Raw genomic sequence first — 57,161 nt, 5'->3', positions numbered from 1 at the left:
AGACCTTGGGGGCCGGTGGCGCTGACGATGTAGCCGTCGGCCCCGGCGCCGGGGCGCACATGGCGCTTGCAGCCATTGAGCAGCAGGGCGTCGACCTGGCGCTCCAGCCTGGTCGCCGCCTGGCCCGGCCGGTCTTTCGTGCCGGTGACGTCTTCCTGCCAGGCCACAGCGGGCAGGGTGCGACCCTCGGCGAGCTCGGTCAGCAGACGTGTTGAGAGCTCGTTGGCACCCGCATGGGCCAGCAGCCGACCGGCAAACACCAGCACCGGCACCACCGGTTCCGGCGCGACCTGCGTGGCGAGCGCGGCGACGACCTCGCCCATCTCAGTGAAGCCTTGCGCGTATCCGCCCAGTTGTTCGGGCACCAGCAGCCCGGTCCAACCCTGTTCGGCCAGGGCGCCCCAGAAGCGGCGGTCGTAGCCCGGCATCTGCTGGCGCAGGGCGCGGGCGCGGTTGAGTGGGGATTCTTTGGTGACGAAACTGAGCGCGCTTTCGCGCAGCATGGTCAGTTGTTCAGCGCGTTCGCTGTTGTGGGTGGTGGTCATGATGGGGTGGTTGCTGGTCGTGAATGTCAATAGGATTTGGGCAGCCCCAGCACCTTCTCGGCGATGAAGCACAGGATGAGTTGCGGGCTGATCGGCGCGATGCGCGGAATCATCATCTCGCGCAGGTAGCGTTCGACGTGGTATTCCTTGGCGTAGCCATAGCCACCCAGCGTGGCCATGGCGCGCTGGCAGGCGTTGAAACCAGCCTCGGCCGCCATGTACTTGGCGGCATTGGCATCGGCGCCGCAGGGCAGGCCGTTGTCGTATTTCCAGGCCGCGCGCATCGCCATCATTTCGGCGGCTTCCAGCTCCATCCATGATTGCGCCAGCGGATGCTGGATCGACTGGTTCTGCCCGATAGGCCTGTCGAAGACCACGCGCTCGCGGGCGTAGTTGACGGCCACCTGCAGCGCCGCCCGACCCAGGCCGATCGCCTCGCCCGCGATCAGCACCCGCTCCGGGTTCATGCCATGCAGGATGTACTCAAAGCCGCGGCCCTCTTCGCCGATGCGGTCCTCCACCGGCACCCGCAGGCAGTCGATGAAGAGTTCGTTCGAGTCGACCGCCTTGCGCCCCATCTTTTCGATTTCGCGCACCTCGACAAAACGGCGGTCGAGGTCGGTGTAGAACAGGCTCAGGCCGAAGGTCGGTTTCTTGCAGTCCTCGATCGGCGTGGTGCGCGCCAGAATGAGCATCTTCTCGGCCACCTGGGCGGTCGATATCCAGACCTTTTGGCCGGACAGCACATAGTGGTCGCCAACCCGCTCGGCACGGGTTTTCAGGCGGGTGGTGTTCAGGCCGGTGTTGGGTTCGGTGACGGCGAAGCAGGCTTTCTCCTTGCCCTGGATCAGCGGAGGCAGCATGCGGCGTTTTTGCTCCTCGTTGCCAAACACGGCCACGGGCTGCAAACCGAAAATATTCATGTGCACGGCCGATGCGCCAGACAGTCCGGCACCCGACTGCGAGATGGCCTGCATCATCACGGTCGCTTCACTGATGCCCAGGCCGCCGCCGCCATATTCCTGCGGCAGGCAAACACCGAGCCAGCCGCCGTCGGCCAGGGCGCGGTGCAGCTCGTGCGGAAAGCCGCCAACCTTGTCGCGTTCGAGCCAGTAGCTGTCGTCGAAGCGGGCGCAGATTTTGCCGATCGCTTCGCGGATGGTTTCGTGTTCTGGGTTGGGTGTGAAATTCATGGATGAGAACGCTGTTCAACGCCCGCTGAAACGTGGGGCGCGCTTTTCCAGAAAGGCCTGCACGCCTTCACTTGCATCGCTACTTCGGGCGCGAGCTTCAATCAGAGACCTCTCGAGCGCCATTTGCTCGTGCAGGTTGCGTCGCGCGGCGCCTTCGCACAGTTGCTTGATGCCAGCCATCGAGGCGGTGGGCGCACGGGCCAGTCGTTCGCACAGGGTTTGGGCGCGAGCGCCCAACTCGGCGTCAGGCACGACTTCGTCCACCAAGCCGAAGTCGAGGCATCGGCGAGCGTCGATGGGGTCACTGAGCATGAGAAGCTGGCGCGCGCGCAGCGAGCCGATGCGTCGGTTGATGAAGTGGGATGCGCCCATGTCAGGGGACAAGCCGATGGCTGCGTACCCTGTGCGCAGCTTCATTGATGCTGCCGCCAGAGCGAAGTCGCCGCAAAGTGCCCAGCCGATGCCGCCACCGCCGACCGAGCCGTTGATGGCTGTCACCACCGGCACCGGCAGTTCCGACAGTCGCAGTAGCGCCGGGTGCGCGATGCCCACGAGCTCGTCAATATAGACGTCGAGCGTTCCAGCGTGTTGGCGCATCTCGGCGATATCCCCGCCGGCGCAGAATATCGTTCCGCTGCCGGTCAGCAATACGACCCGCGGCTTTGCTGCGGCAATCTCGGCAACTGCGCGGGCCAGTGCAGCAGTGGACGCGAGAGAGATCGTGTGAGGGCCGTCGCTGCGGTCGAGCACGATCCGGCCAATGTCCCTGGCCACACTCCAACGTACGTTGTCAGCAGTTTGTTCTTCCATCAGTTGCTCCAGTTTTGAACCCGGCGCGAGAATGCGGTGTTGTCGCATTCGAAATGAAGTGGTTTCAGATGATCGCCAGACCGAGGCGTGTGCCCTGGTCAATGGCGCGCAAGGCGTCGAGTTCGGCGGCCAGCTCGGCGCCGCCGATGACATCGGGCGCGAGGCCGAGCGCACGCAGTTCGGCAACCAGTGCGTTCTCGCTGTCCTGGCCGGCACACAGGACGATGGTGTCCACGGCCAGCGTTTGCGGCATGCCGTTGATGCTCAGGTGCAGGCCGGCATCGTCGATGCGTTCATAGGTGCAGCCCGAGAGCGTGCGCAGGCCGCGCCGCGCCAACTCGGCCTTGAGCGCCCAGCCGGTGGTCATGCCCAGGCTGCGTCCGGGTTTTTCCGGCTTGCGCTGCAACAGGGTAACTTCGCGTGGCGAGCTGACCGGCTGCATCGGTTTCAGGCCGCCAGCGGCTGAGGGCGAGGTGTCAACACCCCATTCAGCGTGAAACTGCTCGACCGCCTGGGGCGCGTTGGTCGCCTTACCCGCATGCTCGTCATGCAGCAGGAAGGTGGACACGTCGAAGCCGATGCCCCCGGCACCGATGACCGCGACCCGGTGGCCCGCCTGCGCCCGGCCCGATAGCAGGTCGGCATAGCTCACCACCTTGGGGTGGGTGACGCCCGGGATTTGCGGCAGGCGCGGGCGCACGCCAGCGGCGATCACGATGCGGTCGTAGTGACCGGCAGCGAGAGAGGGGGCGTCCGCTCGGTTGTTGAGCTTGAGCGTCACACCGTGCCGCGCCACGCCCTGCTTGAAGTAGCGAAGCAGTTCATTGAACTCCTGCTTGCCTGGCACGGCCCGGGCCAGGTTCAACTGGCCGCCGATCTCGGATCCGGCCTCGAACAGGGTGACCGCATGACCGCGTTCGGCCGCGGTCAGCGCGCAGGCCAGCCCGGCCGCGCCGGCGCCGATCACCGCCACCTTGCGCGGCACGGCCCCTGGCGGCAAGAGCGAAAACTCCAGCTCGCGGCCGGCGCGTGGATTGACCAGGCAGGTGGCGGGGCGGTCGGCGAAGATGTAGTCCAGACAGGCCTGGTTGCAGGCGATGCAGGTGTTGATCTCGTCGGCGCGCCCCTGCGCCGCCTTGCGCACGAAGTCGGCATCTGCCAGGAAGGGGCGCGCCATCGACACCATGTCGGCGTCACCGCTGGCCAAGATTTCTTCGGCCACTTCCGGCGTGTTGATGCGGTTGGAAACGATGACCGGAATCGTCACCGCTTTCTTGATGCGGGCCGCCGCAAAGCGCCAGGCGGCACGCGGCACCACGTAGGCAATGGTCGGGATCCGTGCTTCGTGCCAGCCGATGCCGGTGTTGAGGATGTCGGCGCCTGCGGCCTGCACCGCCTGGGCGAGCTGGATGATGTCGTCAGACGGGGCGCCGCCCTCGACCAGATCGAGCGCCGACACCCGATACATGAGCAGAAACGGCGGCCCCAGGCGCTCGCGCGTGCGTCGCACGATCTCCACCGGCAGGCGGTGGCGACTTTCCATGCTGCCGCCAAATTCGTCGCTGCGGTTGTTCGTGCGCGTGACGGTGAACTGGTTGAGCAGGTAGCCCTCCGAGCCCATGATCTCGACGCCATCGAAGCCGGCGCGTTGCGCGAGTTCGGCGCAGCGGACATAGTCCTCCACCGTTTGCCAGACTTCGGCCGTGCTCAAGGCGCGCGGCGCGCGCGGGTTGATCGGGGAGGGGATGTCAGAGGCGCCCACGGGTCTGGCGATTTTTGCGTATCGCCCGGTGTGCAGGATTTGCAGAATGATCTTGCCGCCCTCGGCATGCACCGCCTGCGGGATCGGTCTGAGCGCATCGGCTTGTGCCGTCGTGACCAGCAGGGGACCGGTTTCATCCAGCAGGCCATCCTGGCAGGGGGCATAGCCGCCCGTGACGATCAGGCCAGCGCCACCGCGTGCGCGCTCGGCATAGAACAGGGACAGCCGGTCGATCGACCGGTCCAGCGACTCCAGGCGGGTGTGCATCGATCCCATCAGCGTCCGGTTGCCAAGGGTGTGCGCGCCGACCTTCAGCGCGGAGAGCAGCGTCGGAAAGAAAACGGTGGCTTCGGTGGACATGGAGAACGCCTTTTTAATAATCTAACTAACACCTGTTCGATGATATATCATACGGCGTCGACCAGCCATGCAATTGGCGAGCACCTCAAATTCTTCTTCCCGATTGACGGTGCGATGCAGGCGGCGACTTCGACTACAGACAACAGTCAATCAGGAGATTTCCCATGATGTTCGACGACGACCAGATGGCGCTGCGTGACGTGGCGCGCCGCTTTGCACGAGAGAAGCTCAGGCCCGATTACCAGAAGCGCGAATCGCAACCTGGCATCGACCGGGCCTTGTTCAAGGAAATGGGTTCGCTCGGTCTGATCGGTGTTGATCTGCCCGAGGAATATGGCGGCTTGGGCCTCAGTGGCGTCACGGCCGGCATGATCACCGAGGAAATTGCCTATGGTGACTTCAACGTCAGCTACATGCAGCTGCTCAGTTCGCTGATGGGCGCCATCATCCATGCCAATGCGTCCCCCGAGCTGGCGCGCACCTGGAACAGCCGGATCGTGGCGGGCGAGGCCATCGTCGCGCTGGGTCTGACCGAACCACGGGGCGGCTCGGATGCCGCCAATCTGCAACTCAAGGCGCGTCGCGTGGGCGACGAGTACGTGCTTTCCGGCGAGAAAACCTCCATCACTTTTGCCGACCAGGCCGATGCCATGGTGTTGTTCGCACGCACCGGCAAGCCCGAGGATGTCGCACGAGGCATCAGCGCCTTCCTGGTCGATCTGAATCAGCCCGGCGTGCAACGCACGCGCTTCAATGATGTTGGTAGCAAGATCATCGGCCGTGGTTCGGTGTTTTTCGACGATGTGCGGGTGCCGGTCGAGAACCGGCTGGGCGAGGAGGGCAAAGGCTTCACGCAGGTGATGCAGGGCTTTGACTTCAGCCGCATCCTGATCGCGCTGCAGTGCGTGGCCGCCGCGCAGGCCTCGATCGACGAAGCCTGGGAATACGTGAAGGAACGCCAGACCTTTGGCGCGCCGCTGGCGCAGTACCAGGGCGTGAGCTTTCCCCTTGTCGAGTTCGAGACCCTGATCGCCGCTTGCCGCCAGCTCTGCTACCACGGCCTGGCCCTGCGCGATGCCGGTCAGCCGCACACCGCGGAAGCGGCCATGGTCAAGTGGATGGGCCCCAAGACCGCTTTTGACGCGATTCACCAGTGCCTGCTGACCTTTGGGCACTATGGCTGGTCGATGGACCTGCCTCACCAGCAGCGCCTGCGCGACGTGATGGGCCTGGAAATCGGCGACGGAACGGCGCAAATCATGAAGCTGATCGTTGCCCGCGAGCGCGTGGGACGCGCCGCCGTGCAGTACGCCAAGGAGAGCAAGAAATGATTCAGACATCCCCAGTGGAGATCAGCCGTGCCGGCGCAGTTGGAATTATCGAGTTAGCCCGCCCCGAAAAATTCAATTGCCTGTCGATGTCCGTTCATGCGGCCATCGAGGCCGCCATCGACGGGTTCGAGAAATTCGACTCCGGTGTGCGCGCCATTCTGATCCGGGCGCAAGGCAAGCACTTCTGCACCGGCGCCGATCTGGATGAGGTGAAGTCGCTGCGTGGCGATCCAGCCAGGCTCAAGCACTTCATCAGCTATGGTCACAGCGTGCTCAAGCGCCTGGAACGCAGCGATTTGCCGGTGGTGGCGGCCTGCCAGGGTCTGACCCTGGCCGGTGGCAGCGAACTGATGCTGGCCTGCGACATCATCTTTGCGGCCAAGGACGCGCGCTTTGGCGACCAGCATGCCCAGTTCGGCCTGATTCCCGGCTGGGGCGGCAGCCAGCGCATGCCACGCATTGCGGGTCTGCGCCGTGGCCTGGACCTGTTCTTTTCGGCGCGCTGGATCGATGCCGCCACCGCCGAGCAGTGGGGGCTGGTGAACTATGTGGTCGAGCCTGAGCAGTTGGGTGAAGCGGCGCTGGCGTATTGCAGCAAGATCGCCACGCGCAGCCGCATCGGCATGGCCACCATGAAACGTTTGGCACGGCAAGGCATGGAGGGTTCGTCGGAGGTCGGTCTCCAGCTTGAGGAAGACCTGGCCAGCGCGGCTCTGCTCGATGACGACGTCAGCGAAGGTCTGGCGGCCTTCGAGGCACGCCGTACACCGGTGTTCAAGGCCTGAGCGGCTGAATGCTTTGTCTCGCGAATAGGCGCAATCACATATGACCATCCTTTCCTCCCGCATATCGACTTCCGACGACGAATTTCGGCTCAACCAAAAAGCCTACCAGGCCGTGATTGCGGACCTGCAAAGCCGTCGCCAACTGGCGCTGGCCGGTGGCCCCCCGAAAGCTCGGGAAAAACACCTGGCGCGCAACAAGATCCTGCCGCGCCATCGCGTCGAAGTGCTGCTCGATCCAGGTTCGCCTTTCCTAGAGGTCGGCATGCTTGCCGGCGAGGGCATGTACGACGGCGTGCCGCCGGGTGCCAGCATCATCACCGGCATCGGTCTGGTGCAGGGCCGTCCGTGCATGATCATTGCCAACGACGCCACCGTGAAGGGTGGCACCTACTACGGCATGACCTGCAAGAAGCATGTGCGGGCGCAGCAAATTGCTTGGGCACACCGCTTGCCCTGCATCACGCTGGTGGACAGCGGTGGCGCCTTCCTGCCGGAGATGGCCAACATTTTTCCCGACGTGGGGCAGTTCGGCAGCATTTTCAACAACCAGGTCCGCATGTCGGCCGAAGGCATCCAGCAGATTGCCGTGGTGATGGGGCCTTGCACGGCGGGTGGCGCCTACATCCCGGCGCTGTGCGACGAGGCGGTGATTGTCAAGGAGCAGGGCTATATGTACCTCGGCGGCCCCGAGCTGACCTTTGCCGCCACCGGCGAGACGGTGGATGCCGAGTCGCTGGGCGGTGCCAAGATGCATTGCAGCGTCAGCGGCGTCACCGATCACATTGCCGAAGATGACCGCCACGCGCTGGCCATCACGCGTGAAATCGTACGGGACTTGGGTGAGCAGCCCAAGCCACGCTGGACGCGTCAGCCGTCGGTGCCTCCGCGCTTCGATCCGCGCGAGATTTACGGCATCATCAGCCGCGACACCAAAATCCCGACCGACACGCGCGAGATTCTGGCGCGTTTCGTCGATGACAGCCGATTCCAGGAATTCAAGCCGATGTACGGCGACACCCTGCTGACCGGCTTTGCTCGCATCCATGGCCACGAGGTTGGCATCCTGGCCAACCAGGGCGTGCTGTTCCCGGAAAGCGCGATGAAGGCGGCGCACTTCATCGATCTGTGCTGCCAGCGAGACATCCCTCTGCTGTTCATGGCCGACGTGACCGGCTTCATGGTCGGGCGCGCCGCCGAGCAGGCTGGCATTGCCAAAGCCGGGGCCAAGATGATCACGGCGATGGCCTCGGCCAACGTGCCCAAGTACACCATCATCATGGGCGCCTCTTACGGTGCAGGTTACCTTGCGATGTGTGGCCGCCCGTTCAACCCGACCGCGATGTTTGCTTGGCCGACCGGCCGCGCGGCCATCATGGGTCCGGATCAGGCCGCCACGGTGATGGCACTGGTGCGCAAACAGATCAACAAGACCGAGGGAAAAGAGTGGACGCCCGAGGAAGAAGAGGCGTTCAAGGCGCCGGTACGCAAGATTTACGAAGACTTCCAGCCTGCTGCGAACTTCTCCTCGAATTTGTGGGTGGACGGCATCATCGATCCGGTGGAGACACGCGACGCCATGGGACTGCTGCTCGACCTCGCATCCCGTACTGCCGCCAAACCGACGCCGTTCGGTGTCTTCCGTTTTTAACCAGGACGCCAGCCATGCAACGCATCCACACCGTCTTGATGACCCACTTCGCCGCAGGAGTTGGGCATGCTTAAGAAAGTCCTCATTGCTAACCGCGGCGAGATCGCCTGCCGCATTGCCCGCACCTGCCGCAAGCTCGGCCTGGAAGTGGCCACCGTGCACTCCAGTGCCGACCGGTTTGCCCGCCATGTGCGTGAGATCGGTGAATCGGTCGAACTCGGGGGTGCAGCGCCCAGCGAGAGTTATCTGAACATCGATGCCATCATCGCGGCGGCCCGGCGTGTGGGCGCCGACGCCGTTCATCCGGGCTATGGTTTTGTCTCGGAAAATCCGGCCTTTGTGCGCGCACTGGATGCGGCTGGCTTGACCTTCATTGGACCCCGGGCCGACACCATCGAGCGCGTCGGCGGCAAAGCCAGTGCCAAGCGCGAGGCAGCCTGCCTCGGCGTGCCGGTCATTCCCGGCAGCGAAAGCGGCATGACCGACCCAGCCGAGGTGTTGAATCTGGTGCGCGGTATGAAGCTGCCCGTGCTGCTCAAGGCCGTGGCTGGTGGCGGTGGCCGTGGCATGGCGGTGGTCGAGACGCTGGAGGGGCTGGAGTCGCGCATCGAGAGTGCCATGCGTGAGGCCGAAAAAGCCTTCGGCAACGGCGAACTGATCGTCGAGCGCTACCTGCCGCAGGTGCGCCACCTGGAGGTGCAGGTAGCCGGTGATGGCCAGGGCCACGCCATCCACCTGTTCGAGCGCGAGTGCACCTTGCAGCGGCGCCATCAAAAAGTGATCGAAGAAGCGCCGTCCAGCGGTCTCAGCCCGCGCCTGCGAGAAGCCATCCTGGCCGACGCGGTCAAGCTGGCTTCTGGCGTGAACTACCGCGGCCTGGGCACGGTGGAGTTTGTCGTCACGGGCGAGGAACATTACTTCCTGGAAGTCAATCCGCGGCTGCAAGTCGAGCACCCGGTGACCGAAGAAGTCACAGGCCTCGATCTGGTCGAACTGCAACTGCGCATTGCCGACACCGGTACCTTGCCCCTGACGCAGGCCGACGTGCGCTGCATCGGTCACGCCTTTGAGGCCCGGCTGTGCGCGGAAGACGCCGATGCGGGCTTTTTACCGGCCACCGGGCGGCTGCAGGTGGTCGATTTTTCGCGCGCTGGCGTGCGCATCGAGTCCGGGGTGGACAGTGGCGACGAGATCTCGCCGCACTACGACTCGATGATCGCCAAGCTCATCGCGCACGGGCCTGACCGCGAGTCGGCGCGCCGGGCGCTGGTGGCCGGATTGCGCGAAAGCACGGTGATCGGCCTGGTCACCAACCTGGAATTCCTGCATGAACTGCTGGAATGGCCAGAGACCCGCGATGCCACCTTTCACACCCGCCTGATCGACGAGCGCCACGCGCAGCGCGGCGTGGTGGCGCCCGCCCCGCCGCCGCTTGAGCACCTGGCTGCGGCCGCGTTGCACTGGCTGGCGCAACGGCGTGCCGAGTCGCCCGCATTGGGCTGCTGGACCCTGGGGGACGGTTTCACAGGCTGGCGCCTGCGCAGTGGGCCGATTCAGGCCGCACCCCAGCCGGTCCTGGTGTTGAAGGCCGGCGCGGCCGAGTGGCCGGTGCGGTTTTCGAGGTGCGACGCTCAGGGCGCCTGCTCTCTGGTCATTGGCGAGCAGGAGGTGAACGCCTCGCTGCAGCCGCTCGCGGCCGGGCGCTCCCTGTTGCAGTGCGGCGGGCGGGCGCTGGAGCTGACGATCCGGGGCGATGCGCGGCAGGTCGAGCTCGCCAGCGCGCTGGGCAGCGGCGTGTTCATGGCGCAACCCTATCTGGGAGGGGACGCCGGTGACGCCGGCGCCAGCGGCCAGCTGGGCGCGCCGATGATGGGCAAGGTGGTGGCGGTCAAAGCGGCGGTCGGCGAGATGGTCGCTATCGGGCAGACCGTGATCGTGCTTGAATCGATGAAGATGGAGCTGCACGTTACGGCGCCGTTCGAAGGTAGCTTGAGCAGCCTGCGCTGCCGGGTCGGCGACATGGTCGAGCGCCACCAGGTGCTCGCCGAAGTCAGCCCCTCCTGATGGAAAGAGAAGTCAGCGATGAGCAACTTACCTACCTCCGTCGAGTTCCATGAGGAAGGCCCGCGCGAGGGCTTCCAGATGGAGCCAAAAACCTATCCGCTGGCGGATCGCGCCGCGCTGATTGATGCTTTGAGCGCCTCGGGCCTGAAGCAGATCCAGGTGGCGTCCTTCGTCAGTCCGCGCGCGGTGCCGCAGATGGTCGACGCATCCGAGTTGTTTGCCGCCATCACCAAGCGCCCTGGCACCCGCTACACGGCGCTCTGGCTCAACGACAACGGCTTCGAGCGTGCGCGCGCCTGCGAACAGGTGGACCTGGACGGCAAGCTGATGTTCTACACCACCGAGCCGTTTTCGCAGCGCAACAACAACTGCAGCGTGGCCGAGATGCGTGAACGCCAGCTCGGCTGGCTGGACCGCTACATCGCCCTGGGCATTCCGGTGGAAAAGGCCTACGTGATCACGGCCTTTGGCTGCAATCTCGGTGGTGCCGTGCCGCTGTCGGTCCTGACCGATCAGGTCCGCTGGCTGGTCGATGCCTGCGCCGACCGGCGTGTGCCGCTGCCGGTGGTCTACCTGGCCGACACCATGGGCTGGGCCCATCCCGAGGAGATCAAGCGCCGCGTCGGCGCGGTGCGCGCGATCGTACCGGAGGCGCAGATTGGCCTGCACCTGCACGACACGCGCGGCGTCGGCGGTGCCAACGTTTATGCCGCCCTGCAAATGGGCGTGCGGCTGTTCGACAGTTCGGTCGCCGGTCTGGGCGGCTGTCCGTTTGCGGGCCACACGCACGGTGGCGCGGCCGGCAATATCTGCACCGAAGACATGGTCTTCATGTGCGAGGAACTGGGCATCGAGACCGGGATCGACCTGGAGGCGCTGATCGAGGCGGCGCGGCTGGCCGAACGCATCATCGGCCGCTCCCTGTCAGGCCATGTGATGCACAGCGGCTCGCTCGCTGCAATGAAAAGATGACACAGATGACATCCCTAGAAAGCCGTATCGACACCCGCAGCGATTCCTACCACCAGGCGCTGGCGCACGGCCGCACCCAGGTCGAGACCTTGCGCACACGCCTGTCCGGGGTGGCCACTGGCGGGCGTGATGCGCACATCGGGCGCCACCACGCGCGCGGCAAGCTGCTGGTGCGCGAGCGCATCGACTTCATCGTCGATGACGGCAGCGCCTTCTTGGAACTCTCGCCGCTGGCGGCCTGGGATCAGTATGGCAACGAGGTGCCGGGTGCGGGCATCGTCACCGGCGTCGGCATGGTGGCCGGGCGGCCGTGCATGTTCATCGCCAACGACGCCACCGTCAAGGGCGGCTCGTTCTTCCATGAAACCGTCAAGAAACACGTGCGGGCGCAGGAAATCGCCGAGCGCCTGCGACTGCCCTGCCTGTACCTGGTGGACTGCGGCGGTGCCTTTCTGCCGGAGCAGGACCGCGTGTTTCCCGACAAGGACTACTTCGGCAACAGCTTCCACCGCCAGTGCCGCATGTCGCAGGCCGGCCTGCCGCAGCTCTCGGCCGTGTTCGGCGGCTGCACCGCGGGCGGCGCCTACATTCCCGCGCTGTCGGACGAAGTGGTGATGGTGCGCGGTAACGCACGCATTCATCTGGGTGGCCCGTCCATCGTCAAGATCGCGATCAACGAAGTGGTCGACGGCGAAACCCTGGGCGGCGCGGAGATGCACAGCCGTGTCTCCGGTGTCAGCGACCACCTGGCCGAGGACGAGCATCAGGCGCTGGCCATGCTCCGTCAGATCGTCGCCAGCCTGCCGCCCGAGCCGCCCATGGTGCCGCCGCTGCCGCCCAGCGCACCACGTTACGACCCGATTGAGCTCGATGGCGTCGTACCGGTCGACCCCAAACAGCCCTACGACGCGCGCGAAATCATTGCGCGGCTGCTCGACGGCAGCGCTTTCCACGAGTTCAAACCGTTGTGGGGAGATACGCTGGTGACCGGCTTTGGCGCGATCCACGGCCAGCCGGTCGCCATCCTCGCCAACAACGGCGCGCTGCTGGCCGAGTCGGCCCTGAAGGGCGCGCATTTCATCGAACTGGCCAACCAGCGCGGAGTACCGCTGCTGTTTTTGCAGAACATCCCCGGCTTCATGGTTGGCACCGAGGCCGAGCGTGGCGGTATTGCCAAGCACAGCGCCAAGATGGTGTATGCCATGGCCTGCGCGCGCGTGCCCAAGCTCACGTTGGTGGTTGGCGGCTCTTATGGCGCCGGCAACTACGGCATGTGCGGCCGCGGCTTTGAGCCCGAATTCCTGTTCGCCTGGCCCAGTGCCAGAGTTGCCACGATGAGCGCCGACATTGCCAGCAACGTGATGGTCGAGCTGGCGCGCTCTAACTTGCGCGGCCCGGCTGATGAGGCGCGGCTGCTGGATATCGAACGCAGGGTACGCGAGCAGTACGCGCGCCAGAGCGATCCCTATTACGCCACCTCCCGGCTGTGGGACGACGGTCTGATCGAACCCTCGGCCTCGCGCGATGTGCTGGGCCTGGCGCTGGCGCTGGCGGCGCGCCGTGCGTTGCCGAGTACGGCAACCCCTGTTTACCGCATGTAAGAGAACCTCTATGAACACCCCCACCTACGAGACCCTGCAACTGGTCGTCGACGCGCGCGGCGTGGCCCGCCTCACGCTCAACCGCCCCGACACTCATAACGCGCTCAACGCCACCCTGATCAGCGAGCTGCGCCGTGCCGTCGATTGGCTGGCCGCAGCGCCGGGCGTGCGCGCGGTGGTGCTCACCGGCACCGGCAAGACCTTTTGCGCGGGTGGTGACCTGGGCTGGATGCAGGACAACATGAAAAAGAGCCGGACCGAGCGCGTGGGCGAAAGCGGCGATCTGGCGCTCATGCTGCGCGCCCTGAACGAGCTGCCTATGCCCGTCATTGGCCGCATCAATGGCCCCGCGTATGGCGGCGGAGTCGGCATGATCTCGGTCTGCGACATCACGATCGCGGTCGATACCGGCATCTACTCGCTGACTGAGGTGCGCCTGGGCCTGCTGCCGGCCAATATCGCGCCCTACGTCGTGGCGCGCATGGGTGAAGCCAACGCCCGGCGCACCTTCCTGACGGCGCGCCGCATGAGCGCGGCAGAGGCGCAGCGCCTGGGCCTGCTCTCAGAAGTGGTGGCGGCCGATCAGCTCGACGCGGCCATTGAACGCGAACTCGCCGACCTGCTGCAGTGCGCGCCCGGCGCGGTGGCGGCCACCAAGAAGCTTGTGGCCTATGTGCAGGCGCACGATCTGCCCACCAACATGATCTACACCGCTGACAAGCTGGCCGACGCCTGGGAAACCGAAGAAGGGTGCGACGGCATCGCTGCCTTTTTTGGCAAGCGGCTGCCGATGTGGCGGCAGGTCTGAGTGTTGGCATGAAGGCGTGCGACTGATGTTTAACACCCTCCTGATTGCCAATCGCGGGGAGATCGCCTGCCGCATCGCCCGCACCGCGCGCCGCATGGGCCTGCGCACGGTGGCGGTCTATTCCGAAGCCGACCGCGAGGCGCTGCACGTGGCCCTGTGCGATACGGCCGTGCGCATCGGAGCGCCGGAGGCCGCGCGCAGCTACCTTGATGCCGCTGCCATCGTGGCCGCGGCGCGTGCCGCCGGTGCGCAGGCCATCCATCCGGGCTACGGCTTTTTGTCGGAAAGCCTGGCCCTGATTGACGCCTGCGAAGCCGTCGGGCTCATTTTTGTGGGTCCCTCGCGCGAAGCGATCCGGCGCATGGGCTCGAAGATCGAATCCAAGCGCATCGCGCTCGGAGCCGGCGTGCCGGTGGTGCCGGGCTACCACGCCGACGACCAGGACTCTGCGGTCTTGCAGGCGGCGGCCGGGGGCATCGGCTACCCGGTGCTGATCAAGGCCTCGGCCGGCGGCGGCGGCAAGGGCATGCGGGTGGTGCGCAGCGCGGCTGACTTCTCGGCCGCGCTGGATACCGTGCGACGCGAAGCAAAGGCTTCGTTCGGCGACGACCGCGTGCTGCTGGAACGCTACCTCGACGAGCCACGCCACCTCGAAGTGCAGTTGCTGGGCGACAAGCACGGGCATCTGGTCCATCTGTTCGAGCGTGAATGTTCGATCCAGCGCAACCACCAGAAAGTGATTGAGGAAGCGCCCGCGCCGCACCTGCCTCCCGCAGTGCGCGAGGCCCTGTTTTCGCACGCACTGACGATCGGGCACGCCATGGGCTACGACAGCACCGGCACCATCGAGTTCATCCACGACAGCCGCAGCGGCGACACCTTCTTTCTGGAAATGAACACCCGGCTGCAGGTCGAGCACCCAGTGACCGAGTTGACGGTCGGTATTGATTTGGTCGAATGGCAGCTGCGGGTGGCCACTGGTGAGCCGCTCGGCTTCGCCCAGCCGGACCTGTCGCAGCGCGGCTGCGCGATCGAGGCGCGAGTCTGCGCGGAGAATCCGGCGGCGGGTTTTGCGCCCGAGATCGGCGCCCTGATCGACTACCGCGAGCCGCGCGGCGAGGGCGTCCGGGTCGACAGCGGCGTACGCAGCGGCAGTCAGGTGACGCCCTATTACGACTCCATGCTGGCCAAGGTGATTGCCCATGCCGACGACCGGCCGACCGCCGCACGGCGGCTCGCCACGGCATTGGACAACACGGTGCTGCTCGGCGTGCACAGCAACCTCGGTTTTCTGGCCGATCTGCTGCGCCACGACCACTTCGCGCAAGTACTCACCACACACTACATCGAACGCGCCTTTCCCGCAGGCTGGCAGCCGCGCGCGGACGATGGGCTGGCCATCGCCGCTGCCGCCGTGCACGGCGTGCTGACCCAGCAGGCGGCGGCCGGGCGCTCGGCCTGGCAGTCGCTCGGGGCCTGGCGCGCGTCCGGCGCCGGGAGTGGCACTGGCAGCACGCAGGTGCTGCTCGAAGACGAGCAGCGCTGCGTGCATGAAGCCAGCGTGTCGCCGTTGGGCGAAGGCTGGCGCGTGCGCGTCGGCGATCTGGAGCTGAACCTGGGAGCGACGCTAACCGGCGACACCCTGGCGTTGCAGCACGACGGCCTGACGGTGCGCTTCACGTTGGCGCTGGAACAGCACGCTACGCAGGGCAAACGCGTGTGGCTGGCCGGGCCGGGCGGCACGTGGGCCTGGCGCCGGCTCGACCGCTGGCAGCGCGCACTCAAGGGCGCGGCGTGCGCCGATGATGAGCGGGGCGGCAATCGCCTGCTCGCGCCCATGCCCGGTCTAGTGACGCAGGTGCAAATCAGTGTGGGCATGACGGTGAACGCGGGCGACACGCTGGTGCAGATGGAGGCAATGAAGATGGTGCACACGCTCAGCGCGCCCGCGGCGGGCCGGGTCAGCGAGTTGCGTTGCCGCGTCGGTGACGCGGTGCGCGGTGGCGATGTGTTGGTAATCATGGAAGCAATGGAATCTGAGGAAAGGCAATGAACGAGCCGATTTATTTTGACGAGCAACACCGGCAGTTCCGGGACAACCTGCGCCGCTTTGTCGAGCAGGAGGTGGTGCCACAGGCAGCGCCCTGGGAAGAGGAAGGCATGGTGCCGCGTGCGGTGCTGAGAAAAATGGGTGAGCTCGGCTACCTCGGCGTGCGTTACGCCGAGCAATACGGCGGCTCGAATCTTGACACGGTGTACAGCGCGATCCTGGCCGAAGAACTCGGCCGTTCCACGTACGGCGGCTTTGCCGTGACGGTGATGGTGCACACCGACATGGCCTCGCCGCACCTGGCCAACTTTGGCACGCCAGAGCAGCTCGCGCGCTACCTGCCCGCCATCATCTGCGGCGAGAAGATCTGTGCCGTGGCGGTCACTGAGCCCGATGCAGGCTCTGACGTGGCTGGCATCCGCACCCGCGCGGTGCGCGACGGAGACCACTGGGTTATCAATGGCAGCAAGATGTTCATCACCAACGGCGTGCATGGTGACGTGTACTTCGTCGCCGCCAAGACCGACCCGACGGCCAAGGGCTCGCGCGGTATCTCGATCTTCATTGTCGAGAAGGGTACGCCGGGCCTTCGAGTCGGGCGCGCGTTAAAGAAAAGCGGCTGGCTGTGCAGCGACACCGCCGAACTGGTGTTCGAAGATTGCCGCATCCCGGCCGCCAATCTGCTGGGCGAAGAGAACAAGGGCTTCTACCAGATCATGCGCAATTTCCAGAACGAGCGCATGGTGCTGGGTGCGCAGATGATGGGCGAAGCCGCGCGTGCGATCGAGCTGACGCTGGCCTATGTGCGCGAGCGCAAGGCCTTCGGCGCCACGCTGTGGGACAAGCAGGCGATCCGCCAGCGCCTGGCCATGCGGGCAGCGCAGGTCGAGGCGGCCCGTCAGTTGGTTTACCACGCTGCCTGGCTCGATGCGAAGGGGCGCGAGTGCGTCAAGGAAGTGTCGATGGTCAAGGCGCTGTGCGGCGAGCTGCTCAACGACGTGGTCTATGACTGTCAGCAGTTCCACGGTGGCGCTGGCTATATGCGCGAGACGCCGATCGAGCGCATGGTGCGCGACGCCCGTGTCCAGGCCATCGGTGGCGGTGCCACCGAGGTCATGCTCGAAGAAGTGGCGAAACGGTTGTGAACATGAGCACCTCTCAAGCTACTTCAGTCATGGAAGAGCCGGTCGAGCTGCCGCTGAAGGAGGTCCTGCCCGGCATCCTGATGTTCACGCTGCCGGTGGACTATGGCATCGACCACGTCAACATCTACCTGATTCGCGAAAGCGAGGGTTGGTGCCTATTCGACACGGGTGCCGACTGCGAAGCCGCCCGTGCGCTGTGGCTGCGCGCCCTGGAGGGACCACTAGCGGCCGGCCTGACGCGCATCATCGTCTCGCACCACCACCCCGACCACCTCGGGCTGGCAGTGTGGCTGCACGAGCGCACCGGCGCTACCATCCTGATGCGCGAGGAAGAACGGACGGTGGCGGGGCAGACGCACGTGCCCAGCGCCGATGACCGCGCCTACTGTATCGACTTCATGTGCCGCCATGGGGTGGCGCCGGAGGATGCGCAACAGGTGGTGGGCGGGGTCTTGCAAAGCAACATGGCCTGCGCCGTGCCGGCGCGCGTCGAGCCGCTCGAAGCCGGCCAGACGCTGCGCATCGGCGAGCATGTGTTCGAGGTGCTGGTGCTGGGCGGTCACAGCATTGCACAGATTTGCCTGTATGCGCCCAAGTTGAAGCTGCTGCTCACGGGCGACCAGTTGCTCGAACGCATCACGCCCAACATCGGCGTCTGGCCCTATGGCGAAACCGATCCGCTGCCGCGCTATCTGAACAGCCTGCGCACAATTGCCGCGCTGGATATCGAGCACGTGCTGCCGGCCCATCACGACGTCTACCACGCCGGGGTCAAGCGCGCGCACGGACTGGTGGCGCACCATCAAAAAGCGTTGCGCAAGTTCATGGCGCGCCTGGGCGCGGGGGGCATGAATGCCACCGAACTCGGCTACGCCGTTTATGGCGCGCAGAGCGACCCGCTGCATGCTTACCTTGCCATGGGCGAAACCCTGGCGCACCTGCTGTGGCTGGAGCGCTCCGGCTACGTGCGCCATGAAGAAACGCTAGCCGCGACCCGCTGGTATCCGGTGACGGCGGCCGGCGAAGAGCCCACCCTCACCTTGTCTGGAGATATGTCGAGATGACAGAAACACACACCATCAACGAAGAAGAAATCGCCAAGAGATGGCAGAAGTTTGCCCATGTGTCTCCGTATAACCGCGAACTGGGCCTCCTGCCGCACGCAGCGCGAACCGACTGGTGCGTGCTCAAGGTCGAGTATCAGGAAGCGCTGGTGGGCGATCCGCAGACCAGGGTTTTGCATGGCGGCGTGATCACTGCGCTGCTCGACGCAGCGTTCGGATTCGCGATTTTCGTCAAGCTGCCAGAGATACGGCCGATGGCCACGCTGGACTTGCGCATCGACTACCTCAAGCCCGCCACGCCCGGGCGTGCGATTCTGGGAGGGGCCGTTTGCTACAAGCTGACTGCAGAACTGGCGTTCGTCCGAGGCGCTGCTTACCACGACACGCCGGACGACCCAATTGCCACCGCCGTCGGCATTTACATGTTTACTTCCGGGCGACCGGTATTGCGCAACGAGGATGTGCCACGATGAAATGGACCGAACAAATTGACCATGCGCGCGCCCAGGGTGACTGGAGCGAAGTGATCCGGGCGGTGCCCTTTGCGCGTTTTCTGGACTTGCGCATCGATGTCAAGGGCGAGGAGTTCACCTGCGTCCTGCCATTCCAGGAAAAACTGATAGGCAACCCCATCCTGCCGGCTCTGCATGGCGGAGCCACCGGGGGGTTTCTGGAGTGCGCCGGATTGTTCTACCTGCTGTGGCACATGGACAGCCGGGACTTGCCCAAGACCATCGATTTCAACATTGATTACCTGCGCTCGGGCCGTCCGCAGGACACCTATGCCAACGTCGTGATGGTCAAGCTGGGCCAGCGTGTGGCGAATCTGCGCATCCAGGCATGGCAATCCAGCCCCGATAAGCCCATCGCCCTTGGCCACGGCAATTTCATGCTGCGTGCCTGAGCTCATTACGAAGGAGACAAATCCATGAGCCAATCTGTTTACAAATCCGTGTTTCGCCCCGGCCTCTTTGCCGGTCAGACGGTGATCGTCACCGGCGGTGGCAGCGGCATCGGCCGCTGCACTGCGCACGAGTTGTCCAACCTGGGCGCCAGCGTGGCGCTGGTGGGCCGCAAGATCGAGAAGCTGCAGGCGGTGCAGGCCGAGATCGAAGCGGCGGGTGGCAAAGCCAGCATCCATGTCTGCGACATCCGCGACGAGCCGGGCGTCAAGGACCTGGTTGCCGACGTGATTGCGCAGCACGGCCGGATCGATGGCCTGGTCAACAACGCCGGCGGCCAGTACCCGCAGCCGGTCAAGGACATCAGCCTCAAGGGCTGGGAGGCGGTGGTGCGCAGCAACCTGACGGGAGGCTTTCTCGTCTCCCGCGAGGTCTACACGCAGTGGATGGAGGCGCACGGCGGCTCCATCGTCAACATCATCGCCGACATGTGGATGGGCATGCCCACCATGGGACACAGCGGCGCCGCGCGCGCCGGCATGCTGTCGTTCACCGAAACGGCGGCCTGCGAATGGGGCGAGTCGGGCGTGCGCGTCAACGCGGTGGCGCCGGGCTTTGTGGCCAGCAGCGGCTTTGACACCTACGAACCCGAGATGCAGGCCAAGTTCCGCATTTTGATGAAGAGTGTGCCGCTGCAGCGCTATGGCACCGAGGCCGAAGTATCGGCGGCCATCGTGTTCCTGCTGTCCGAGGCGGCGGCCTACATCACCGGCTCCTTCATCCGCGTCGATGGCGGTGTGCCCAATGCCCGTCAGACCTGGAAGCTGAAGCCGACGGATCGCTCCAAACCCTTCAACGGCTTTGCCCTGGCCAAGCCGCCGAAGTGCCTGAGCGCCAAGGATGAATGACATGGACGCGACGACGCAAACCACAAACACGAACGATCCGTCGGCTTATCTCGCGCCCGGCCGCTACGTGGACAGCGATCACCCGGCGGTGATCGCGTTCGCGCGCCGGGTGGCCGACCCCGGCCTGACGCCGCGCGAGATCGCGGTCAAGCTCTATTACGCCGTGCGCGACGAGTTTCTCTACGACCCCTACTACTTTGACACCACGGTCGAGGGCTTGAAGGGCAGCCACGTGATCGAGGCTGGGCGTGGCTTTTGCGTGCCCAAGGCGGCGTTGCTGGCAGCGGCTGCCCGTGTGCTGGGCGTGCCGGCACGGGTGGGCTATGCCGACGTTCGCAACCACCTGACCAGCAAACGCCTGCAAGACCTGATGGGCACCGACTTGTTTGTCTTTCATGGCTACACCGAGCTGTGGGTCGACGGCCAGTGGCTCAAGGCAACGCCCGCTTTCAACCGCTCCTTGTGCGAGAAAGCCGGTATCCACCCGTTGGAGTTCGACGGCAGCGCCGATTCGGTCTTTCATGAATTTGATGTCAGCGGCCGACGTCACATGGAGTATGTGCAGGACCGCGGCGCCTACGCCGATCTGCCGCGCGAGGAACTGCTGGCCACGTGGCGCGAGCACTACAAGAGCTTCGCCGACTGGGGTCAGGTTGCAGGCAATGGTGCCGACTTTGAACAAGAAGTGGGCTCGGGATCGTGATCACCATGAAGTGAGTTGACAAAATTTTTAAACAGCCAAAAAGAGATAGCCATGAACCTGAGCAAATCGAAATTCGCAAACGCGTTGAGCGATCCTCGGTCGGGGCTTCAGCTTCGGCTGCCAAACGTGCGGGCAACCCTGCAAGCTGTGCAGGTTATTGCCGCGCTTTGTGTGACGCTGTTGGGGACCGGGCTTGCGCGAGCAGAGACTGGCGTAACAGCACAGACCGTCCTGATCGGTCAGAGTGTGTCGCTGACCGGGCCGCTTGCAGAAATCGGCAACGATTTCAGCGAAGGTTTCAAGGCGTACATCGACGAGGTGAACCGCCGTGGCGGGGTCTTCGGCCGCCGGTTGAAGCTCGTGCTAATGGACGACGGGTATGTTCCCCAACGATCACTGGCCAATACCGAAAAATTGATTGGTGAGGACAAGGTATTCGCGCTGGTCGGGAACTTGGGAACGGCCAATGTCACCGGTGTGCTGCCGCTACTGGAGCAACACCGTGTGCCATTGTTTGCGCCGTTCACGGGAGCAGACAGCCTGCGCCGCACGCCGAACCGGTATCTGTTCACCGTGATGGCTTCGTACGGTAGTGAAACAGAAAAAATGGTTCAGCATTTGACGACGACAGGGATCAAGTCCATCGCCGTCGCATACCTGAACAACGCTTTCGGACAGGAGGGGCTTGCGGGCGTGCAGGCGGCTATGAAGGACCGACAAGTAGCCCCGATAGCGAGTGCGGCGATCGCGACGGACGCTCGGGACGCCGCAGTTGCGGCGCAAACAATTGCTCTCGCGCGACCGCAAGCGGTCATTTTGACGACGGCCGGCAAGGCGACGATCGAATTCATTCGCGAGTTTAAGAAGACCGGAGTAGCAGCACAACTGCTGCTGCTGTCGGTGGCGGACACCAATCTCCTGGTCAATCAGTTCGGCAAGGACGCGACTGGCATCATCGTCACCCAGACGATGCCGGCGCCGTTCTCCAACAAGCTCGGCGTGTCGCGCGAATTCAACAAACTGATGAATTCCAACGGCAAGGACAAGCACGTCGGCTATGCATCCATGACGGGGTTTGTTTCGGCCAAAGCCTTCGTTGAAGCGCTCCGGCTCACAGGGCCGGACCTGACCCGTGAGAAGTTCATGAGCGCCATCGAAAGTGCAAAAAACATGGATCTTGGGGGCTATGTCTTGCGTTTTGGTCCGGAAAAGCATCATGGTTCGACCTATGTTGAGATGACCATGATCAAGCCCGGCGGCTCGCTATTTGTCTACTGAAATGAAGAAACAAACCTTCCACATGAGCGTTACTGAGCGGCGAGAGTTTTTTGCTTTCGACGGGGGAGCCCTCGTCGCTGAGGTGTATGGCCCGGTCGGCGCTCCAGCGGTGTTGCTGCTGCACGGTGGCGGGCAAACCCGCCATGCCTGGGGCAAGGCGGCGCAGGTGCTGGGCGATGCCGGCTGGTACACCGTGGCGCTGGACTTGCCGGGCCACGGCGACAGTGCCTGGGCCACGGATGGCGACTACCGCATCGAGACGCTGGCCGACACCATGTGCTGCATCTGGCGCGAACTGGGCACGCCGCTGGCGGTGGTCGGCGCTTCACTGGGCGGCCTCATCAGCATGGCCGCAGTCGGCCGCGTCGATGCGCCGCCGATCAACGCGCTGGTGCTGGTGGACATTGCGCCGCGCATGGAAGAAGCCGGTGTCGAGCGCATCGTCAGTTTCATGCGGGCGCGGCCCGATGGTTTTGCGTCGCTGGAAGAAGCCGCGCAACACATCGCTGACTACCGTGGGCGGCCAATGGAAGGACCGATCGAGGGCCTGAAGAAGAACCTGCGTATGAATGTGCAAGGCCGCTGGAATTGGCATTGGGACCCGCAACTGATGAGCGAGGCCAACCACAACCACCGGCGCGACGCGGAGGGCTACGAGCGCGCCTTGCGCGGTCTGCAGGCGCCCACCCTGCTGCTGCGCGGCCAACGCAGCGACGTGATCAGCGAAGAAGATGCGCGCGCCCTGGTGCAAACCCTGCCGCGGGCGCGCTTTGTCGACCTCAAGGGCGCCGGCCACATGATCGCCGGTGATGCCAACGACGCCTTCGCCGCCAGCGTGGCGGCGTTTCTGCACGAAGTAATGCCGCCGGCGCCACCTCCGGCGAGTCGAAGCTGAATCTGAACGAGGAGCATGGAATGAGTTTGCGATCTTTTACGCTGCACGATCTCATCAAGCGCAACGCGCGTTTGTACGGATCGAACACCGCCCTGGTGTTCGGCGATCAGCGGGTCACGCACGCCCAGTATGCCGAGCGCACGGCGCGCCTGGCGGCTGGTCTGGCGGCCGCAGGCGTGGGCCAGGGTGACCGGCTGGCGATACTGGCCCCCAACTGCCTGGAATATGTCGACCTGTTCGGCGCAGCCGCCCAGTTGGGCGTGATCGTGGTGCCGATCAACTGGCGGCTGTCGGCCGAGGAGGTGGCCTATGTCATCGAGGACGTGGCGCCGCGGGTGCTGATCGTCGCCGATGAGTTCCAGGCCCTGCTGCCGCAGAGCGGCCTGGACGACAAGCTGCGCTACACGCTGGGCGTCGCGCCAGCGCCCTGGCAACCCGTCAGCGCCTTGTATCTCGATCGCACCGTGCCGCCCGCCGATCTGAATGACGATGAGGGGCTCGTCATCATCCACACCGCCGCCGTGGGCGGGCGGCCGCGCGGCGCGCTGCTCTCGCACCGCGGCCTGATCGCCGCCAGCCTGCAGACGCAACTGGCCTGGCAGTTGACCACTTCAGATGTCAATCTGGGCGTCTTGCCGCTGTTTCACGTGGCCGCCATCGGCTTCATGCTGGCCACGCAGCAGGCGGGCGGGGCGACGCTGCTGCTGACACGTTTCGATCCGCCCAGCCTGGTCAAGCATATCGACGAGGACGGCGGCAGCCTGATCGGCACCTTCCCGCCGATGCTGGGCGCCCTGCTGGACGCCGCAGCGGCCCAGGGCTCGGCACTGGACAGCCTGCGCGTGGTGTCGGGAATCGACGTGCCCGAGACCATCGCGCGCTTGCGCACCACCTGCCCCCAGGCGACTTTCTGGAGTGCCTACGGCCAGACCGAGACCTCGGGCTCGGTCAGTCTGGCGCCATTTGACGAGCGCCCCGGCAGCGCCGGGCGGCCCACCGCGCTGAACACGGTCGCAGTGGTGGACGAACTGGACCGCCCGTTGCCCACCGGCGCCACCGGCGAGATCGTGGTGCGGGGTCCGATGGTGTTCCAGGGCTACTGGCGCTGCGAAGCAGACAACGCTTTCGCGCTGCGCAACGGCTGGCACCACACGGGCGACATGGGGCGCATCGATGCCGAGGGCTACCTTTGGTACAGCGGGCGTTCACCGGCCAAGGAGTTGATCAAGCCGGGGGGCGAGAACGTCTATCCGGCTGAAGTCGAGCGGGCCATTCTGGAGCACCCGGCGCTGGCGCAGGTGGTGGTCCTCGGTGTGCCGGACGTTCAGTGGGGCGAGGCGGTCAAGGCGGTCTGCGTGCTGAAGGCAGGGTGCACGCTGAGTGCCGAGGAGTTGATCGAGTTTGTGGGCGGTCGCATCGCACGCTACAAAAAACCCAAGCACGTGGTGTTTGTACCGGCACTCCCCTTGGGCGGTGCCGATAGCATTGACCGCGCGGCCGTCAAGGCCGCGCACGGTGGCGCCTGATGGCCATGTCAGCCCGGTGTGCTCAAACCGCCGTTGACGCTCAGGGTCTGGCCGGTGATGGCATCGGACTCCGGTCCGGCCAAGAACGCCGCCGCGTTGGCGATGTCCTGGCAGTGCACGGGGAACAGCATGCGCTTGCGCAGGTTCTCGATCATGTCCTTGCCGTGACCGCCTTCGAGCGCTGGCGAGCCCGGGCCCCAGCGCGGCTCGGCATCCCAGATGTAGCTCATCGCCACCGCGTTGACCCGAATGCCGTCGCGCCCCAGTTCACGCGCCAGCACGCGGCACATCTGCATCATGCCGGCGGTGGCGCCGCCAATGAAGGATTCGCCGACCGTGGCCACGCGGCCCGCGTCGGTGCCCACCGCGACGATCTTGCCGCGGCCGTGCAGTGCCATGACGCGGGCGGCAGCCTGGATCGCAAATGCGCGGGTGAGCCAGTGGGCGCGGATGTAGTTGTCGAAGTCGCCGTTGCTCATTTCCTTGAAAAGGCGAAAGGACGGCGAGTCGGCACTGGCGCCTGCGCCGCTGGCCACCAGGATGTCAAGGCGACCGTGGCGCTCGGCAACTCGATCCACCATGGCACGAACCGCGTCGCTATGGGTCAGGTCGGCTTGTTCAAACGCGGCGCAGTAGCCGTTCGCAGCGATCTCGTTGATCACTGCCTGTCCGGCTTCGGGATTGCGGCCGTTGACGATCACGTGCGCGCCGCGCCGCGCCAACTCCAGCGCAATGGCACGACCGATGAAGGCCGTGGCACCGGTGACGAGGGCGATCTGGCCCTGAAGTTGACCGCCAGGCAAGGGTGCTGGGTTCATCCGCTGTTCTCCTGCGCTAGACGACATAAAAACCCAATTATGTCAAAACAGCGGGCCAGGCCGATAGAAGGATTGCCCGCAGAGAACCACTTTCATCCATCACCACCCATCAATCACCGGACTTCAAAATGGCCAACCTGACCGACAGCGCCAAGTCGCATCATTTCAAGACGCACCGACGCACCATCACCGAAACCGACATCGTCACCTTCGTCAATGTGGTCGGCTTGCATGAACCATTTTTTATCGACATGGAGTACATCCGGGAGAACATGACCGGATCGCATCGCAGCCGCTTTGCGCCCGGCCCGATGGTCATTTCGCTCGGCATGGGGCTGCTGGCAACCTATGTGTCCGAAATCATCAAGCAGGTGCTGGAAGGGCGCGAGGTTGGCCCGTTCGGCGGTATGACCGGCGTACAGGCACGCCTGCGCGGTGCGCTGTTTCCGGGCGACACCATTCATGTCGAAGGGGAGGCCCGACTGCTCCCCACGACCTCGCGCGGCTATACCCTGATGGAGTTGCAACATTTGGTGATCAATCAGCGTGGCGAAACCATTGCCGACTTCACTGAAACCATTACTTTTTTGCCTGCTGCTCCGGCTCCATGAATTTTGAACTTTCGTGAGTCGTTTGCCTGTGGCAGCCCGTCCACGACTCGCGACGTCAAATGGCCGGATCAATAGTACAGACCGCACAGACCGGGATATCCAACACCAGGAGATTTCTACATATGACAAAACGAGAAGCTGTGATCGTCGGCGTTGCCGACCTGCCACTGAAGGACGGCAAGGTCCTTGCGCCCATGTCGGTCCTGCAGGCCCAGGCGCTGGTCGCCCGCGACGCCTTGAAGGACGCCGGCATCGCCATGCACGAAGTCGATGGGTTGCTGACCGCCGGTATGTGGGGGGTGCCCGGCCCGGGCCAGTTGCCGACCGTGACGCTGTCGGAGTACCTGGGGATTACGCCGCGCTTCGTCGACGGCACCAACATCGGCGGCTCGGCCTTCGAGGCGCATGTGGCGCATGCCGCCACCGCCATCGAGGCTGGCCGCTGCGAGGTGGCGCTGATCACTTACGGTAGCCTGCAGAAGAGCGAGATGAGCCGAAACCTCGCCGGGCGCCCGGCGGTGCTGACCATGCAGTACGAAACCCCCTGGGGCATGCCCACGCCGGTGGGCGGCTATGCGATGGCGGCCAAGCGCCACATGCACGAATATGGCACCACCTCCGAGCAGCTGGCCGAGATCGCGGTGTCCACGCGCAAGTGGGCGGCGCTCAATCCGGCGGCCACCATGCGCGAGCCGCTGTCGATCGAGGATGTGCTCCAGAGCACGATGATCTCCGACCCGCTGCACCTGCTCGATATCTGTCTGGTCACCGACGGTGGTGGCGCGGTGGTCATGACCACCGCCGAGCACGCCAAGGCGCTCGGTCGCAAGCCGGTGTTCGTGCGCGGTTACGGCGAATCACACACCCACTGGACCATCGCCGCCATGGCCGACCTAGCGCGCCTGACGGCCGCCGAAGTGGCCGGTCGGGACGCCTTTGCCATGGCGGGCATCCGGCATGACGCCATTGACGTGGTTGAGGTCTATGACTCGTTCACCATCACCGTGCTGCTGACGCTCGAAGCGCTGGGCTTTTGCAAGCGTGGCGAGGGTGGAGCCTTTGTCGCCAACCAGCGCACCGCGCCGGGCGGTGTATTCCCGCTTAACACCAACGGCGGCGGTCTGTCTTACGCACACCCAGGCATGTACGGCATCTTCCTGCTGATCGAGGCGGTGCGCCAGTTGCGCGGTGAATGCGGCCCGCGCCAGATTCAGGACGCCGTGACCGCCCTGGTCCACGGCACCGGCGGCACGCTCTCCAGCGGTGCCACTTGCATTCTCTCCACCCGGTGAACACCATGTACGACAAACCCCTGCCCGTCATCGATGGCGAGAGCCGCTCCTATTGGGACGCCCTGAAACAACATCGCCTGACACTCAAGCGCTGCCATGACTGTGGCAAGCACCATTTCTATCCGCGCGTCCTGTGCCCGCACTGCCATTCCGACGCCGTCGAATGGGTCGATGCGCGCGGCACCGGCACCATTTACAGCTACACCATCGCGCGTCGGCCGGCCGGTCCGGCCTTCAAGGCCGACACCCCCTACGTGGTGGCGGTGATCGACCTCGACGAGGGCGCGCGCATGATGACCAACATCGTCACCGACGATGTGGAGGCGGTGCGCATCGGCCAGCGTGTGACGGTGCAGTACGACGATGTGACCGACGAGGTCACGCTGCCGAAGTTCCGGCTGTTGTAGCGCCGAGGTTTCCCATATGGACTTCACCATCGATCCCGATACCGTGGCGATTGCCGAGGCAGTGCTGCGCTTCGTGGAACGCGAAGTGCTGCCGCTGCAGCAGCGCCACCACGACCTGCTGGGCAGCGAACGCAGCTTGTTCGATGCCAGCGGTCGTTATGTGCCCGAGGCGCTGGCGCTGCGCCAGCAGGTGCGCAAGCGCTCGGCCGAGTTGGGTTTTTACACTCTGTTTGGCGACGAAACACTGGGCGGCGGCGGGCAGGGCGCGCAGGTCATGGCCCATGTGCAGGAGGTGCTCAACCACCGCGTGGGTCCGGCCCAGCCTCTTGTGCAGACGGTGGTGCTGCCATCGCCCTTCACCAACGGTCTGTCGCCGGTGCTGCGGCACCTGAAGCCGGACATCTTCGCGCAATACCGCGATCGCATCGCCAGCGGCGACAAGACCCTGTGCTTTGGTCTGAGCGAGCCCGATGCAGGCTCCGATGTATTCGGCATGCGAACCCGCGCCGTGCGCGACGGTGACGAATGGGTGCTCACCGGCACCAAGCAGTGGATCACCAACTCGCCCTACGCCGATTACGCCATGGTGTTCGCGCTGACCGACCCCGAAGCCGCGGCGCGCCACAAGGGCGGCGTCACCGGTTTCTTCGTCGACACGCGCGTGCCCGGTTTTTCCGTGCCGCGCATCATCAACACCATGGGCCACCTGGGCGGCGACACCGGCGTCATCGTGCTCGACGGCGTGCGTGTGCGCGACGACCACCGGCTCGGCGAAGTCGGGCGCGGACTGGCGGTGGCCATGGACGGCGTCAACGCCGGGCGCATGGGCATGGCGGCATCTTGCCTGGGCCTGGCCCGATGGGCGCTGGACCAAGCTGTGGACTATGCCAAGGTGCGAAATACCTTTGGCGTGCCCATTGCCGAGCACCAGGCCATCCAGCTCATGCTGGCCGACAGCGCCATGGACATCTACGCCGCCAAGACCATGATCCAGAACTGTGCCTGGCGCCTGGACAGCGGCCGCGCCGTCACCGCGCAGGTCAGCATGGTCAAGGCATTTTCGACCGAGATGCTGGGGCGCGTGATGGACCGCAGCATCCAGATCCACGGCGGCATGGGCCTGACCAACGAACTGCGCCTGGAAGAGGGCTACCGCTTCGCCCGCGTGATGCGCATACCCGACGGTACGGGCGAAATCCAGCGCCGCACCGTCGCGCGCCAGTTGCTGACTGGACAGGCCGACCTGTAGGCTGTGTGGATCCTCTGCAATGCCCAACCCGGAGGCAGATTGACATGATGAAAAAGCACGAAATGAAGGAACACGAACTGTTTGCGGGAGGCCATCGGCTGGCAGCCACCACCTGGGGTGATGTGGGCAACGGGCAGCCGAGCATCGTGATGATGCATGGCGGGCTGGACTGCATCACCACCTGGAAAGATCTGCCTCAGGGGTTGGCCGAAGCCAGCGGCTGGCCGGTGCTGGCCTATGACCGGTATGGTTATGGGCGATCCGAGCGTCTGGTGGGTGGGCGCGAGCCCAGTTACCGGCGTGAAGAGGCCGGGCCGGTGCTTGGCGAGGTGTTGCGCCACTTCGGAATCCAAGAGGCGTTGATGTTCGGCCACAGTGATGGAGGAGCCATGTCGGTGCTGGCTGCGGCGGCGCATCCTGAGCTGGTATGCGGCGTTCTGGCTTGCTCGCCAACCATGGCTGTGGATCAGTTCATGGTGGATGCAATGGCCGTCGCGCGGCGCGCGTTTGAGCAAGACGGCCTGCGTGAAAAACTTCGGCGCCACCATGGCGACAACACCGACACCATGTTCTGGGGCTGGTACGAGCCCTGGGCCAGCCCGCAGGCACTTCAATGGGACATGAGCGCCGAGCTTGCCGCCGTGCGTTGTCCAGTTTCCGTGTTGTTCGGCAATGACGATGAATATGGCTGGCGGCCCAGCGCGATGGCCTTGTTTCGTCATGGTCTGATGCCGCTTGAAGTGACGGCGCTGCCTGGAGTTGGCCACCACCCGCAGCAGCGCGCCCGCAGGGAGACCATGGACGTGTTGCAGCGCTTGCTTCACCGTATGAACAACACCGCCCCGGCCAACGACAAAGGGTAAGTCCGATGAGAGGCATCAGGGAGCACGGATCTGGGTGCACGGCCCCACTGCGCCCATGCATTCGATTACGACGACGTGGCCATCTACCAGAACGTGGATCGCAAGCCCGGCCAGCTGGCCAACACCCTGCCGTTGTCGCGCCGATACATCTATGGAAGCCATTGAGCGCGCTGATCGTTATGCCGTTGCAAATAACAGCATAGACACGAGCGATTCTGGAAGAAAGTGCCCACGCAGTGCCATCAAAAATGCCGACACCGTACACAGCGTTGGCTTCCCGCAGGCATGGGCATTGTTGGCGGCTCGCAGATCGCTCTGGTGACGGTTGCTTGACGTTTTCGCACCCTTTGTGATCGGTCAAGGTTCGGGCCCGCAGCAAACTTACAATCAACGAAACACTTGGAATATTGTCCCTCCCTTGCAATTGCCTGATCGCTGGCAAAAGCCTTTCATGTATGCGATCACTGCTGTGATCGTCACCGGCGTCGTCGTGGCTTGGCGCTGGGCAGCCCCCGACCGTTTGCCAGACGGCATTGTGGGGGGGAACGGTCGCCTTGAGGCCACGACGCTCGATGTGGCGGCCAAGTCGGGCGGGCGCTTGCAGAGCCTGCGTGTGCACGAGGGCGACTTCGTTGCTGCCGGTGACGAGATCGCGCGAATGGACACGCGAGTGCTGGAGGCGCAACTTCGCGGAGCCCAGGCCCAGCAGCGGCAGGCGCGCACGGCGCGGGAAACGGCGACTGCGCTGGTGCGCCAGAGGCAGCAAGCGGTATCTACCGTGGCGGCCCTGATCTTGCAGCGCGAAGCCGAGTTCGCCCTGGCCGAGAAGGAACTGCGACGCACGTCGGAACTGGTGGCGCAGAATTTCATCTCGGCCCAGCAGCTCGACGCAGCCAACGTGCGCGTGCAGTCCAGCCGCGCTGCGCTGAGCGCGGCGAAATCGCAGCGCATCGAGGCCGAGTCAGGGGTGCTTGTCGCACGGTCACAGATTGTCGAGTCCGAGGCCGCCATCGAGTCCGCACTGGCGGCCGTTGATCGCATGGAGGTGGAGATCGCGGATGCGGTGCTGCGCGCGCCGCGCGCCGGACGCGTGCAAACCGTTCTGACCCATGCCGGCGAAATGCTCGCCGGGGGCGGGCGCGTGGTGACGCTGGTGGATCTGGCCGACGTGACCATGAGTTTCTTTCTGCCCGAAACCGTCGCTGGCCGCGTGGCCATCGGTGCCGAAGCGCGGCTTGTGCTGGACGCGGCGCCGAACCTGGTCATCCCGGCCCAGGTCGATTTTGTCGCCAGCGTGGCGCAATTCACGCCGAAGACCGTGGAGACCCAGTCCGAACGGCAGAAGATGGTCTTCAAGGTGCGTGCGCGGATCGACCCGGCGTTGCTTGGCCACCATCGCGAGCAAGTCAAGACCGGCTTGCCGGGCATGGCCTATGTTCGCGTCGGCGCTGAGCCATGGCCTCCGAAGTTGTCAGTGAATGTGCCGGAAGCTGTCCCGGCGGCTTCTGAGCACGCGCGATGAAAGGCGATCCGCCTGCGGTGCGTGTGCAGGGCGTTGGTCACCGCTATGGCGGCGTCGTGGCCCTCGATGGCATTGACCTGGTCTTGCCCGTGGGAGGGATCATCGGCTTCGTCGGTCCTGACGGCGTCGGCAAATCCACGCTGCTGGCGCTGGTGGCGGGCGCCCGCGCGCTGCAAAGCGGCCACGTCACCGTGCTTGGCGGCGACTTGGCCCGACCCGCGCATCGGCGCCGCGTCTGCCCGCGCATCGCCTACAACCCGCAGGGGCTCGGGCGCAACCTCTACGCGACGCTGTCGGTGCGCGAGAACCTCGACTACTTCGGCCGCCTGTTCGGCCACGGTCAGCGCGAGCGCGAGGCCCGCATTGTCGAACTGTTGGGCAGCACGGGTCTGCTGCCCTTCGCCGACCGACCCGTGGGCAAGCTGTCCGGCGGCATGAAGCAGAAGCTCGGCCTGTGCTGCGCGCTGATCCATGACCCGGACCTGCTGATCCTGGACGAGCCGACGACCGGCGTCGACCCGCTGTCGCGCCGCCAGTTCTGGGTGCTGATCGACCGCATCCGCGCCCTTCGCCCCGGCATGACCGTGCTCGTGGCCACGGCCTACATGGAGGAAGCCGGGCGCTTCGACCGCCTGGTGGCCATGCATGCTGGCCGGGTGCTGGCGGTCGGCACGCCCGCCGAGATGCTGCAGCGCACCGGCTGCGCCAGCCTGGAGGATGCCTTCGTCGCGATGCTGCCGGCAGCATCGCGCGGCGGCCATCAGGCGCTGGTAGTACCGCCGCGCCCGGGCGGGGCACACGATATCGCCATCGAGGCGCAGGACCTGAGCTGCCGCTTCGGCGACTTTACCGCTGTGGACCGGGTGAACTTTCGCATTGAGCGCGGCGAGATATTCGGTTTTCTGGGGTCCAACGGCTGCGGCAAAACCACGACGATGAAGATGCTCACGGGCCTGTTGCCTGCCACGGAAGGCAGCGCGCGCCTGTTCGGCGAGCCGCTGGACGCGCGCGACATGGCCGTGCGACGGCGGGTGGGCTACATGTCGCAGGGCTTCTCGCTCTACCGCGACCTGACGGTGCGCCAGAACCTGGAGTTGCAGGGCCAGCTCTTCGACCTCGGCAGGCAGTGCATTGCCGATCGGGTGGACACCTTGCTGGACCGTTTCGGCTTGCGCGAGTCGGCCGAGGCCTTGCCGATGACGCTGCCGCTGGGCCAGCGGCAGCGCCTCCAACTGGCCGCAGCGGTCATGCCCGAGCCCGAACTGCTGATTCTGGACGAGCCGACCTCGGGCGTGGACCCGGTGGCGCGCGACAACTTCTGGGCGCTGATGATCGACCTGTCGCGACGTGATGGCGTTACGATCTTTGTCTCCACCCACTTCATGAACGAGGCGCAACGTTGCGACCGCGTGTCTCTGATGCACGCAGGTCGCGTGCTGGCCAGCGGTACGCCTGCCGAGCTGGCGCGCGCGCGTGGCGGCGGCTCGCTGGAAGACAGCTTCGTGGCCTGGCTGCAGGACGCCCAGGCGCAGGACCCTGCCGCGAAGACAGAGGCCGCCGCGCACATTGCCGAGGCCGGGACTCGCCATGATGGGGCGGCGACAGCCAAAGCCGTCGCCCGCACCCAGCGCCAGTTCAGCCACCATCGCCTGCTCAGCTGCGCCCGGCGCGAGACGCTGGAGTTGCTTCGCGACCCGATCCGTCTTGCCATGTCGCTACTGGGCTCGGTGCTGCTGATGCTCATCATGGGCTACGGCATCAGCCTCGACGTGCAGGACCTGCGCTACGCCGTGCTCGACCGCGACGCCACTTCCGCCAGCCGGGCCTACACGCTTGAGCTGTCGGGTTCGCCCTATTTCGTCGAACAGGCACCGCTCGCCAACGATGCCGAGATGGACCACCGCATGCGCAACGGCGAATTGGCTCTGGCCCTGGAGATTCCGCCCGGTTTCGGGGCCGACCTGGCCCGCGGGCGGTCCGCCACGGTGGGCGTGTGGATCGACGGCGCGATGCCGATGCGCGCCGAAATCGTCTCGGGCTACGTGCAGGCCCTGCATGCCGGCTTCGTGACCGGGCGACTGAATGATGCCGGCATCGACACGCGGCCGCCGGCCAGCGTGGAGGTGCGCTACCGTTACAACCCGGGCGTGCGCAGCATCGTCTCGATGGTGCCAGCGGTGATCCCGATTCTGCTGATCTTCATCCCCTCGATGCTGGCCGCGCTGGCCGTGGTCGGCGAGAAGGAGATGGGCTCGATCACCAATCTCTACGTCACCCCGGTGACCAAGCTGGAGTTCCTGCTCGGCAAGCAACTGCCCTATGTGGCCGCAGGCATGGTGAACTTCGCGCTGCTGACGCTGATGGCGGTCACGCTGTTCGGCGTTCCATTCACCGGCAGTCTGGCCACGTTGACACTGGCAGCGCTGCTCTACGTGTTCGCGGCGACCGGTCTTGGGCTGCTGATGTCCGCCTTCACCAACAGCCAGCTGGCAGCGCTGTTCGGCACGGCGCTGGCGACCATGCTGCCCGCGATCCAGTTCTCCGGCATCCTGAATCCGGTCTCGACGCTGGAGGGGTTCTCGGCGTTGATGGGGCAAATCTACCCGACCGCGCCCTTCGTCACCATCAGCCGCGGCACCTTCTCCAAAGCCCTCGGCTTCGCCGACCTGCATGCACTTTTTGTTCCGCTCGCACTGTCTGGCCCCGTTCTGCTCGTGCTGAGCATGCTGCTGTTACGCAAGCAGGAGCGTTGATGATGACGCCGCAGCTTTCCTGGCATATCGTGCTGCAGCTTGCCGGCAAGGAGTTGCGCAGCCTGTGGCGCGACCGTTTGCTGCTGGTGTTCGTGCTCTGGGCCTTCAGCGGCGCCATCTACACGGCGGCCACCGCCATGCCGGACCGCCTGGTGCGCGCCCCGATTGCGGTGGTGGACGAAGACCAGACCGTGCTGTCTCAGCGTCTCATCTCGGCTTTCTACCCGCCCGACTTCCTGACACCGGATCTCATTTCGCTTGGGGAGATGGACGCGGGCCTGGACACCGGACATTACAGCTTCGTGCTCGACATTCCACCGGGCTTCCAGCGCGACGTGGTCGCGGGCCGCCGGCCGGCCCTGCAACTGAACGTCGACGCCACGCAGATGCGCCAGTCCTTCGTGGGCACCGGCTATGTACAGAACATGATCCAGCTCGAGCTTCAGGAGTTCGTGCAGGGCGAGCGCGCTGCGGCTGCGTCGCCTGTGGAACTGGCCGTTCGCATGCGTTTCAATCCCACGTTGAACAGTGCGTGGTTCACCGGCGTGATGGAAGTGATCAACATGGTCACGATGCTGTCGATCATCCTGGCCGACGCCGCGCTGATCCGCGAGCGCGGGCACGGCACGCTGGAGCACCTGCTGGTCATGCCCATTCGTCCGGTCGAGATCATGCTGGCCAAGGTGCTGTCGATGGGCGCCGTGGTGCTGCTGGCCTCCCTGCTGTCGCTTCGCATTATGGTGCAGGGGGTGCTGGAGATGCCCATTGGCGGCGCGCTCGCCTTGTTCATGCTGGTCGTGGCGCTGCACCTGTTCGCCACCACCTCGATGGGCATCTTTTTGGGCACCGTGGCGCGCTCGATGCCGCAGCTGGCGCTGCTGATCATCCTGGTGCTGCTGCCACTGCAGATGCTCTCGGGCGGCGCCACGCCGCGCGAGAGCATGCCCGAGGCGGTGCGCACCTTGATGCTGCTGGCACCGACGACGCACTTCGTGAGCTTGGCTCAGGCGGTGCTTTATCGAGGGGCCGGGATGTCCATCGTGTGGCCGACCCTGCTGGCCCTAACAGGCTGCTGAAATACCTCATAGGCAAGTCGCTCGAAACGGTGTGTCGTGGCACAGTAGGGGCACATCCCGTCACCTCGAAACGACTCCCTCATGCGCGGCGCTGACACCTACACCGAAGGCCTGTTCACCCTCAAGAAGCTCGACGACTTCGTGCCAGGGAATCACCCGTTGCGAGTCATCCGCACGATGGTCAACAAGGCGCTGGCCGAGATGGGCGGGCTGTTCGCCCGGATGTATGAAGACGACGTCAAGGGCGGACGTCCCAGCATCGCACCCGAGAAGCTGTTGCGCGCCATGCTGCTGCAAGTGCTGTACTCCGTTCGTTCCGAGAGGCAGTTGATGGAGCAGACGCAATACAACCTGCTGTTTCGATGGTTCATTGGTCTGTCGATGGACGATGCAACCTGGGTACCCACGGTGTTCAGCAAGAACCGCCAGCGCTTGATCGAACACGAAGCGGTGGTGGTCTTCTTCAACGAGGTGCTCAAACAGGCCGACAAGAAGAAGTGGCTGTCCAAGGAGCACTTCAGCGTGGACGGCACCTTGATCCAGGCCTGGGCTGGGCACAAGAGCTTCGTGCCCAAGGACGGTGGTGACGATGCTGATGGCGGTGGCGGTGGCGGTGGCGGTGGCGGTGGCGGTGACTTCCGAGGCAAACCCCGCAGCAACGAGACACACGAATCGAGTACCGACCCCGACAGCAGGCTGTACCGCAAAGGCAAGACCGCCAGCGAGCTGCGCTTCATGGGACACACGTTGATGGAGAACCGCAACGGTCTGGTGGTGGGCGCGATGGTCACGCAAGCCGATGGCTACGCCGAGCGCGAAGCGGCCAAGCTGATGATCGGCGATGCGCGCGCGGCCAACCCCGAAGGCGAAATCACCTTGGGTGCGGACAAGGGCTACGACGCGGCCGAGTTCATCAAGGCCTTGCAAGACATCAAGGTCGCGCCGCATGTCGCGCAAAACAAGGCGGGCAGATCATCGGCCGTGCCCGATGAGCTCGCCACCAGCGAGGGCTACGCCATCTCACAACAAAAGCGCAAACGCATCGAACAAGGCTTTGGCTGGGGCAAGTTCATCGGCCCGATTCGCCAAGTGATGGTACGTGGCATTAAGAGCGTCGGCCAAGTCTTCGTGATGACCATGGCGGCGTACAACCTGGTGCGCATGCGCACCTTGGGACAAGTCCGTCTGCAGGGGGCGCAATGAGCGTCAAATACGGGGAAAAGGCCCTTCAAACACGTAAAACATCCCCTTGGATGACGCTTTGCGCGACCGCGACACACCCAATCGACCGAAACTGCCTCATTGCACTGATGGGGGTGGCTTCAGCGTGGGGTATTTCAGCAGCCTGCTAACGGCCATAGGGGCAACATTTTTCGTCGCGGCCTTGACCCGATTCCGCCGGTCGCTGGCATTGTGATGTGTGGACTGATATCAGTCGGACTTGGCAAGCGGGCCGCGCGTAGCGCTGCCTGTGGCGCCTTGTCAAACTTGGCAGGTCGGCCTGGCTCAGGCACAGCGCGCAGCGCATCGATGCCCCGTGCTCTGCCTCAAACGTCCATAAGGTATCAGCACCGCGCAACTGAGCCAACAGTGTTTACGCGGGGGAATTTCAACAGCCTGTTAGGGCCGATCAGAGCACGCTTGGCGAGCCAGCATGCCTGCCAGCGGCGAGAGGTCGGTCAGTTCGTCTAGCCGTGCCACCAGGTCGATCAGCTCGTCGCTCTCGTCAAGTGTGAGCACGGACTTCACCAGCCGGCGAAACTTTTCCTCCAGGCGCTGCTGCTGCTCCAGCAGGTGGCTGGCCGGGCGCCCGCTGTCGTGGCGCTGGCGCAGCACAGTGCCGATCTGGGTCTCGATCACTACCTCGCTGAGGGTGAGGTCCGAGCATTGGGGTACGAGCAAGACCTGCACCCGATCACGCAGCGCCACCACCTCGGGCGCGCATACAGCGTCGTCACTGAACGCGTCCAGTCCGGCAGTGTCAACCCCGGCCAGCACCATCGCCACCGTGTGACGCAGACTGAACTTGGCCTCCAGCCCGGTGCGCGGATCTGCGATGTTGCACACGCCCTCGCTGGCGGCACTGGCACGCACCGTCACGCGGAGCACGTCATCAGGCCGCAGCGCGTGTTGCAGGCACAAGTGGCGCGCGGCCTCAATGGCGGCATGGGTGCCGTAACAGGCGGCGTGGAACTTGAACAGGTTGTGGCGCAGATGCCAGCCGCCCTCTGGCGTGGCCAAGGCCGCTTCCAGCGATGCGGTACCCCCGTGCGTGGCGATGAGGCCTTGCGGACATTCAACCGCATCGGCACGGCTGGTGAAGCCACGCGCGGCCAACTGGGCCGCCTGCAGGCCGTCGGCACTGGCGCGCCCGGCATGCAGGGGCTTGCACATCGTGCCGAACATGGATTTCAGCCCGGCCGCCATGGTGCTGGCGATGCCCAGCGCGGTCGCGGTGTCATCGGCGTCGAGCTGAAGCAGGCGTGCGCAGGCGGCGGCAGCACCGAGCGTGCCCAGCGTGGCCGTGGTGTGAAAGCCGTTGGAATACTGTGCGTCGCCGCACGCCAACCCCAGCTGGCACATGGTTTCGTAGCCGGCGGCGAAGGCCGTCATGAAGTCGCGTCCGCTGGCGCCGCGCGATTCGGCCAAGGCCAGCAAGGCCGGGACCAGGACCACCGAGGGGTGGCCGGTGAAGGCCATGTTGACGTCGTCGTAATCGAGCGTGTGCGAGGCCGCGCCATTGATCAACGCTGCCTGCCGGCTGGAGGTCGTCATGGCGTGCCCGACGACGGTGGCCTGGGCATGGCCGCCCTGTTCACGGGCTTCCTCGGCCAGCATGTGCACCAGTGGCTCGCACGCGCCAGCCAGCGTCACCCCGATCCAGTCGAGCAGGCATTGCCGGACCCGCAGGCGCACGTCCTGCGGCAGATCGGTGTAGCACAGGGCAGCGCTGCGCGCGGCCAGTTCCCGTGAGAGGCCGTCGGTTGGGACAGTGGCCGACGGTGTGGCTTTTCTGATCGAGATCACGTTCATGTCAGCGCCCCTTCCAGACCGGTTTGCGCTTCTCCCGGAAAGACTGCGGGCCTTCCAGGGCGTCTTCACTGAGGTAGACGGCATCGAACGCTCGGTTGGAGGCGCGCAGCGCGGCGGTGCGGCCCATCTCGGTGGACAAGCGCACCATTTCCTTGGCCGCGCGCACCGTCAGCGGCGCATTGGCCATGAGCCGGGCCGCCAGCTCTTTAGCCCCTTGCAAAGCTTGCCCCTTGGGCATAAGGCGATTGATGTAGCCGAGTTCATAGGCGCGCTGCGCGGTCAGCGGGTCGCCGGTCATCGCGACTTCCATCAGGATGCGCTGTGGCAGCATGTGGATGACCGGCGCGGCCCACGGCATGCCGCGCCCGACCTTGGCCTCGGTGATGGCGAATTTGGCGGTCTCGTCGGCCACGCACAGGTCGCACATCTGCGAGAGCAGCCAACCGCCCGCATAGGCATAGCCCTGCACGGCGGCGATGACGGGCTTGGTGACCTCTATGTTGTCGCCGAGCACGGCGATGAAGCCCGCTGGCGGGATGCGCAGTTGCGTGTCGGCGGCCTCCACCAGGTCCATGCCGGCGCAGAAATTGTCACCGGCCCCGGTGAGGATGGCCACCTGGGCCTGCCCGTCGGCTTCGAAGCGGCGCCAGACCTCGAAAAAACCTTCGCGCACGGCGCGACTCAGCGCATTGCGACGCTCGGGCCGGTTGATGGTGATGACGGCGATGCCGTCGTTCACTTCGTATAGCAGTTCATTGTTCACGGGGGGGTGTCTCCTTTTTAAGTTGTGCCTGTTGTCGCGAGCGGCGAGTCTGGGGTATGGGTCTGGCTTGATTCGTTGCCACTTCACGCGATTGCGATCCCGCACGGTAGCCGAGTGCCCTCGAGATGCTGGCGGCGAGTTCCATCACCAGGTGCTGCAGCGCATCGGCGACGGCGCGACCGCGCTCGATCGGCGCTGCGATGATCAGCGCCGCGTTCACGCGCCCATCGGGTTCGAAGATCGGGGCTGAAAAGCCGGCCACGTCGGGCGTCACTTCGCCGAATGTGACCGCCAGCCCGCTCAGCCGGGCCGCCTCGATGAGGCGCGCCAGTTGCGCCGGGTCGGTGACCGAGTGCTCGGTCATGGCCCGCAGATCAGCCCGACGCAGGTAGTCACGCCGCCAGGCCTCGTCCTGGAACGCGAGCAGCACACGCCCGGCGGACGAGGCAAACAGCGGCCGTGTCGTGCCGACTGGCACGGCGTATCGAATCGCGCGGGTGCTCTCGATGATCGGGTTGTAGACCAGCCGATCCGCGGCGCGGTCGATTCTGGCGATCAGGGCGGTCTCACCGGATCGCTCCGCCGCTTCCCGCAGGAAGGGCAGGGCCACAACGTCGAGCGAGCGGGCCGATACCAGAGACGCCCCGAGTGCGAACGACTCAGGACCCAGTCCATACGCCTCATTGCTGCGCTGCAGGTAGCCATGCACCGTGAGACCGCGCAACAGCGAGAGCACGCTGGTCTTCGGAGCATTCATCACCATGCACAAGGGGGTAAGGGCCAAGCCGGCAGGGTGGTCGGCCAGTATCCGCAGCAGTCGCAGCACGCGTGTCACTGCCATGGGCGACCCGTCTGCACCGGGTGCGACACCCGTTCGCTCCCGCCGTGATGCTGTTGACATGGGCATTGGATGGGGTTCCTGAAGGTTCTGATATCGGAATTACTGATTCATTATAAGAATAGCGTTAGCATGTACAGCCGTCAATCGGGTTTTACTGGCAGCGCTTTTTGGAGGAGGCCCCGACTTGACCGGAGGAGACACATATGACGAATAAACAAGACCAGGCGGCACTTGCGGGGCCGCTGTCGGGCGTGCGGGTAATTGATCTAAGCGCGGTACTGATGGGCCCCTACGCCACCCAGATTTTGGGCGACCATGGCGCGGACGTGATCAAGATCGAATCTCCTGAGGGCGACTCAACACGCTGGATTGGCCCCGGACGCCATCCCGGCATGGGTCCGCTGTTCCTGCACCTGAACCGCAACAAGCGCAGCGTGGCGCTCGACCTCAAATCGCCGCAGGGCGCGGCCGCGATGCGGCGCCTGATCGAAGGCGCCGATGTCTTCGTGCATAACCTGCGCCCGGCCTCCATCGCCCGGCTCGGGCTGGACTACGAGAGCATCTCGATGATCAATCCACGCATCATCTGGTGTGGCGTGTACGGTTACGGCGAGGACGGTCCCTACGCTGGCCGCCCGGCCTATGACGACCTGATCCAGGGCGCGGTCGGCATTGCCGCCTTGCAGCAGCAAAGCGGGGCGAGCGAGCCGCGCTACGTGCCGCTGACGATTGCCGACCGCATGGTCGGCCTGCATGCGGCGCACAGCGTGGCCATGGCGCTGTACGGGCGCGAGCGCACCGGACGCGGCTGCCGCATTGACGTGCCGATGTTCGAAACCATGGCCAGCGTGGTGCTGTCGGACCACCTCTACGGGCGCACTTTCGAGCCGCCCAGTGGTGACACCGGCTATGTGCGGCTGCTGTCGCCCGGGCGCCGACCCTACGAAACCAGCAACGGCTACATCTGCGCGCTGGTCTACAACGACGGCCACTGGCAGCGTTTTCTGCACGCCATCGAGCGTGACGATCTGCGGGTCGATCCGCGCTTCGCCGACCTGGCCAGTCGAACCCGCCACATTGACGAGGTGTACGGCTTTCTGGGCCAGACGCTGCGCGTGCAAAGCACCGCGCACTGGATGGCGCTGTTCGAACAAATCGATGTGCCGGCGGTGCCCCTGAACACCGTCGAATCACTGTTGGATGACCCGCACTTGGCGGCGGTGGGCTTCTTCCGCCAGGTCGAGCACCCGAGCGAAGGGGTGATGCGCACCTTTGGCGCGCCGGCGCGATGGGTGGGTTACGACGTCAGCAAGCTGGCGCCCGCGCCGCGGCTGGGGGAGCACACCGAATCGGTACTGCGCGAATGCGGCTTTGATGCCAGCGCGCTGGCGTCCTTGCTGGGCAGTGGCGCAGCGGCTCCGTTCCTCACCGATGCGGAGTTGTCAGCATGAGTGCCCCGGCATTGACCGTGACCCGGCTGGCCGGCGCGCTGGGTGCGGAAATCTCCGGGCTTGACCTGTCCCGGTCGCTGCGCCAGGATGACCTGGCGGCGCTGCGTAGTGCGTGGCTGGCGCATGGCGTCATCTTTTTCCGCGACCAGCCGCTGACGCCCGGGCAGTTCCTGGCCTTCGCCCAGGCCATTGGCACGCCGGTGGAATACCCATTTGTCAGCGGCATCCCGGGCTTTCCGGTCATCATCGAAGTGAAGAAGCTGGCGCACGAAATAGTCAACTTTGGCGGTGTCTGGCACAGCGATACTGCCTACTTGGAGCAGCCTCCGATGGCCACGCTGCTGCTGGCGCGCGAAGCGCCGCCTTACGGCGGTGACACGCTGTTTGCCAACCAGGTGCTGGCCTATGAGGCCTTGTCGGAGGGGATGCAGCGGCTGCTCGACGGCTTGGTGGCGGTCAACACCTCGGCCAAGGCAGATGTGTCACGCACCCGCGAAGACCGTCTGGCCGAAGCCGGTCGCGCTGACCAGCACACCCATTACGAGGCCGAACATCCCGTGGTACGCACCCATCCGGAAACCGGTCGCAAGGCTTTGTATGTCAACTGCGCCCATACCGCGCGCTTCGCCGGCATGACCGAAGAGGAGAGCGCGCCGCTGCTGCAATTTTTATTCACGCACCAGAAGAAGGAAGAGTTCACCTGCCGCTTCCGCTGGCTGGTGGGTTCCCTGGCGCTCTGGGATAACCGCTGCACGCACCACTACCCGGTCAACGATTACCACGGCTTCCGCCGGGTCATGCACCGCATCACGTTAGCGGGTGACCGGCCTCGTCACTAGTACATTGACAGGTAAGTAACGGAACATAAATACAATCTCGTCACCATTACTTGATTTACTTGATTCAGTCGTCCCTGAATAACCTCCAGAACCCGCATGAACACTTGGTTTGTGGGGTGATTGCAGATATCCAGAACTCCCAGTTTGAATTCCAATAGGGGCAGTTTTCTGGGAGTTCTGCAGTGATGTTTGCCTGCCCCGCCACCGACGATTTTTCCGTTCGCGCATCGACCACATGATCGACCTGCGCCTCCCGCTGGCCGTGCTGGCCTCGCGCATGCCCTGGCAGGAGATCGAAGCGTGGGTGGCCCAGGTCTTCTCTCACAAAGGCCGCGCCGGTGTGGCCATGCCCGATCTGGACCTCTTCGGTGAACAGGTACAGCGCGCTGCTGTTTCCAGCAACGCAGCGCGCCCTCGCGTGCCGCTGCGCATCATGATTGCGCTGCTTTACCTCAAACACGCCTTCAACGACTCCGACGAGGGCGTGGTGGCCCGCTGGGCCGATACGCCGCGCTGGCAGTTCTTCTCGGGCTGTGCTTATTACGAAGACCGCCAGCCCCGCGACGGCACCACCCTGGTCAAGTTCCGTCAGTTGTTGGGCGAGGAAGGTGTGGAAGAACTGCTGGCGCAGACCATCAACGTGGCCGTCTAACTCAAACTGATCAAACCGCAGGAGCCCTCCCGCGTGATCGTGGACAGCACGGTGCAGCACAAGGCGATTGCCCATCCCACCGACAGCCGTTTGCTGGAGACCGCCCGGTTGAATTTGGTCCAGGCGGCCAAGGAGACGGGCATTGATCTGAAGCAGACCTTTGCCAAGGAAGGCAGGGACCTGAGCCGCTAGGCCGGGCGCTATGCCCATGCCCGGCAATTCAAGCGCATGCGCCGCACCATCAAACGCCAGAGAACCATCGTCGCTCGCCTGCAGCGCGAGATCGACCGCAAGGCCAGTGCCATCGGGGCGGCAGTGCGCGAAGCACTGGGCGAGACCTTGAACAAGGCCCATCGCATCGTGGCCCAGAGCGGCCAGCGCAAAGCGGTGGATGGACAGCCCAAGCTCTACGCCTGGCATGCGCCCGAGGTGGACTGCATCAGCAAGGGCAAGGCCCGAACGCCCTACGAGTTCGGGGTCAAGGTGGGCATTGCCAGCACGCTGCAGGGCAACCTGATCGTGGGCTCACGAGCCTTCCAAGGTAACCCTTACGACGGCCACACCCTCAACGAGCAACTGGAGCAGGCGAGCATCCTGATGCAAGACAGCCGGTCAAAGCCAGCGACGGCGTTCGTTGATCTGGGCTATCGGGGTGTGGACGCACAACCCGGATGTGCATATCGTGCACCGGGGCAAGGCCAAGCGGATCAGCGAGCAAGAGCGACGCGAGCTCAGGCGTCGTCAGGCCATTGAGCCGATCATCGGCCACCTCAAAGCCGATCACCGCATGGACCGTTGTCACCTCAAGGGAGAAACCGGCGACCGGCTGCATTCGGTGCTGTGTGCGGCGGGCTACAACATCCGCTGGCTGCTGCGCATGATCGCCCGCAAGGGCATCATCTTCTTGCAAAGCCTTTATTTGCGCCTGTGCTCGGTAGCGAGCTTGTCACTGAAATGGCAACACGCGTTGGACTCTTGGTCCACTCGAGCTCTCACCCGCGCCACTTTCGCGGATCATCAGCGACATCTGTTCCAGCGCCAGATCGCAGCTGCCGGCGTGCACACTGGTGATGCTGCCCGGGTGGCCCGAGGCGGCCAGCCGGATGAACGAGAAACACTCTTCACCGCGCAACTCGGCCAGGAAGATGCGGTCTGGCTTCATGCGCAGGCAGGCTTCGAGCAAAGACTTGGCGGTGACCCGCGCCGTGCCCTGGGCGTCCTTGCTGTAGAAAAGGTGAACCACGTTGGGGTGGTTGGGCAAGGTGAGTTCGGCGGTGTCCTGGATGGTGATCAGGCGCTCGTGTTTCGGCACCTCTTCGACCAGGCCTTTCATGAACGTGGTCTTGCCCGAGCCGGTTTTGCCGCTGACCACGATGGTGCGGTGGTGGCGCACGGCCAGGCGCATGAAGTCGGCGTAACGGTCAGCGGCCTTCAAGGCCAGCAGTTCGCGCTCAAAGGGCTGCAGGCCGTCGTTGTGCTCCGGATTCGGTGCGGCGACCTTTTCGCCTACGCGGCCGAACAAGCCGTCTTGCTCGAAGTCACTCAGCCGGAGCACCACGTTCGACGGCTTGCGGATGGTGATGGACACGGTGCCGCGTGGCACTGCGGGTGGTATGGCGAACTGGATGCGCTCGCCAGTGGGCAGAGTGGCCGACAGCAGCGGGCGTTCCTGGTTGATCTGCTGGTCGCAGTAGGTGGCCAGCGCCGTGGCCAGAGACAGGCAACGCTCCTGGGTCATGGCCGGTGCGTTGACCGCTTGCCAACCGTTCACGGTTTCCACCTGCAGCTCGCCGGGGCGGTTCACGCAGACCTCCAGCACGCCTGGGGCGTCCAGCTCTTCGCGCAGCGGGCGCAGGAACTCCACCACCGAGGTCGCGTCGCCGCACCAGCCGTCGAGCGGGTCTTCTTCAATGCCGGGCAGGGTGTTCATCGCTTTCACCTTTCCCGCGGCTGGAGTTCGTAGACCGAGGAAAAGTCCACGTCGCGGGCGACGTAGATGCCGACGATGCCGCCCTGGTTCTGGTACAGCAGGGGCGGGATGTTGATGGTGCTGTCCAGCACCTTCTCGGCCAGCTTGCTGGTGTTGTCGGTGGTGGATGGCAGGACGATGGTGTCGGCCTGCTGGTCTTGCGTCTGGTTCTGGATCAGCAGCTTGACCGAATCGTCGATCAGCGAGAGCAGCATGGCGGCGCCGATGCGTTCACCCCAGCGGTTGTCCACGTAACCATCAATGCCGGACTCGCCGAGTTGGCCGGTGCCGGGCGACTCAATGTCCACCGTCACGCCATGGGGTGTTCGCACCCGGGTCCATAACACCGGTATGCGGACCATGCCGGGGCGGACCGACGAGATGCGGTACTCGCCGTCCAGGTGCGAGCCGCGTTCGATCAGCAGCACGCGCCCGTTGTCGCCGTACACGTTGCGCTGAACCTGGCAGCCCACCAGGCCTGAGGTGGCACTGATCACCCTGGTTTTGAGGGCGCAGGTGAAGGCCGTGCCCTTGGGCAGCGTGAGGCTGCGGTCGCCCAGTGTGCTGGCCGCGACCTTGGGTGTGGCGGAGCCTTGCAGTTGACCGCCGAACAGGCCCGCAGAAGACGCAGGCAGACCCGCGCCCGATGAGGCACCTGCCATCGAGCCGAGGGCGCCGAGGTCGGCCGTATCTCTACCCTGGCCACTGGCCATCGCCGTGCTCTGGGTCAGGTTGTCGAGCAGGCCCTGCAGTTGTCTCTGGTAGGACTGCAGGTTGCGGCTGGTGCTGGCCACTGGATCGTCCGTGTCGGCCGTGGCTTGGCCGGGAACCGTTGCGTTGGGCATGCCCGCCGAGCTGGAGTGCCCGCCAGGACGAGAAGACACGATCAGCACCGGTGCATCGTCGGCCGAGAGGCCTTTGGGCGCAGCAGTCCCGCCGCTGCGCACCCCAATGGGCTCAGCCGCCTCAGTGGTTGGCAGCAAAGCGGGCACACGCGGCGCGGGTGGTGCCGTCATGTCCAGTGCGCGTGTACCGGCGCTGGCGGCCGAGGGTTTGTCACGCACCAGCTTGGCGTCTTGGTCTGTTGCCGGTCCGCTGGTGAGGTAGCGGTTGATGGCAAAGCCCGCAAAAAGCACCAGGGTCAACACCATCATGCCGAGCCCCAGCGCGCCCTTGCGCGACCAGTTGGTACTGCGTGCGGCCGTCACCTGGGGTATACCGGGCTCTCCCGGCAAAGGTGTGATGGTGTTGCCGTCCGCAGGATCTGCGGTCGACGGGTTGTGGGCGTTGGTTTGGTCGTTCATGGCCTGACTCCGTTGGGGCGGTTGTCAAGAGAGGCGTTGGCAGCCTTAAGCACCCGCTGCACGCCCGGAACGGTGGTCGCACCTTCCGCTGGGGCGCCGTCCAGATCAAAGGCCTCGTTCCAGATGCCCACGACCGCGTTGCCCGCTCGCAGCATCAGTTGCCGGCTGACGCGGTCCACCACCAGCAGGTCGTCTTCCATCCGGGCATTGACCAGGGTTTCACTGCCATCGCCGAGCACATGAAAGACCGCAGGGACTTCGCGGTTGCCCGGTAAGCGCAGGTAGGTGAATCGCCCGTCGTCGTAGATCAGGGTTGGCACGATGTCTTGCGAGCCCGCACCTTCGGCCAGCGAATACTGGGTGTTCATCACCGTGTGACTGGCCTGCAGTCGTTCAGCCACCACCTGTTGGGGCGTCGGCTGGTATGGCAAAGGGGGCAGGGTGGCGAGTGCTGCGAGGTCTTTAGCTGACAGGCCCGAGGCGGGCTTGGGCTGTGCCGGCGCCTTGACGGTCAAGCGGTAGACCGGCTGTTGCCGATCGCCGTCGGGCAGGACCACGAAGCGCAGCGCATGCGTGCGACGGTCCGTGACCACGGCCAGGTTGTTGGGCGCATCCGCACCGGATTTGGCTTTGACGAAGAGGTTACGGCCCCCTGGCTGAGCGGCCACGCACCAGACGGCATCGGCCTTACTGCAATCGCCGCCTTGGCCTGCGGCCACTTCGGTGATCACTTCGTCTTGGGCGAGCACCACCAGGGTCACCATGCCCCGTTTGACGGGGACGGTCACCACTGCCGTTGGGTCGTAGACCACGTCGCGCAGGCGCGGGTCGGCGGATTTCGGATTCGCTTGAGCGAACAGGCTCAAAGACGCGGCGCAGGCTGCCAGCAGCGTCAAGACAGTGCGCTTCATGGCCGTGCTCCCGCTGCCTGGGTGTTGATTTCGGGGTCTGACCGGTAGGCGGTGACCACGAAGCCGAAAGGGTTCTCCAGCCGGTCGGCTTCTTTGGCGAGCACCTTGGGCTGGTACTGGAAGACGATGCTGGCCACGTGGCGGGTTGTGACGTCCGGCAAGTTGCGGTCGGTCAGACGGACCACTTTGTCGTAGGTGACGGTGGCGTCGCTCAGGTTGCCGCTGCGCCCGGAAGCCCGCAAGCGCACCCCCACGATGTTGATGCGCCATTCTTCAGCCGCGCCGATCTTCTTCTGCAGCGCGCCTTCGCCCTCGAACTGCCGGTTGTATTCGGCGAACACGCCCGGCACGGCCATGCGCGCCACCTGGTCAAAGTCGCGCTGCAGGAACATCCAGCTGTAGCTTTCGCGTGCACGCACGAAGGCGGCCAGGTTGTGCTTGTCCAGCGCCTCCATGGCGGGGATGGTTTCTTCGCTCAGCCGCTGCTGGATGGTGGTTTCGCCGGTGACGCGGTCCACCACGATGGGAATCTCCACCACGCGGCGCAGCGGTCCCTGCACGAACACGGCAGCGATGCCGATCAGGCCCAGAATCAAACCGGCCACCGCGACCCGCCAGGCCCTGCGCTCCGAGCGTTCGAGCATCAGCGCACGGTCGATTTCCCAGTCGCGGTTCGCGTTGAATGGCGCCGATTCGGCCTCGGTGGAAGGTTCAGGGGGGCGTTTTGGCCATGCGGCGGCTTTACCTGACAACAGGATGGCACTCATGGGGTTCTCCGGTGGGTCTGGGTGGCGGCGGGACTCAGGCGGGTTTACGGCAGAAAGTCAGCCACCTTGCCGGTGCGACCCAGCATCTGAAGCTGCCGTTCGCGCTCGCGAGATCGGGCAATGCGCTCTTCGCTGTCGGCCATGCCCTGCAGCATCTGTACTTGCGACACCTCGTGTGCCAGCAGGGCGTTTTCAGCGCCGATGCGGGCCTGGATTTCCAGCACCGACTTCTGATCGGTGGTGGCGTTGATCTGTGACATCAGCGACTGGATCTGCGTGAGTCGGCCCGCCGCGGTCTGCATGGCGTCTTGCAGCAGCCCTTTTTGTTGATAGGGCTGAGCCAGAGCGGCCTGGCATTGGGTGCGTGCGTCGCCGGTGAGGTCCATGCAGTTGTAGATCATGCTCACGTCGCGCAGCACCTTGGCCGTGGCGTTGAGCCCGCTGTAGCCCGACGTGTTGACCGCGTTGAGGTAGGTGAAGGCCTCGGCCGGGATGTAGTTCTTCAGCAGTGGGTTGTTGAACACATCGCCCAGGTTCCGGATGCCGTTGATGCTCTCGATTTGGGTTTGCAGTTGTCGAATCTGTTGAATCTGGTTGTTGATCTTGGTGATGTCGTTGATGACCTGCTGGACGGTCTGAACCAGGTTGGCCACGTCGATCACGGGGATGCCGGTGGCTCGGGCCTGGGTTGCGCCCAGAGCAATGAGGACGGCAGCGGCAACTTTGAGGCGGGTGTGCATGGTGAACTCCTTGGTGGGTGGGGTGGTCAGGACCGGCCGCGTTGGGCGGCGAGTTTGTAAGCGGCGGAGCGGGCAGCGCCGACGCCTCGGCGGGCCATGGATGCGGCGGTGTGTGGAAGACCGGCGCCTGCGCGGATGACGCCGCCAGCGCTAGCGGCGGCGGCGCTGGCGCTTCGGGCGGATGACGCAGAACGCAGGCCCGAAACCATCATGGCGTTCTGGATCATCTGGATGCCCTGTTGGATGGCGGCACCTCCGGTGAGGGCCGAGGCCAGACTGGGCGCCTGAAAGCAGATGATCGCCATGAGGACCATGACGACGCAGTACTTCAGGCTTTCCCCGACGACGTTGAATGTCGAGCCCTGAAATCCACCGTTGACCTGAACGGTTTGCACAATCGCATCGCCCATGAACGCGCTGATACCCAAGGCGAAAAATGCAAACCAGGTCAGTACGACGGCGTTCAACACCATCGACAACCAGCTGTCGAAAAAGCGTGCGGTGGGGCGCCAGGCCAGGCACAAGACGAACAGTGGACCTACGGAGATCACGAACGTGAGGAAGAGCTTGGCCAGCGTGACGACGAAGAGGGCGATGCAAAGAAAGACGACGTTGCCGATGGAGCAGACCACGGCAGCGAAGAGCAGGTCCAGACGCATGATTCCCGCGTCCTTCAGCAGATCGAGTACCAATTGGCTGGCACCGTCATTGAACCGGTCCAACAGCGCGTAGGGAGAGGAGATCGTGGTGGGGTCTGCGGCTGCCGGTAGAAACGTGGTGGCCACCCCCGTAGCCAGCGCATTGGCGGTGTCGGCCACATTCGCGATGTAAAAAGCCGATTGCAGAGCAAATGCCAGCACCAGGCCGATCTTGAATACCTTCCAGAGAAAGGTGGGCACCGTCTCTGGAACCTCGTTGCGCAGAACGGCCCATCCATACAGCGCTACCCAGATCGTCATCGCCGTCAGTGCGATCGGTGCGATCCCGGTCATGAGCGAACCCACGACGCCGAGCACGTAAGTGCTCAGGACCGCATCGAACTGTGAGCCGACCCAGGCAAACATGGGATTTCTCCTCGGCTATTGAACAGCGCTGACAGGGAGGCTTTTCAGGCTGACGCAGTTTCCCGAAATGTCGGGTTGCGCGCACTGCACCCATTGGCCTTTGATCTTCACGATCCACGTGCGTGATCGCTTTTCAACCCCGTAGGTCGAGGGTCGACAGGTCGTGGGCCGTGCAAAGACTTCGGTGCACTCGACCAGCCCCGAATTGCTCTCCAGCATCTTCCAGCCACCGCCAGCGCAGCCAGGCTTGGCGGCTGGGCATGGCGAGCCTAAGGCCACCGACGGGAGCGGCGGCACTTCCACCTTTTGGGTGCCATCGGTCATGACACGGACCGCCTCATTGCCTTTGACGAACTGGGCCGAGGCGGCGCTGGCGGCCAACGCGAAGGCGATCAGCGCAAACCATTGAGCGTGGGGTTTCATGGGGTTCTCCTTGAAGTACGGGATTTGCGATCCTGAACCTCGCGCAGCAGCTCGGGAAGCCACAGAAACGGATCGCTACCGTGCCGTTCACGAACGGTGTCGAGCAGGGCCACGTTGTCGGTGGTCGCCGAGAGCACGGTGATGAAATCGTCCATGCCACTGAGGTCCAGCTCGCAGATGGCGCTGCTGTGGCCTTGTTTCACGAGGAATCGGCGCCCGCCTTGTGCGCCGAGGCTGCGCACGATGCTGAATTCGGCCTCGCTGAGCCCAAAGCCTTCGACATACTCCTCGCGCATCGCCTCCGGGTTGGCCAGGAATATCTTGGTCACGCTTTGTTCGACCATGGTTCGCCCGATGGGGTGGCGCAGCACATCGGACGGGCTCTGGGTGTCGAAAATGCCCAGGCCGTTTTGCTTGCGGATGGTCTTCTGCTTCTGTTTGGCGAAGTCGCTGAAGATCTCGTGGCCCAGCGCTTTCCAGAACTCCGAGATCACATAGATCAGGCGTTCGCCGTTGACCAGCTCTTCCATCACCTGCAGCAGGTAGAGCATGACCGGCGTGCGCACCTCGGGCAGGTCCAGGAACTCGGTGGTGTCGAAGGCAATCACCGATGCCGCGTCCAGGTCCGCCAACTGGTCGTTGGCTTGGTCGAACACCCAGCCCAGGGCGCCACTTTCACACCAGCGCCCGAGCCTCTCGTATAGGCTGTTTTCACCCGACTTCGGCAGGTTTTGGCGAACCGTCGAGAAGCGGCGCAGAGCTGTTGGCATCGTGGCCACCGTCTTGACGGCGTCGGCAATCGCGCGCTCATCGGCCGGCAGCAAAGGCAGGGCGGGCGTGGCGATGCAAATCCGGATCAGCTGTTCCCAGAACTGGATGCGTGCTGGCGTGGGGTCGCGCTGCAGCGGGTTCAGGTGGGTGGGCTTGCCCGCTTCAAGGGTGAAGTACCGACCGTTCAAGGCCCGTATCGCGATCTCGCAACCCCGGTCCAGGTCAAACAGCACCAGCCTTGGAGCCGGGTTCCACTTGCGGGTGAGCGTGAGCAGGAACATCTCCAGCGTGGTCTTACCGACGCCGGTGGATCCGATGATGATGGTGTTGCCGGGCAGCTTCTTGTCGGCAGAGTCTTCGCCTTCCGGGCTGCTGTGCAGGTTCAAATAGAAGGGCTGGCCCGATGGGGTGCGCAGCAAGGCCAACGCCTCCCCCCAAGGATTGCCGTCGCGCTTGCCCCGGGCAAAGTTGTGACCGCTGGCCAGGGCCGCGAAAGCGCGGGACGACAGCTTGGCATCGCGCGGGCGCCACTGCCAGTTGCCGGGCATCTGGGCAAACCAGGCGGCATCGGCCACCAGATCCACCGGCGACATCTGCAGGCTGGACGCTTCGCCCACCGCGCCAATCGCCTGTGCAGCCCGTCGCCCGGCATCGGCCAGGCTGTCTTCCCCTGGCTGACCGAACACCACCAGGCTGTAGTGGTACTCGCCCATGCAGTACTGACCGTCGCCCAGCTCGTTCATCGCTTCGTCCATGTCGGCGATCTGGCTGGCCACCACATCGTCGCTGGCGATCAGCTGGTCGCGTTGCAGCTCCAGCGCACGCATGGCTTCGCGCCGGGGCAGTATCGAGAAGCTCTGAGTTTCGATGAATTCGCTGTCTTCATACAGCAGCGAGTTCAGGATGCCCGGCTCCACCGCGTCGGCGTATTCCTTGATGTCCACCAGGGCCGCGCAACGGCGCTGTTCGCCATGTCGAAGTTCCAGCTTGTCACCACCGAAGGACAGGCGGGTGGTGGGCAAGGTGCGGTACAGCGGCCCTGCCGCAAGGGGCACTGGCCTCCAGCTGCCGTTGACCAGGTAGCCCAGAAACTCGGCCAGTTCGGAGTACCGCCTTGGACCTTGCATGCGAGCCCCCAGCAGTTGAGGGCCAAAGCCGCGCAGCACCCGGCGCACGAAAGCCGTTCGTTCTTCCATCACGCGCAAGGCTTCGGCATGCGCTGCGGCAATGGCGGTCTTTGAACGCTGGGTCGATTGCAGCGCCCGGCTGAGGCGTGAGGCATTGGGCCGGTAGACGAGCGTCAGGTACAGCTCGTTGCTCATCATGGCGTGCTTGCCCAGCCTGGCCTGGTAGGCCTGTGATAGGTCCCGTGCGAAGCCAGATTGCAGCGGGTCTTCCAGTTGGTCGTGGATCTTTCGGTGGAGCCGATGAGTCCACACGGCCCATTGGCCGCCGGCCAGGTTGCGCAACAGGCTGCACAGGGCCTCATGCCGTTCGGCGATCAGGTGTTCATCAGCGCATTCGAAGGCCACGCCGTCGAGGCGCCACACGCGCATGAAGTCGCCCCCACGCGTGATGACGTCGTTTTCGCTGACCAGTGAGGAGAAAGGCACAAACCGCGTGAGCGGGTTCTCCTTCAGCGCCTGTGCCCAATGGCGCGGTTGTGGCTGACCTGTAGCAGGGCGCCCAGAGCGACGAGGGCCCGCGCCGACAGATCGGTCAAACATGCCAAACATCGGAGCCTCCCCGGTAGAGCGTAGGCGAGTAGCTGCGCGCGCGCCAGAACCGCCGGTTGCGGTCGTGCAGCTTCAGCTTGAGGACCACAAAGATCTGCCGGAACCGCTGGTCATCACGGGCTGTCAACCAGCGCATCCAGAGCAACACCGGTGCAATGGAAAGGACCACACCCAGCGCAAGCCACCAGCTCACCAGGATGCCGCCCCACATGATCAGCAACATGCCGGTGCCAAACAGGATCACCAGCGGCACCAGCGGAATGCCCAGCTTCATGGCCGGGCGCGTGGCGCCCTTGTAGATGGCTTCGGCCTGCATGGTCTGCACCTTCAGCCTTCAGCTGACGATGTAGCTGGCGAAGGCCGCAGCTCCACCCACCAGCGTGCCACCAATCAGCACATTGGCCACATCGGCCAGGCGAGCGCCTTGGAAGATCATCTTGAAGCCCGCCCAGATGATCGCGATGGTCACCACCGCAATCGATATCGTCACCAGGATGGTGTTGACGTTGGTGACCGTGGTGTTGATCTTGTCGAAGCCCTGTGCCCAGCTCTTTGAGGCTGCAGCCAACATCAGCAGGGCGGTTGCGAGGTGGCGCTGTGGTACGAAGAGACGAATGCGGGTCATGACGGCTCCTTAATGGGGGTGTGTTGACTGATGGGGAGAGGGTTGCGGGCTGCGGCGACCACCTTGCCCACGTAGCCATGGCGAAAGCCGGTGGTGAAGTTGCCGCTGTAGTAGCAGGAGAGCGCAGCGCGCAGGGCTACCTGGTCGCCCGATCTGCTGGGTGACTTGCGTCGCGCCCGCTCGAAACACTCGCTCAACACCGTCTGCATGGCGGCCAGGTTGGAGCAAGGTTCGAAGGCCGATTCCAGCGACAGGCCCAGGCGCTGGAAGTTGCCCATGTTGATCTGGCCGAGGCCCACGCTGAAGTTGCGGCCAGCGGCCTGCAGAGCCAGCGCGGTGGCCAATGCCTCGGTGCGGTGGCGGGGTTGGCGTTGCAGCGAACCGCCTACGACGCCAATGGCCCAGGGGTTGAAGGCGCTTTCGACGGCGACGAGCGCGTGTGCTGTGGTCAGGTGGACCTGTGGCGCGCAGGCCAAGGCCAGTGCCGCGAAGGTGGATGCTTCCATGGCGCAGCCCTCACGGACGGGAGCGAAGCCAGGTGGCGTGGTCGTTGTCGTACTGGGTGTCCCAAGTGCCCAGCTGGGACTTCGCGACCGGGCTGAAGTCCGTCACGGTGTCGCCACCCATATCCCACCAGGTGCGTGTGAACTGCTTGCCGTCGATCGTGACCGTGATCGCCCCGGTGTAGTCGCAGGTGTAGATCGGTCCGCTCTCGGACTCATGCACCCGGGTGTACTGGGGTGGGCAGTTGCCCGGCGCCCGAGCCCACACATGCCGAGCCGAGTTACCTGCGCCAGACATACCGCACGTAGGAAAGGCCTTGCCCCGAGCCAGATCCCGAAGCACCTTTCGGATCGGTGGCACACACTGAGGGACCGACTTCCAGCTCGGTGCCGCAAAGCACAGTAAAACCAGGCAGCCATCGACGGCGCGCGCCGCCGATGGTGCGAGGAGCCCCAAGGTGAGCAACAAGCTGGCGGCGGCGCTCGCCAGCGTTGCCGCCAGGCTTCTCTGCAAGGTTGCCGCTTTCGTGGAATGCCAGCACAGGGTGTTGGCGAGAGGTGCATGGTTCATGGTCAAGTCCTCGGTTCGACGTTGTTCGTGAGGTGGCAGTGCTTGCCGTTTCTCTGAACACCGTGAGGTCAATGTAGGACTTGAAACCCCCTGTGCTGCTGCTGGATTTGGGCTGTTTTCCAGCACATTCGCACCATGCGCAGTCGGTGTCTGCTGGGCACGCCGAAAAAAGAAACCCGGCGCGAAGGCCGGGCAAATGCAAAGTCGCTGTCACACGACTTTTCAGGGAGGAGGGCCGACTGTTCAGGCCGACTCGGAACCATTATCGATTCAGGTCGCTTGAAACGCCTACGACAAATTCGGCCTGATGCACAGCAGTGCCCCTCATTGGGAGTACTTCACGTCCGCACCACGGGCATGTCTTCCCATCGCGTTGTGTACTGCGGCGTACGCCGCTCCTGTTTCATCGACCAGCGCCTGCGATCTCCCTCCAGACCGGTACTGCCCAGCAGCACCGTGCCCCGGCCATAGCGCCGGTTGAGCCCATCCAGGGCGCCCATCAACCGGCCTTTGTCCCGTCTCTCACCAGGCTCCTCGTCAAGCAGCAGTTCACCCTGGTGCACCGAAGCCGGTTGAAGCTCCATCTGCATCACCCCAGCCTTGGCGTACAGGAAGTCAGGCTTGTAAATGCAGCGCAGGCCGTTCAGGGCCGCATCGGCGATCAGCGAACTGTCGGCGGTGGGGACGTCGGCACCACGATGGACCGGCTGTACTGAGGATCGGGCCGGAACGGACTGGTCCGCACAAAGGTCAGCACCTGGTTGGCGAGCCCTTCTTGGCGCCGCAACTTCTCGGCCGCCCGGCTGGCGAACTCACTGACGGCTTCACTGAGGTCTTCCAGTGCGGTCACCGGGCGACCAAACGACCGGGTGCAGGCGATTTCCTGTTTGTCTGGTGCCGTGTCTTGCAGAACCACACAGGACTGCCCCTGCAACTCACGCACCGTGCGCTCCAGCACCACCGACCAGCGCTGGCGTACCGTGGCCAGGTCCATGCGGGCGAGATCGAGCACCGTGTGGATGCCACCCTCTTTGAGCTGCGCCGCAATGCGACGGCCCACGCCCCAGACTTCCTCGACCGGCGTGGCCGCCAGCACCGCATCCCGTGCTGTTGGTTCCAGTGCAGCCAGGTTGCAGATTTGAGCCAGTTCGACGGGGTAGCTGCCGGGTTTGCGTTCGGCCGTCTTGGCGATGTGGTTGGCCAGCTTGGCCAGGGTCTTGGTCTGCCCGATGCCGATACAGCAGGGGATGCCCACCCACTGCAACACCCTTTCGCGGATCACCCGACTGCGTTTGACCAGGTCACCCCGGATGCCCGAGAGATCCACAAACGACTCGTCGATGGAATAGATCTCCTGCCGGTGCCCGAGCCCGGCCACCAGGCTCATCATCCGGTCGCTCAGATCGCCATACAGGGGGAAGTTCGCCGACAGGGCCACCAAGCCGTTGGATTCGGCCATGTGCCGGATCTTGAACCAGGGTGCGCCCATGGCAATGCCCAAGGCCTTGGCCTCGTTGGAACGGGCAATCGCACAACCGTCGTTGGAAAGCACCACCACCGGTTTGGCGTTCAGGCTGGGGCGGAACACACGCTCGCAAGAGACGTAGAAATTGTTGCCATCGACCAGGGCATACAGCGGAAAAGCCATGAAACACGCTCAACCAGATTCGCCTGCGTCAGCGCTTGAACTGCTTGATCGCCGCGATCACCACGCCCCAGACCTCGACCGTCTGGCCTTCGGTGGGCACGATGTCGGCGAAGGTTGGGTTGGCAGCCTTTAGCTTGAGCCGCCCCCCGCGTTGCCAGAGCTGCTTGCAGGTGAAGTCCCCATCGACCACCGCCACCACAATCTGGCCGTGGCTGGGCTTGATTGCCCGGTCCACCAGCAGCACATCCCCATCGAAGATGCCCGCCTCACGCATGGACTCACCCCGCACCGTCATGCTGTAGGTGGCCTGTGGATGTTTGATCAGGTGTTCGAGCACGTCGATGCGTTTGGCCTGGAAATCCTCCGCCGGCGACGGAAAACCCGCTCGAATCCGGGATTCAAGTTGGAAGGCGGGAAGGGCGCATTCGACCAAGGGCCTCGGTGGGCTGCAGCTTCCTGACGCTGCACCAGGGAACTGGGCTGATAACAGGTGATCTTCTACAATACTGGACATAACAAAGGGGTATCCACTTAGCTCCAGTCATCGTAAATGCTGGATGGATAACCAGTATTGAATGGTATGCCAGTCAGGCAAACAGTCAAGCCTTTTTCACCACGTCCCGGTACGTCACCGGTGCTGTCACGACCGCTTGTTGCAGCAACCGATAGAACAACATGCCGCGTGAGTTGGATGTGCGGCGATTGAAGCGGAACACGAACTCATCCAGGTAGGCATCCAGGTGTTCGGGCTGCACCGAGCCATGGTGTGTGCCCAGAATCCAGCGCTGCACCAGAGCCGCCACCCGATGCACGCCAGCCATCGAGACATGAGCCGGAACGTTGGAGCCCAACATGACCGTGCGCTGATGGACGAAGCCCAGGTCTTTCAATGTCAGGTAGGCAGCCGAGCCGTCGGTACGCACCTGTGCGCCAGGCTCGATAACCTCCTCCACGAACGGAATCACACAAGCAGCGGAGTCATTGGCAATGCGGCGCAGGCGGATGCGGCCGAATCCTTTGGGGTCCAGCATCTCCACGGCCATGACCACCAGCACCTTGCTCGTGCTGCTCTTGCGCCCTTTGGGTGAGATGGGGTTTCGCCTGTCTGTGATGGCCAGATAGGTCTCGTCAACTTCGACCAACCCTTTGAGCTGTTCGCGACCCGGTCGAACCATGGCACGACGAAGCCGATGCAGCATGGTCCAAGCGGTCTGATAGCTGCCCAGTCCCAGCACGCGCTGTAGACCCAACGCGCTCACGCCTTGCTTCTGATTGGTCAGGTACCAAGCCGCAGCCAGCCAAACGCGCAGTGGCGTTCGGGTCTTCTCGAAGATGGTGCCGGCGGTCACCGAACTCTGGTGTTGGCAACTCGGGCACATCAGCCGGGTACGCGTCGCACGATAGGCATCGCCTACGCAGCCGCAGCGCGGGCAGACAAAACCTTGGGACCACCGCAGCCGCTCCAGATAGGCAAGGCACGCCTCTTCGGTGGCAAACCAGTCAAGAAACTCGTTCCAAGTCTGCGGATAGTCTTTTCCGGGCGTTGGCGCTAAAGTATGGATATCCATCCAGTTATTCTGCATCTGCTGGAGCTAAGTGGATACCCCTT

Annotated in this window: 50 protein-coding genes and 2 pseudogenes (1 of these 52 running past the window's edge); 29 read left to right on the top strand and 23 right to left on the bottom strand. The window is 64.5% G+C overall.

What is annotated here, in order from left to right:
• From AC0GNO_RS10535 to AC0GNO_RS10520, 4 genes are all read right to left on the bottom strand, one after another.
• Positions 1-545 carry the 5' end (the start) of an acyl-CoA dehydrogenase family protein gene (locus AC0GNO_RS10535; protein WP_034694615.1) on the bottom strand. It extends 622 nt beyond the left edge of the window, so 545 of the gene's 1,167 nt are visible here — the first part of the coding sequence; its start codon is at positions 543-545; its stop codon lies beyond the left edge, outside the window.
• 26 nt (positions 546-571) lie between these two features.
• Positions 572-1,738: an acyl-CoA dehydrogenase family protein gene (locus AC0GNO_RS10530; protein WP_472903938.1), complete on the bottom strand. Its 1,167-nt coding sequence runs from the start codon at positions 1,736-1,738 to the stop codon at positions 572-574.
• Between the two features lie 15 nt (positions 1,739-1,753).
• A complete protein-coding gene (locus tag AC0GNO_RS10525; RefSeq protein WP_008905472.1) occupies positions 1,754-2,548 on the bottom strand; it encodes an enoyl-CoA hydratase/isomerase family protein in 795 nt (264 codons plus the stop codon).
• Between the two features lie 64 nt (positions 2,549-2,612).
• Complete coding sequence (locus AC0GNO_RS10520; RefSeq protein WP_008905473.1) at positions 2,613-4,670, bottom strand: NADPH-dependent 2,4-dienoyl-CoA reductase; 2,058 nt, start codon at positions 4,668-4,670, stop codon at positions 2,613-2,615.
• A 164-nt stretch (positions 4,671-4,834) separates the two neighbouring features.
• Between AC0GNO_RS10520 and AC0GNO_RS10515 the strand changes: the two genes are divergently transcribed.
• The 17 genes from AC0GNO_RS10515 (at position 4,835) to AC0GNO_RS10435 (ending at position 24,350) form a co-directional block, all read left to right on the top strand.
• Entirely contained in the window at positions 4,835-6,001 is a 1,167-nt protein-coding gene (locus tag AC0GNO_RS10515) for an acyl-CoA dehydrogenase family protein (RefSeq protein WP_008905474.1), read from the top strand.
• On the top strand, positions 5,998-6,786 hold the full coding sequence (locus tag AC0GNO_RS10510) for an enoyl-CoA hydratase/isomerase family protein (protein WP_008905475.1): 789 nt from the start codon (positions 5,998-6,000) through the stop codon (positions 6,784-6,786). Before AC0GNO_RS10515 ends, AC0GNO_RS10510 begins: the two co-directional genes overlap by 4 nt.
• A gap of 40 nt (positions 6,787-6,826) precedes the next feature.
• Positions 6,827-8,434 (top strand): carboxyl transferase domain-containing protein, encoded by a 1,608-nt coding sequence (locus AC0GNO_RS10505; RefSeq protein ID WP_008905476.1) that lies wholly within the window; start codon positions 6,827-6,829, stop codon positions 8,432-8,434.
• 66 nt (positions 8,435-8,500) lie between these two features.
• The gene (locus AC0GNO_RS10500) at positions 8,501-10,498 is read left to right on the top strand and encodes an acetyl/propionyl/methylcrotonyl-CoA carboxylase subunit alpha (protein ID WP_008905477.1); all 1,998 of its coding nucleotides are present in this window, start codon (positions 8,501-8,503) and stop codon (positions 10,496-10,498) included.
• Positions 10,499-10,516: 18 nt separating this feature from the next.
• Positions 10,517-11,470, top strand: a complete 954-nt coding sequence (locus tag AC0GNO_RS10495; RefSeq protein WP_008905478.1) for a hydroxymethylglutaryl-CoA lyase — start codon at positions 10,517-10,519, stop codon at positions 11,468-11,470.
• Positions 11,471-11,475: 5 nt separating this feature from the next.
• The gene (locus AC0GNO_RS10490) at positions 11,476-13,071 is read left to right on the top strand and encodes an acyl-CoA carboxylase subunit beta (protein ID WP_085942579.1); all 1,596 of its coding nucleotides are present in this window, start codon (positions 11,476-11,478) and stop codon (positions 13,069-13,071) included.
• 10 nt (positions 13,072-13,081) lie between these two features.
• Entirely contained in the window at positions 13,082-13,879 is a 798-nt protein-coding gene (locus AC0GNO_RS10485; protein WP_008905480.1) for a crotonase/enoyl-CoA hydratase family protein, read from the top strand.
• 25 nt (positions 13,880-13,904) lie between these two features.
• Positions 13,905-15,932: an acetyl/propionyl/methylcrotonyl-CoA carboxylase subunit alpha gene (locus tag AC0GNO_RS10480; RefSeq protein WP_008905481.1), complete on the top strand. Its 2,028-nt coding sequence runs from the start codon at positions 13,905-13,907 to the stop codon at positions 15,930-15,932.
• Positions 15,929-17,074, top strand: a complete 1,146-nt coding sequence (locus AC0GNO_RS10475) for an acyl-CoA dehydrogenase family protein (RefSeq protein ID WP_008905482.1) — start codon at positions 15,929-15,931, stop codon at positions 17,072-17,074. Before AC0GNO_RS10480 ends, AC0GNO_RS10475 begins: the two co-directional genes overlap by 4 nt.
• A 2-nt stretch (positions 17,075-17,076) precedes the next feature.
• Positions 17,077-18,138 carry an MBL fold metallo-hydrolase gene (locus AC0GNO_RS10470; RefSeq protein ID WP_372661495.1) on the top strand — a complete coding sequence of 354 codons (1,062 nt, stop codon included), beginning with the start codon at positions 17,077-17,079 and terminating at the stop codon, positions 18,136-18,138.
• The gene (locus tag AC0GNO_RS10465) at positions 18,135-18,611 is read left to right on the top strand and encodes a PaaI family thioesterase (RefSeq protein ID WP_008905484.1); all 477 of its coding nucleotides are present in this window, start codon (positions 18,135-18,137) and stop codon (positions 18,609-18,611) included. Before AC0GNO_RS10470 ends, AC0GNO_RS10465 begins: the two co-directional genes overlap by 4 nt.
• On the top strand, positions 18,608-19,042 hold the full coding sequence (locus AC0GNO_RS10460) for a PaaI family thioesterase (protein WP_008905485.1): 435 nt from the start codon (positions 18,608-18,610) through the stop codon (positions 19,040-19,042). The genes AC0GNO_RS10465 and AC0GNO_RS10460 overlap by 4 nt, the downstream gene beginning before the upstream one ends.
• Before the next feature lie 24 nt (positions 19,043-19,066).
• Positions 19,067-19,948, top strand: coding sequence for an SDR family oxidoreductase (locus AC0GNO_RS10455; protein ID WP_008905486.1), 882 nt, complete (start codon positions 19,067-19,069; stop codon positions 19,946-19,948).
• A 1-nt stretch (position 19,949) separates the two neighbouring features.
• Positions 19,950-20,651, top strand: a complete 702-nt coding sequence (locus tag AC0GNO_RS10450; protein WP_008905487.1) for a transglutaminase-like domain-containing protein — start codon at positions 19,950-19,952, stop codon at positions 20,649-20,651.
• A 51-nt stretch (positions 20,652-20,702) separates the two neighbouring features.
• Positions 20,703-21,929 (top strand): ABC transporter substrate-binding protein, encoded by a 1,227-nt coding sequence (locus AC0GNO_RS10445; protein ID WP_472903937.1) that lies wholly within the window; start codon positions 20,703-20,705, stop codon positions 21,927-21,929.
• A 22-nt stretch (positions 21,930-21,951) separates the two neighbouring features.
• Positions 21,952-22,824 carry an alpha/beta fold hydrolase gene (locus AC0GNO_RS10440; RefSeq protein WP_008905489.1) on the top strand — a complete coding sequence of 291 codons (873 nt, stop codon included), beginning with the start codon at positions 21,952-21,954 and terminating at the stop codon, positions 22,822-22,824.
• Between the two features lie 20 nt (positions 22,825-22,844).
• Positions 22,845-24,350, top strand: coding sequence for an AMP-binding protein (locus AC0GNO_RS10435; RefSeq protein ID WP_008905490.1), 1,506 nt, complete (start codon positions 22,845-22,847; stop codon positions 24,348-24,350).
• Positions 24,351-24,358: 8 nt separating this feature from the next.
• Here AC0GNO_RS10435 and AC0GNO_RS10430 read toward each other — a convergent pair whose 3' ends face one another.
• Positions 24,359-25,168, bottom strand: coding sequence for an SDR family NAD(P)-dependent oxidoreductase (locus tag AC0GNO_RS10430; protein ID WP_008905491.1), 810 nt, complete (start codon positions 25,166-25,168; stop codon positions 24,359-24,361).
• Positions 25,169-25,296: 128 nt separating this feature from the next.
• Between AC0GNO_RS10430 and AC0GNO_RS10425 the strand changes: the two genes are divergently transcribed.
• The 9 genes from AC0GNO_RS10425 to AC0GNO_RS10385 all read left to right on the top strand — a co-directional run bounded on the left by AC0GNO_RS10425 (position 25,297) and on the right by AC0GNO_RS10385 (position 36,144).
• Positions 25,297-25,779 (top strand): MaoC family dehydratase, encoded by a 483-nt coding sequence (locus AC0GNO_RS10425; protein WP_008905492.1) that lies wholly within the window; start codon positions 25,297-25,299, stop codon positions 25,777-25,779.
• Between the two features lie 122 nt (positions 25,780-25,901).
• On the top strand, positions 25,902-27,071 hold the full coding sequence (locus AC0GNO_RS10420; RefSeq protein ID WP_008905493.1) for an acetyl-CoA acetyltransferase: 1,170 nt from the start codon (positions 25,902-25,904) through the stop codon (positions 27,069-27,071).
• Positions 27,072-27,076: 5 nt separating this feature from the next.
• A complete protein-coding gene (locus AC0GNO_RS10415; RefSeq protein ID WP_034694630.1) occupies positions 27,077-27,478 on the top strand; it encodes a Zn-ribbon domain-containing OB-fold protein in 402 nt (133 codons plus the stop codon).
• Positions 27,479-27,494: 16 nt separating this feature from the next.
• Positions 27,495-28,727 carry an acyl-CoA dehydrogenase family protein gene (locus tag AC0GNO_RS10410; protein WP_008905495.1) on the top strand — a complete coding sequence of 411 codons (1,233 nt, stop codon included), beginning with the start codon at positions 27,495-27,497 and terminating at the stop codon, positions 28,725-28,727.
• A gap of 44 nt (positions 28,728-28,771) precedes the next feature.
• Positions 28,772-29,590: an alpha/beta fold hydrolase gene (locus tag AC0GNO_RS10405; protein WP_008905496.1), complete on the top strand. Its 819-nt coding sequence runs from the start codon at positions 28,772-28,774 to the stop codon at positions 29,588-29,590.
• Positions 29,591-30,008: 418 nt separating this feature from the next.
• Positions 30,009-31,112, top strand: a complete 1,104-nt coding sequence (locus tag AC0GNO_RS10400) for an HlyD family secretion protein (protein ID WP_034694564.1) — start codon at positions 30,009-30,011, stop codon at positions 31,110-31,112.
• Entirely contained in the window at positions 31,109-33,865 is a 2,757-nt protein-coding gene (gene rbbA, locus AC0GNO_RS10395; protein WP_008905498.1) for a ribosome-associated ATPase/putative transporter RbbA, read from the top strand. The genes AC0GNO_RS10400 and rbbA overlap by 4 nt, the downstream gene beginning before the upstream one ends.
• 2 nt (positions 33,866-33,867) lie before the next feature.
• Positions 33,868-34,941, top strand: a complete 1,074-nt coding sequence (locus AC0GNO_RS10390) for an ABC transporter permease (RefSeq protein WP_472903936.1) — start codon at positions 33,868-33,870, stop codon at positions 34,939-34,941.
• Between the two features lie 81 nt (positions 34,942-35,022).
• A complete protein-coding gene (locus AC0GNO_RS10385; protein ID WP_472903935.1) occupies positions 35,023-36,144 on the top strand; it encodes an IS5 family transposase in 1,122 nt (373 codons plus the stop codon).
• 417 nt (positions 36,145-36,561) lie between these two features.
• Here the strand turns inward: AC0GNO_RS10385 and AC0GNO_RS10380 are convergent, their stop codons facing one another.
• Genes AC0GNO_RS10380 through AC0GNO_RS10370 form a run of 3 tightly spaced genes read right to left on the bottom strand, consistent with a single transcriptional unit; the run spans position 36,562 to position 39,578 of the window.
• On the bottom strand, positions 36,562-37,974 hold the full coding sequence (locus tag AC0GNO_RS10380; protein ID WP_008905507.1) for an MmgE/PrpD family protein: 1,413 nt from the start codon (positions 37,972-37,974) through the stop codon (positions 36,562-36,564).
• 1 nt (position 37,975) lies between these two features.
• The gene (locus tag AC0GNO_RS10375) at positions 37,976-38,737 is read right to left on the bottom strand and encodes an enoyl-CoA hydratase-related protein (protein WP_008905506.1); all 762 of its coding nucleotides are present in this window, start codon (positions 38,735-38,737) and stop codon (positions 37,976-37,978) included.
• Positions 38,727-39,578 carry an IclR family transcriptional regulator gene (locus tag AC0GNO_RS10370; RefSeq protein ID WP_008905505.1) on the bottom strand — a complete coding sequence of 284 codons (852 nt, stop codon included), beginning with the start codon at positions 39,576-39,578 and terminating at the stop codon, positions 38,727-38,729. The genes AC0GNO_RS10375 and AC0GNO_RS10370 overlap by 11 nt, the downstream gene beginning before the upstream one ends.
• A 203-nt stretch (positions 39,579-39,781) precedes the next feature.
• On the opposite strand from AC0GNO_RS10370, the gene AC0GNO_RS10365 reads away from it, so the two are divergent.
• The 3 genes and pseudogenes from AC0GNO_RS10365 to AC0GNO_RS10355 form a co-directional block, all read left to right on the top strand.
• Positions 39,782-41,029 (top strand): CaiB/BaiF CoA transferase family protein, encoded by a 1,248-nt coding sequence (locus AC0GNO_RS10365; RefSeq protein ID WP_034694653.1) that lies wholly within the window; start codon positions 39,782-39,784, stop codon positions 41,027-41,029.
• 17 nt (positions 41,030-41,046) lie between these two features.
• The gene (locus AC0GNO_RS10360) at positions 41,047-41,868 is read left to right on the top strand and encodes a TauD/TfdA dioxygenase family protein (RefSeq protein WP_237707263.1); all 822 of its coding nucleotides are present in this window, start codon (positions 41,047-41,049) and stop codon (positions 41,866-41,868) included.
• A gap of 235 nt (positions 41,869-42,103) precedes the next feature.
• Positions 42,104-43,475 (top strand): annotated as a pseudogene (locus tag AC0GNO_RS10355) (IS5 family transposase); the annotation flags it as partial.
• On the opposite strand, the gene virB11 reads toward AC0GNO_RS10355, so the two are convergent.
• From virB11 to AC0GNO_RS10280, 15 genes and pseudogenes are all read right to left on the bottom strand, one after another.
• Entirely contained in the window at positions 43,467-44,450 is a 984-nt protein-coding gene (virB11, locus tag AC0GNO_RS10350; RefSeq protein WP_472904015.1) for a P-type DNA transfer ATPase VirB11, read from the bottom strand. The pseudogene AC0GNO_RS10355 and the gene virB11 overlap by 9 nt on opposite strands.
• 5 nt (positions 44,451-44,455) lie before the next feature.
• A complete protein-coding gene (gene virB10, locus AC0GNO_RS10345) occupies positions 44,456-45,793 on the bottom strand; it encodes a type IV secretion system protein VirB10 (protein ID WP_008904117.1) in 1,338 nt (445 codons plus the stop codon).
• Complete coding sequence (locus AC0GNO_RS10340; protein ID WP_472903934.1) at positions 45,790-46,689, bottom strand: TrbG/VirB9 family P-type conjugative transfer protein; 900 nt, start codon at positions 46,687-46,689, stop codon at positions 45,790-45,792. Before AC0GNO_RS10340 ends, virB10 begins: the two co-directional genes overlap by 4 nt.
• A gap of 11 nt (positions 46,690-46,700) precedes the next feature.
• Positions 46,701-47,471 (bottom strand): VirB8 family type IV secretion system protein, encoded by a 771-nt coding sequence (locus AC0GNO_RS10335; protein WP_008904119.1) that lies wholly within the window; start codon positions 47,469-47,471, stop codon positions 46,701-46,703.
• 44 nt (positions 47,472-47,515) lie between these two features.
• Positions 47,516-48,211: a TrbJ/VirB5 family protein gene (locus tag AC0GNO_RS10330; RefSeq protein ID WP_008904120.1), complete on the bottom strand. Its 696-nt coding sequence runs from the start codon at positions 48,209-48,211 to the stop codon at positions 47,516-47,518.
• Positions 48,212-48,237: 26 nt separating this feature from the next.
• Complete coding sequence (locus AC0GNO_RS10325) at positions 48,238-49,275, bottom strand: TrbL/VirB6 family protein (protein ID WP_008904121.1); 1,038 nt, start codon at positions 49,273-49,275, stop codon at positions 48,238-48,240.
• A gap of 15 nt (positions 49,276-49,290) precedes the next feature.
• Positions 49,291-49,698 (bottom strand): hypothetical protein, encoded by a 408-nt coding sequence (locus tag AC0GNO_RS10320; protein WP_008904122.1) that lies wholly within the window; start codon positions 49,696-49,698, stop codon positions 49,291-49,293.
• A complete protein-coding gene (locus AC0GNO_RS10315; RefSeq protein WP_305714364.1) occupies positions 49,695-52,196 on the bottom strand; it encodes a VirB4 family type IV secretion/conjugal transfer ATPase in 2,502 nt (833 codons plus the stop codon). The genes AC0GNO_RS10320 and AC0GNO_RS10315 overlap by 4 nt, the downstream gene beginning before the upstream one ends.
• The gene (locus tag AC0GNO_RS10310; protein WP_034693592.1) at positions 52,189-52,521 is read right to left on the bottom strand and encodes a VirB3 family type IV secretion system protein; all 333 of its coding nucleotides are present in this window, start codon (positions 52,519-52,521) and stop codon (positions 52,189-52,191) included. Before AC0GNO_RS10310 ends, AC0GNO_RS10315 begins: the two co-directional genes overlap by 8 nt.
• Positions 52,522-52,539: 18 nt before the next feature.
• Entirely contained in the window at positions 52,540-52,830 is a 291-nt protein-coding gene (locus AC0GNO_RS10305; RefSeq protein ID WP_008904125.1) for a TrbC/VirB2 family protein, read from the bottom strand.
• Positions 52,827-53,336, bottom strand: coding sequence for a lytic transglycosylase domain-containing protein (locus AC0GNO_RS10300; RefSeq protein ID WP_008904126.1), 510 nt, complete (start codon positions 53,334-53,336; stop codon positions 52,827-52,829). The genes AC0GNO_RS10305 and AC0GNO_RS10300 overlap by 4 nt, the downstream gene beginning before the upstream one ends.
• A 10-nt stretch (positions 53,337-53,346) precedes the next feature.
• On the bottom strand, positions 53,347-53,556 hold the full coding sequence (locus AC0GNO_RS10295; protein ID WP_237707216.1) for a hypothetical protein: 210 nt from the start codon (positions 53,554-53,556) through the stop codon (positions 53,347-53,349).
• Positions 53,557-54,242: 686 nt separating this feature from the next.
• A pseudogene (locus tag AC0GNO_RS10290) lies at positions 54,243-55,540 on the bottom strand (Y-family DNA polymerase).
• A 40-nt stretch (positions 55,541-55,580) separates the two neighbouring features.
• Positions 55,581-55,985: a LexA family protein gene (locus AC0GNO_RS10285; RefSeq protein WP_008904128.1), complete on the bottom strand. Its 405-nt coding sequence runs from the start codon at positions 55,983-55,985 to the stop codon at positions 55,581-55,583.
• 166 nt (positions 55,986-56,151) lie between these two features.
• Positions 56,152-57,120, bottom strand: a complete 969-nt coding sequence (locus AC0GNO_RS10280; protein WP_034693535.1) for an IS1595-like element ISAisp8 family transposase — start codon at positions 57,118-57,120, stop codon at positions 56,152-56,154.
• Between the last annotated feature and the right edge of the window lie 41 nt (positions 57,121-57,161).

It is taken from the genome of Hydrogenophaga sp. L310, from assembly GCF_055703065.1.
Note: the sequence above shows the minus strand (reverse complement) of the source record. Positions and strands in the feature narration are given on the sequence as shown.

Bases quoted from the DNA above. Each gene is read 5' to 3' on its own strand.
- AC0GNO_RS10530 (WP_472903938.1), bottom strand. From the start codon at position 1,738: ATGAATTTCACACCCAACCCAGAACACGAAACCATCCGCGAAGCGATC.
- AC0GNO_RS10525 (WP_008905472.1), bottom strand. From the start codon at position 2,548: ATGGAAGAACAAACTGCTGACAACGTACGTTGGAGTGTGGCCAGGGAC.
- AC0GNO_RS10520 (WP_008905473.1), bottom strand. From the start codon at position 4,670: ATGTCCACCGAAGCCACCGTTTTCTTTCCGACGCTGCTCTCCGCGCTG.
- AC0GNO_RS10515 (WP_008905474.1), top strand. From the start codon at position 4,835: ATGATGTTCGACGACGACCAGATGGCGCTGCGTGACGTGGCGCGCCGC.
- AC0GNO_RS10510 (WP_008905475.1), top strand. From the start codon at position 5,998: ATGATTCAGACATCCCCAGTGGAGATCAGCCGTGCCGGCGCAGTTGGA.
- AC0GNO_RS10505 (WP_008905476.1), top strand. From the start codon at position 6,827: ATGACCATCCTTTCCTCCCGCATATCGACTTCCGACGACGAATTTCGG.
- AC0GNO_RS10500 (WP_008905477.1), top strand. From the start codon at position 8,501: ATGCTTAAGAAAGTCCTCATTGCTAACCGCGGCGAGATCGCCTGCCGC.
- AC0GNO_RS10495 (WP_008905478.1), top strand. From the start codon at position 10,517: ATGAGCAACTTACCTACCTCCGTCGAGTTCCATGAGGAAGGCCCGCGC.
- AC0GNO_RS10490 (WP_085942579.1), top strand. From the start codon at position 11,476: ATGACATCCCTAGAAAGCCGTATCGACACCCGCAGCGATTCCTACCAC.
- AC0GNO_RS10485 (WP_008905480.1), top strand. From the start codon at position 13,082: ATGAACACCCCCACCTACGAGACCCTGCAACTGGTCGTCGACGCGCGC.
- AC0GNO_RS10480 (WP_008905481.1), top strand. From the start codon at position 13,905: ATGTTTAACACCCTCCTGATTGCCAATCGCGGGGAGATCGCCTGCCGC.
- AC0GNO_RS10475 (WP_008905482.1), top strand. From the start codon at position 15,929: ATGAACGAGCCGATTTATTTTGACGAGCAACACCGGCAGTTCCGGGAC.
- AC0GNO_RS10470 (WP_372661495.1), top strand. From the start codon at position 17,077: ATGAGCACCTCTCAAGCTACTTCAGTCATGGAAGAGCCGGTCGAGCTG.
- AC0GNO_RS10465 (WP_008905484.1), top strand. From the start codon at position 18,135: ATGACAGAAACACACACCATCAACGAAGAAGAAATCGCCAAGAGATGG.
- AC0GNO_RS10460 (WP_008905485.1), top strand. From the start codon at position 18,608: ATGAAATGGACCGAACAAATTGACCATGCGCGCGCCCAGGGTGACTGG.
- AC0GNO_RS10455 (WP_008905486.1), top strand. From the start codon at position 19,067: ATGAGCCAATCTGTTTACAAATCCGTGTTTCGCCCCGGCCTCTTTGCC.
- AC0GNO_RS10450 (WP_008905487.1), top strand. From the start codon at position 19,950: ATGGACGCGACGACGCAAACCACAAACACGAACGATCCGTCGGCTTAT.
- AC0GNO_RS10445 (WP_472903937.1), top strand. From the start codon at position 20,703: ATGAACCTGAGCAAATCGAAATTCGCAAACGCGTTGAGCGATCCTCGG.
- AC0GNO_RS10440 (WP_008905489.1), top strand. From the start codon at position 21,952: ATGAGCGTTACTGAGCGGCGAGAGTTTTTTGCTTTCGACGGGGGAGCC.
- AC0GNO_RS10435 (WP_008905490.1), top strand. From the start codon at position 22,845: ATGAGTTTGCGATCTTTTACGCTGCACGATCTCATCAAGCGCAACGCG.
- AC0GNO_RS10430 (WP_008905491.1), bottom strand. From the start codon at position 25,168: ATGAACCCAGCACCCTTGCCTGGCGGTCAACTTCAGGGCCAGATCGCC.
- AC0GNO_RS10425 (WP_008905492.1), top strand. From the start codon at position 25,297: ATGGCCAACCTGACCGACAGCGCCAAGTCGCATCATTTCAAGACGCAC.
- AC0GNO_RS10420 (WP_008905493.1), top strand. From the start codon at position 25,902: ATGACAAAACGAGAAGCTGTGATCGTCGGCGTTGCCGACCTGCCACTG.
- AC0GNO_RS10415 (WP_034694630.1), top strand. From the start codon at position 27,077: ATGTACGACAAACCCCTGCCCGTCATCGATGGCGAGAGCCGCTCCTAT.
- AC0GNO_RS10410 (WP_008905495.1), top strand. From the start codon at position 27,495: ATGGACTTCACCATCGATCCCGATACCGTGGCGATTGCCGAGGCAGTG.
- AC0GNO_RS10405 (WP_008905496.1), top strand. From the start codon at position 28,772: ATGATGAAAAAGCACGAAATGAAGGAACACGAACTGTTTGCGGGAGGC.
- rbbA (WP_008905498.1), top strand. From the start codon at position 31,109: ATGAAAGGCGATCCGCCTGCGGTGCGTGTGCAGGGCGTTGGTCACCGC.
- AC0GNO_RS10390 (WP_472903936.1), top strand. From the start codon at position 33,868: ATGACGCCGCAGCTTTCCTGGCATATCGTGCTGCAGCTTGCCGGCAAG.
- AC0GNO_RS10385 (WP_472903935.1), top strand. From the start codon at position 35,023: ATGCGCGGCGCTGACACCTACACCGAAGGCCTGTTCACCCTCAAGAAG.
- AC0GNO_RS10380 (WP_008905507.1), bottom strand. From the start codon at position 37,974: ATGAACGTGATCTCGATCAGAAAAGCCACACCGTCGGCCACTGTCCCA.
- AC0GNO_RS10370 (WP_008905505.1), bottom strand. From the start codon at position 39,578: ATGGCAGTGACACGCGTGCTGCGACTGCTGCGGATACTGGCCGACCAC.
- AC0GNO_RS10365 (WP_034694653.1), top strand. From the start codon at position 39,782: ATGACGAATAAACAAGACCAGGCGGCACTTGCGGGGCCGCTGTCGGGC.
- virB11 (WP_472904015.1), bottom strand. From the start codon at position 44,450: ATGAACACCCTGCCCGGCATTGAAGAAGACCCGCTCGACGGCTGGTGC.
- virB10 (WP_008904117.1), bottom strand. From the start codon at position 45,793: ATGAACGACCAAACCAACGCCCACAACCCGTCGACCGCAGATCCTGCG.
- AC0GNO_RS10335 (WP_008904119.1), bottom strand. From the start codon at position 47,471: ATGAGTGCCATCCTGTTGTCAGGTAAAGCCGCCGCATGGCCAAAACGC.
- AC0GNO_RS10330 (WP_008904120.1), bottom strand. From the start codon at position 48,211: ATGCACACCCGCCTCAAAGTTGCCGCTGCCGTCCTCATTGCTCTGGGC.
- AC0GNO_RS10325 (WP_008904121.1), bottom strand. From the start codon at position 49,275: ATGTTTGCCTGGGTCGGCTCACAGTTCGATGCGGTCCTGAGCACTTAC.
- AC0GNO_RS10320 (WP_008904122.1), bottom strand. From the start codon at position 49,698: ATGAAACCCCACGCTCAATGGTTTGCGCTGATCGCCTTCGCGTTGGCC.
- AC0GNO_RS10315 (WP_305714364.1), bottom strand. From the start codon at position 52,196: ATGTTTGACCGATCTGTCGGCGCGGGCCCTCGTCGCTCTGGGCGCCCT.
- AC0GNO_RS10310 (WP_034693592.1), bottom strand. From the start codon at position 52,521: ATGCAGGCCGAAGCCATCTACAAGGGCGCCACGCGCCCGGCCATGAAG.
- AC0GNO_RS10305 (WP_008904125.1), bottom strand. From the start codon at position 52,830: ATGACCCGCATTCGTCTCTTCGTACCACAGCGCCACCTCGCAACCGCC.
- AC0GNO_RS10300 (WP_008904126.1), bottom strand. From the start codon at position 53,336: ATGGAAGCATCCACCTTCGCGGCACTGGCCTTGGCCTGCGCGCCACAG.
- AC0GNO_RS10280 (WP_034693535.1), bottom strand. From the start codon at position 57,120: ATGGATATCCATACTTTAGCGCCAACGCCCGGAAAAGACTATCCGCAG.